This window comes from Streptomyces sp. NPDC059003 (assembly GCF_042740445.1).
GTDB lineage: Bacteria > Actinomycetota > Actinomycetes > Streptomycetales > Streptomycetaceae > Streptomyces.
In genome coordinates this window covers 1-57,671 of the sequence record NZ_JBHYJH010000021.1, presented here as the reverse complement: position 1 = coordinate 57,671, position 57,671 = coordinate 1, and the positions used below count along the sequence as shown (strand labels likewise).

Below are 57,671 nucleotides of genomic sequence, written 5' to 3'. Positions count from 1 at the left end.
GGCGCGGCAGGCCGAGCGCCTCGTTCCAGGCCGGGAGCTGCACGGCCCGCGCGCGGGCGTCCTTCGACAGCGTCACGGCGAGCATCTCCAGGACGATGCGCTGGACGTTGTTCTCCGGCTGCGCCTCGGTCAGGCCGAGCGAGTTGACCTGCACGCCGTAGCGGAACCGCCGCTGCTTGGGGTTGGTCACCCCGTACCGCTCCCGCGTCACCCGGTCCCAGATGCGGCCGAACGCCCGCATCTTGCACATCTCCTCGATGAACCGGACACCCGCGTTCACGAAGAAGGAGATCCGGGCGACGACATCGCCGAACCGCTCCTCGGGCACCTGCCCGGAGTCGCGCACGGCGTCGAGGACGGCGATGGCCGTGCTCATGGCGTACGCGATCTCCTGCACCGGCGTGGCACCGGCCTCCTGGAGGTGGTAGCTGCAGATGTTGATCGGGTTCCACTTGGGGATGTGCGCCACCGTGTACGTGATCATGTCGGTGGTCAGGCGCAGGCTCGGCCCCGGCGGGAACACGTGCGTGCCGCGGGACAGGTACTCCTTGACGATGTCGTTCTGCGTCGTCCCCTGGAGCTGGGTGATGTCGACGCCCTGCTCCTCCGCGACGACCTGGTACAGCGCGAGCAGCCACATGGCGGTCGCGTTGATCGTCATGGAGGTGTTCATCTGCTCCAGCGGGATGTCCTGGAACAGCCGCCGCATGTCCCCGAGGTGGGACACCGGGACCCCCACCCGGCCCACCTCCCCGCGCGCGAGGATGTGGTCCGGGTCGTAGCCGGTCTGCGTCGGCAGGTCGAACGCGACCGAGAGGCCCGTCTGGCCCTTGGCGAGGTTGCGCCGGTACAGCTCGTTCGACGCCTCGGCCGTGGAGTGACCGGCGTAGGTCCGCATGAGCCACGGCCGGTCCTTCTGACGTTCAGTCATCTAGCAGCGCCTTCAGACGTTCCGGAAGCGGTTGATGGCGTCGATGTGCTGGGCGCGCTTCTCCGGGTCGCGCACGCCGAGTCCTTCGGTGGGCGCGAGGGCGAGGACGCCGACCTTGCCCTGGTGGAGGTTGCGGTGCACGTCGTAGGCGGCCTGGCCGGTCTCCTCCAGGGAGTACACCTTGGACAGGGTGGGGTGGATCTTCCCCTTGGCGACGAGCCGGTTGGCCTCCCAGGCCTCGCGGTAGTTGGCGAAGTGCGAGCCGACGATCCGCTTCAGGGACATCCACAGGTAGCGGTTGTCGTACTCGTGCTGGTAGCCGGAGGTGGACGCGCAGGTCACGATGGTCCCGCCCTTGCGCGTGACGTACACCGACGCGCCGAACGTCTCCCGGCCCGGGTGCTCGAAGACGATGTCGACGTCCTCGCCGCCGGTCAGCTCCCGGATCCGCTTGCCGAACCGCTTCCACTCCTTGGGGTCCTGGTGGTGCTCGTCCTTCCAGAACCGGTAGCCCTCGGCGGTGCGGTCGATGATCGCCTCGGCGCCCATCGCGCGGCAGATCTCCGCCTTCTGCGGGCTGCTCACCACACAGATGGGGTTGGCGCCCCCGGCGAGCGCGAACTGCGTGGCGTACGACCCGAGTCCACCGCTCGCGCCCCAGATCAGGACGTTGTCGCCCTGCTTCATGCCGGCGCCGTTGCGGGAGACGAGCTGGCGGTACGCGGTGGAGTTCACGAGCCCCGGAGCGGCCGCCTCCTCCCAGCTCAGATGACCCGGCTTGGGCATCAGCTGGTTGGACTTGACCAGCGCGATCTCCGCGAGGCCGCCGAAGTTGGTCTCGAAGCCCCAGATGCGCTGCTCGGGGTCGAGCATCGTGTCGTTGTGCCCGTCGCTGGACTCCAGCTCCACGGACAGGCAGTGCGCGACGACCTCGTCGCCCGGCTTCCAGGCGTTCACGCCGGGCCCGGTGCGCAGGACGACGCCCGCGAGGTCGGAGCCGATGACGTGGTACGGCAGGTCGTGACGCTTCGTCAACTCGCTGAGCTTGCCGTACCGCTCGAGGAAGCCGAAGGTCGAGAGCGGCTCGAAGATCGACGTCCACACCGAGTTGTAGTTCACGGACGACGCCATGACGGCCACCAGGGCCTCGCCCGGGCCGAGTTCGGGCACCGGCACCTCGTCCAGGTGCAGGGACTTGCGCGGGTCCTTGTCGCGCGTGGCGAGCCCGGTGAACAGCTCCGTCTCGTCCTTGTGCACGGTGATCGCGCGGTACGCGTCGGGCAGCGGCAGCGCGGCGAAGTCGGCGGCCGACGTGTCCGGCGATTGGATCGCGTCCAGGATTTCCTGCATGGGTTGCCTCCGGCGAAGGGCGCCCCGCGGGGAGCGCTCTGAGGGGTACGTCGGGGTGGTCCTTGAAAGCGGGATAGTGCCGTCGGTTCGGCGGAGGTGGTGCGGTGTGCTGGCGGCGCCGTGGTGGGGCGCGGGGTGCCTGTGACGCAGGCGTCCGGGCGCGCGGGCCGTGGCCTTTGGGGACAGCCGGCGTACGGAGGTTCTCCGTGCGCCGGCCGCCCGGACAACATCAACGTATGACACCGCGTGCCAGTCGGCAAGACACTCAGTGCCAACAATTTCTCTCAGTTGTCATCGCGCGGGTTCATCTGAGCGATGATCGATCATTGCAGGTCAGGAGGGGTGCGGGCCGGGTGCCCTCGCGGGGCGCCCCAGTCCCACCCCTTCACCGAAACCAGGGGCTGCCGCCCCTGGCACCCCGCTTCATCGGCGCTTCGCGCCTCGCCCTCAAACGCCGGGCGGGCTGGATATCCCCCGCTCCCGGGAGGGGGCGGGTGGGCGGGGAAAAGCGAGCGCGCAGCGCGAGGCCGGCTCAGCGGTCCGGGGCGGCGGCCACCGGGGTATTTCAGCCCGTCCGGCGTTTGAGGACGAGCGCGGAGCGCGGAGAGAAGGGGGTCCGGGGGCGGAGCCCCTGGAAGAGGGCGGGTGGGTGGGGAAATCAGCCTGCCCGGCGTTTGAGGGCGAGGCGCGGGTCAGGAACGGTCGCGGAGGGCCTTTTCGATCGTGCGCATGACCTCGTCCAGGGGGGCATCCGTGCGGGCGAGGGCGACAAGGACCTCGCCACCGTCGGAGACGGTGGCCGGCGGCCCGCCGGGCGACGCCGCGTCGCGCCCGGCGCCGATGCCGGTGCCGAACGTCCGCCGCACGATCCCGAACGCGTGGTCCAGCTGCCCCTCCACGTCCCCCTGCCCCCCGGCCCGCAGCCACCGCCGCAGCACGTGGTTGTGGGCCGTCACGACGGCGGACGCCGCGACCTCCGCGAGCAGCGGGTCGTCGTTGCCGTGATGGTGGGCGTGCTCGTCGAAGTGGCCGAGGAGATAGCGCGTGAAGAGGCGCTCGTAGCGCGCCACCGAGGCGATCTCGCGCTCGCGCAGCGTCGGGACCTCACGCGTGAGGCGGTACCGCTCCACGGAGACCGAGGGCGACGCCGCGTACATCTTCATGACTTCCTTGATGCCGCGGCACACCGTGTCGAGCGGGTGCTCGTGCGCCGGCGCCGCGTTGAGCACGGCCTCCGCACGGATCAGGGTGTCGTCGTGGTCGGGGAAGATCGCCTCTTCCTTGGAGCGGAAGTGGCGGAAGAACGTGCGCCGGGCGACCCCGGCCGCGGCGGCGATCTCGTCGACCGTCGTCGCCTCGTAGCCCTTGGTCGCGAAGAGCTCCATGGCCGCCGCCGCCAGCTCGCGGCGCATCTTGAGCCGCTGAGCGGCGGCACGGCTGCCCGCGGCGCTCTCCGGAGCGTCGGGCGTAGCGGTCGTACGGGAGGACTTGGCGGCCTTGGACATGCCCTGAACGTACTGCATGTGCGCAGCTGAGTGCGCCCGCGGGACGGGGCTGCCCGACGGATCGAGCAGCCCGCCCCAGTCCGTGCGCCCGGAGTGCACGGCTTCATACGCTCCGGCCGCGGGGTCCGCGTTCCGGTCAGCGCCGGGCATATTCGCGGAAGCCGCGGCCCGTCTTGCGGCCGAGGCAGCCCGCGGCCACCAGGTGTTCGAGCAGCGGCGCGGGCGCCAGGCCCGGCTCGCGGAACTCGCGGTGCAGGACCTTCTCGATGGCGAGCGACACGTCCAGGCCGACGACGTCCAGGAGCTCGAAGGGGCCCATGGGGTAGCCGCCGCCGAGCTTCATCGCCGCGTCAATGTCGTCAAGGGACGCGTAGTGTTCCTGGACCATCTTGATCGCGTTGTTGAGGTACGGGAACAGCAGCGCGTTCACGATGAACCCGGCCCGGTCGCCACAGTCCACCGGGTGCTTCTTGATCGTGGCGCACAGCTCGCGTGCCGTCGCGTGCACCTCGTCCGTGGTCAGCACCGTCCGCACCACCTCGACGAGCTTCATCGCGGGCGCCGGGTTGAAGAAGTGCAGACCGATCACGTCACCGGGGCGCGAGGTGGCGCGGGCGCAGGCGACGACCGGGAGCGATGACGTGGTGGTGGCGAGGACCGCGCCCGGCTTGCAGACCTTGTCGAGCGTCGCGAACAGCTGCTGCTTGACCTCCAGGTCCTCGGCGACCGCCTCCAGGGCGAGGTCGACGTCCGCGAAGGCCTCGTAGGAGCCGCACGGCGTGATCCGGTCGAGGGTCTTCGCGGCCGATTCGGCGGTCATGCGGCCCTTGTCGACGGAGCGCGAAAGCGACTTGGCGACACGGGTCTTGGCCGCGGCCGCCTTCTCCTCGGTGCGGGCGGCGAGCACCACGTCGTACCCGGCCTTCGCGAAGACCTCCGCGATGCCGGACGCCATCGTCCCGGAACCGGCCACGCCGACGGAGCGCACCTCGCGGCCCCGCACCTGCTGTGCCCCCTCGGCCGGGGTCAGCGCGTCGCGCACCACCTCCGCGCTGTCGGGCTCGGCGTACGTGTAGAAGCCGCGGCCCGCCTTGCGCCCGGTCAGGCCCGCCTCGCTGAGCTGCTTGAGGATCGGCGCGGGCGCGTGCAGGCGGTCCTGCGACTCGGCGTACATGGCGTCGAGGACCGTGCGGGCCGTGTCGACGCCGATCAGGTCGAGCAGCGCGAGCGGGCCCATCGGCAGTCCGCAGCCGAGGCGCATCGCGGCGTCGATGTCCTCGCGGCTCGCGTACTTGGCCTCGTACATCGCCGCGGCCTGGTTGAGGTAGCCGAAGAGCAGCCCGTCGGCGACGAACCCGGGGCGGTCGCCGACCGAGACGGGCTCCTTGCCGAGCGCGGCGGCGAGGTCGGTGACGGCGGCGACGGCCGCCGGCGCGGTGAGCACGGACGAGACGACCTCGACGAGCTTCATCGCGGGCGCCGGGTTGAAGAAGTGCAGGCCCAACACCCGCTCGGGGCGCGCCGACTCGGCGGCGAGCCGGGTGACGGACAGCGCGTTGGTGCCGGTGGCGAGGATGGTGTCCGGGCGCACGATCCCGTCGAGCTCGCGGAAGATCTGCTGCTTGATCTCGTACGACTCGGGGACGACCTCGATCACCAGGTCGGCGTCCGCCGCGGCGCGCAGGTCGGTGACGGTGCGGAAGCGGGCGAGGGCCTGCGTGCGCTGCCGCGCGGTGAGGCGGTCGCGGCGCACGGCCCGCGCAGTCGAGGCCTCCAGGGCGGCGACGGCGTGGGCGGCGGCCTGCTCGCTGATGTCGATGCCGATGACCTCGCGGCCCGCGACGGCGAGGACTTCGGCGATGCCGGTGCCCATCGTGCCGAGACCGACCACGGCGACCCTGGGCAGCGGAGTCGAGGGGGTGCCGGTGGAGGAGGGCGAGGCGGGAGCGTCCATGCGGGGACTCCAGGAAGTGAGTGACGACTGAAGGGGCGCACGCGCGGGGCGCGCGCAGGGGGCGCACCGACACGCGGACACGCGCGCGTGGCGGCCACGCGGGCGGGCGTGAAGTGGCGTACGGCGCACGGTGGTTGCGCGAAGGGAGGGAGAGCCGACGGGCCCTGTCCCGGGGCCGCGTCGTCCTGCGGTACGTGCGTACCAAACCGACAACACTCGCGACGGCTGCGTCACCAGGCCGTCAGGAGCTGTGAGGAACTGCGTACGGGGAGTGTGCCCCGCTCAGATGAGATTAACCGGTGAGTAACGAGCGCGCCAGCCCCCGGTGTCTGTGACCTCCGTCGCGACTAGGCTCCTCGCCATGGATGCGGAGTTGCGGACGGTGACGGGTCGCTTACGACGCGAGGCGGCGGCGTCGGGAGCGCTGGACGCGTACGAGAGGCTGCTGGCCGTCAGTGATCCGGACGAGCTCGCGGGGGTGCTCCAGGCCGCCGGGCAGCCTTTGTGGGCCCGCGAGTTGGCGGCGGTGCGGCTCGGCGCCGCGGGGGACCGGCGGGCCTTCGAGTCGCTCGTGCTGCTGCTCAACCACCGGGATCCGCCGCGCTGCGCCGCGGCCGCGTACGCGCTCGCCCGGCTCGGCGATCCGCGCACGGCCCGCGCCGCGGCCGCGCTCGCCACGAACGAGCTGCGCGTCGCCTACGCCCTGCACCCCGTGCGGCTGCTCACGGAACTGCGCGCCCCCGAGTCCGCCCCCGCGCTCATCGTCACGCTCCAGCGGCGCCTGACGCCCAACGACCCGTACGGCAAGGTCGCGCTCGCCTGCGTGGAGGGGCTCGGCGCGCTGGGGGACGCGCGGGCGATTCCGGTGCTGACGGCGGCGTGCTCCCACCCGCGCCTCGCGGCGGCGGCGTCGGCGGCCCTCGCGCGGGTCTCGGCGTGAGGGCCGTCAGCCGGGCGTGATGCGGCGCAGGAAGCGGACGTACGGGCTCCAGCGGGCGGGGCGCGCCACCGTGCCGGTGAGGGCCGACTCGGCGCGGTCCAGGCTGTCTTCGAGGCAGGCGTCGTGGAAGGAGCGGAACGCGAGCGGCCAGGTGAGCCGGGCCGCGCCGCGGGCGCGCATGGCCAGGGTGTGCCGCAGGACGGCGCTTCCGTCGTCGCCGTCCACCGGGTGGACCGAGTACTCGTGGAAGCCGTCGAAGCCGCGCGGTCCCGTGAAGGTGAAGCGCACCCACTGCTGGGGGGCGTGCGCCGCGACCGTGTAGCGCACCGGTCCGTGGCCGCCGCGCGAGCCGGGGGCGAGGCCGCGGTCCAGCTCCATGGGCGGCCAGTCGGCGCGCGGCCACAGTGGGTCGTCGGCGGTGGCGAGGGCGTCGATCAGGGCGCCGACCTCGCTCGGCTTGGCGGGCAGGAGGCGTTCGTGGACGTTGAGGACGGCCATGGTGGCTCCCGAGTTTTGGAGGGGCCTCTCTATTTAATTGGAGGGTACTCTCCAATACATGGCGAGGCCACCCCGGTATGACGTAAGCCGCTTTCTCGACGCCGCCGTCGGCCTGGCTGCCGACGCGGGTCCCGCCGCGGTCACGATGGCGGCCGTCGCGAAGGCCGTCGGCGCGCCCAGCGGTTCGGTGTACCACCGCTTCCCGTCGCGCGCGGCGCTGCTCGCGGAGGTGTGGCTGCGGACCGTCGAAGGCTTCCAGGAAGGGTGGTTCGCGGCCCTCGCCGACGAGGGTGGGCCGCGCGCGGCCGCCCGCGCCGCGGCGGTCCACGTCGTCGCCTGGAGCCGGGCGCACCCGAAGGAGGCCGCCCTGCTCCTGTACGGCGCCGCCGACTTCGGCGAGGGCGACTGGCCCGGACCGAGCGCCGCCCGCGCGCGGGCCGGGCACGACCGGGTGCGCGAGGCCGTCACCGGCCTGTGCGCGGCGCTCGGCGCGGACGGCGCGCGGTCCGCCGATCGCGTCGCGCTCGCGGTGATCGACATGCCGCTGACGATCGTGCGCCGCCACGTCCGGCGCGGACAGGAGCTGCCGCCGCACGCGGAGGAACTGGCGGGGGAGAGCGCGCTGTTGCTGCTGGGCGAGGGCGAGGGCGAGGGCGAGGGCGGCGGCTGACCGCCACCCGCGCCTGTCCCCGGGTCCGCGCCCGTCACCGGCTCGCGCGGCCCCTCAGGCAGGCCCTAGGCGCCGACCACCGGCCCCGTGGGCCCCGTCGCCCCCTCCTCCGGCACGACCGCCAGCGCCTCTATCTCCATCAGGAAGGCCGGGTCGATGAGTCCCGCGACCTGCATGGCCGAGGACGCCGGGAGCCGCGCCGGGTCCAGATAGGCGTCCCGCGCGATGCGCACCGCGGGCATGTGGGCCATGTCCGTCACGAAGTACGTCAGCTTGATCACGTCGTCGAAGGTGGCGCCCGCGGCCGCGAGGCAGCGCCGCAGGTTCTCGAAGACCCGCATGGCCTGGGCCGCAGCGTCGCCCTCGCCGACCAGCTTGCCCTCCTCGTCGAGGGCGAGCTGTCCGGAGACGGCGACGAGGCGGCCGGTGCCCGTCACGACGTGCGTGTACGCCGTCGCCGGGGCGACTCCGTCGGGGGCGTGGATGTGCGTCAGTCGGTTCATGATCCCCATGGTGGACCACGGGTCCGACAACGCCCCCGCCGGAGCCTGTCGTTCAGCCGCGGATGCCGAGCAGCCCGTGCAGCTCGCCGCCGCGCGGCGCCGCGCTCCTGGCGCCCGCGCTGTCCGGCTTGGGGTCGGGGAGCGCCTTGCACACCGCGTCGACCTCACCGCCGCTGTGCGGCACCTTGCCGTTGGTCAGATACGTCGCCAGATACCGGTCGAGACAGGCGTTCCCGCTCAGCGAGATGCCGTGGTTGCCGCCGCCCAGCTCCACGACCAGGCTCGACCCGCGCAGCTTGCGGTGTAGCGTGGCCGCGCCCTCGTACGGCGTGGCCGCGTCGTCGGTCGCCTGGAGGAGCAGCACCGGCGGCACCGAGCCGTTGGTCACCTCCGTGGGGTTCAGCGGCTTGGTCGGCCAGAAGGCGCACGGCGCGTTGTACCAGGCGTTGTTCCAGGTCAGGAAGGGCGCCTTCGCGTACACCTTCCAGTTGTCGTGGCGCCACCGGCCCCAGTCGCGCGGCCAGCCCGCGTCCCTGCACTGCACGGAGGCGTAGATCGAGTAGCCGTTCTCGCCCGCGGCGTCCACGGCGCCGAAGTTCTCGTACGCCTCGACGAGCGGGTCGGAGTCCTTGTCGTTCACGTACGCCGCGAAGGCCTCGGCGAGGAACGGCCAGTAGCCGTTGAAGTAGCCGCCGGGCAGATACGTGTCCTCGAGCTCGGCCGAGCCGACCTTCTTGCCGGCCGGCCGCTTGGCGACGGCGGCGTGCATCGCGTACCACTTGGCCTCGACCTTCGCCGGGTCCTTGCCGAGCTTGTACGCCTTGTGGTGCTTGGCCACCCAGGCGAGGAACGCCTTGTGGCGGGCGTCGAAGGCGAAGTCCTGCGTGAGGTTGGCCTCGTACCAGACCTTCGTCGGGTCGACCACGGAGTCGAGCGCCATGCGGCGGACCCGGTCCGGGTACAGCTTCGCGTAGACGGCGCCCAGGTAGGTGCCGTACGAGTAGCCGAAGTAGTTGATCTTCTTGGCGCCGAGGGCCGTCCGGATGGCGTCCATGTCCTTGACGGCGCTCACGGTGTCGATGAACGGCAGCAGGTGCCCGTACTTCTTCGCGCACGCGGCGGCGAACGCCCGCGCGCGGGTGAGGTTGGCCCTCTCCAGGGATGCGGTTTTCGGTACGGACGCGGGGCGCACCGGGGCGGCGTGCCCGGGGCGGCAGGTGAGGGCGGGCTCGCTCTTGCCGACGCCGCGCGGGTCGAAGCCCACGACGTCGTACTGCGCGGCCACCTTCTTCGGCAGGGCCTTGGCGACGAAGCCGGCCATGGTCAGGCCGCTGGCGCCGGGACCGCCGGGGTTGACCAGGAGCGGGCCCTGGTACTTCGTCGAGGTGTGGGGGATGCGGGACAGGGCGAGCGTGATCTGCTCCCCGTGTCTGCGGTCGTGGTCGAGCGGCACCTTCAGGGACGCGCACTGGAGCTTCGGGTAGTCCGGCGTCGCGCACTTCTTCCACGTCAGGGGCGTCGCGGTGTGCGGCACGGCCCGCGCACCGGCGCCCGCGGCGGACGGCACCGCCGTGACGAGACCGGCGACCAGGGCTGCGACGCCGCACAGACAGACGGCGCTTCTTCTCATCGAGCCTCCCGGGACGGAGGGTTCGGGGCCGTGCGGCCCACGACCCCCGCGGCATCGTCCCGGAAACCCGGTGCGGAAGGAGGCATTCTGGCCAGGAATGACCTGAAAGGGGCACACCGGACCCCTCGGGCGCGCGAGCCCCGGCTCACAGGAGCGTGAGCTGTGTGGCGCCGGGCGCCGGCTCGTTCTCCTGGGGTACGGGGATACGGCGCGCCGCGCCCGCGCGCGTGGGGCCGATGCCGTACTCCTGGGCCAGTTCGTGCACCTGACGGGTGATCCGCCGCTGGTACCACTTGGGGGCGTAGGAGCCTTCCGCGTACAGCCGCTCGTAGCGCCGCACCAGGTGCGGATGGTGCCGCCCCAGCCACTGCGTGAACCACTCGCGGGCGCCGGGCCGCAGATGCAGCACGAGCGGCGTCACGGAGGTCGCCCCCGCCGCGGCGATGGCCCGCACGGTGGCGCGCAGCTGGTCGGGGCCGTCGCTGAGGAACGGGATCACCGGCGCCATCAGGACGCCGCACTCGATGCCGTGCTCGCTCAGGGCGCGGACGGCGTCGAGGCGGCGCGACGGCGCGGGCGTGCCGGGCTCGACGGTGCGCCACAGCGCCTCGTCGAGGAAGCCGACGGACATCGAGACGCCCACGTCGGTGACGGCGGCGGCCTGCCGCAGCAGGTCCAGGTCGCGCAGGAGCAGCGTCCCCTTGGTGAGGACCGAGAACGGGTTCGCGTGGTCGCGCAGCGCCTCGATGATGCCCGGCATCAGGCGGTAGCGGCCCTCCGCGCGCTGGTAGCAGTCGACGTTGGTGCCCATCGCGATGTGGTCGCCGCGCCAGCGGGGCGAGGCGAGCCGGCGGCGCAGCAGCTCGGGCGCGTTGACCTTCACGACGATCTGGCTGTCGAAGCCGAGGCCGGTGTCCAGGTCCAGATAGCTGTGCGTCTTGCGGGCGAAGCAGTACACGCACGCGTGCGTGCAGCCCCGGTAGGGGTTGACCGTCCACTCGAAGGGCATGCGGGACGCCCCGGGCACCCGGTTCACGATCGTGCGGGCCCGGACCTCGTGGAAGGTGATCCCGCGGAACTCGGGGGTGTCGAAGGTCCGTGTGGTCACCGTGTCCGCGTCGAACAGCGCGGCGTCCGCGGTGCCCCGTCGCGGCCCGTCGGGCAGGTTCTCCCAGCGCATGGCGCCTCCTCGGTAACTCTGACCAGCACTGACCCGCACCGGGCGGCACGGGGCGGCACGGGCCACACAATAGAACACATGTTCCCTTGATCGTGCGACGGCAACCCCGGACCCGATTTGGGGCGCCGGTGCGCAGGGTGGTTGGCTGACCGTCGGACCCCCGAGACGACAACTGCTGGAGGAAGTGCAATGGCGCAGGTCGAGGCGACCACGGAGCGGATCATCGCGGCGACGCCGGAGGACGTCTTCGATGCCCTGGCCGACTACAGCGGCACGCGCGCGAAGATCCTGTCGGAGCACTTCAGCGAGTACGAGGTGCGCGAGGGCGGCGACGGCGAGGGCACCCTCGTCCACTGGAAGCTCCAGGCCACCAGCAAGCGCATCCGCGACTGCCTGCTCGAGGTGAGCGAACCCACCGACGGCGAGCTGGTCGAGAAGGACCGCAACTCCTCCATGGTCACCACCTGGCGCGTCACCCCGGGCGGCGAGGGCAAGTCGCGCGTGGTCGTCTCGACGGTGTGGAACGGCGCGGGCGGCATCGGCGGCTTCTTCGAGAAGACCTTCGCCCCCAAGGGCCTCGGCCGGATCTACGACACGGTCCTCGAGAAGCTCGCCGCCGAGGTCGAGAAGTAGCGGGCCCGTCCCGCCAACTCCCGTGCGGACCCCCGGGGTTGCTGCCGAGCTCACCGTTTCGAGTGGTTTTCGGCGCCGCCCCGGTCGTACGCCGTAGGGCTCCTACCGGCGGTTACGTGCGCCGGTGCACTCCCCGGGGACAACTCGTCGTACTTGCTCGCAGTTGTCGCGTAATGCGAGAAATGGGCGGCGCAGGGGCGACGAGGGGAGCAGCAGGTGGGCGGGACGACGCTGGCGATGAGCGCCGAGCACGGCGAACAGGCGGTCCCGCGGCCCCTGTCGGCCGACGTGACACGGGAGCCACCGCCGCCGGACCGCACCGAGCGGACCGCGCACGGGCTGAGCCCCGCGCGGGTCCGCATGGTCTTCGTCGGACTGATGCTGGCCCTGCTGCTCGCCGCCCTGGAGCAGATGATCGTGGCCACCGCGCTGCCGCGCATCGTCGGCGAACTGCACGGCCTGGACCGGATGTCCTGGGCCATCACCGCGTATCTGCTCACCGCCACCGTCGGTCTGCCCATCTACGGCAAGCTCGGCGACCTCTTCGGGCGCAAGGGCGTCTTCCAGTTCGCGATCGTCGTCTTCGTGATCGGCTCCGCGCTCGCGGGCGCCTCGCGCACCATGGACCAGCTCATCGCCTTCCGCGCCCTCCAGGGGGTCGGCGCGGGCGGCCTGATGATCGGCGTCCAGGCGATCATCGCCGACATCGTGCCGCCCCGCGCGCGGGGCCGCTACATGGGCATGATCGGCGCCGCCTTCGGCCTCGCGTCCGTCGCGGGCCCGCTGCTCGGCGGCTTCTTCACCGACCACGTCTCCTGGCGCTGGTGCTTCTACTTCAACGTGCCCTTCGGCCTGGTCACCCTCCTCGTCGTCGCGCTCGTCCTGAAGCTCCCCAAGCCCGCCTCCAGGGGGCGGCTCGACGTGCTCGGGGCGCTGCTCCTGACCGCCGCGTCCACCTGCCTCGTACTGCTGACCAGTTGGGGCGGCACCGAGTACGCGTGGGGCTCGCGCGTCATCCTGGGGCTCGCCGCCGGGGCGGTGGTCACGACCGTGCTGTTCCTCGTCGCCGAGCGCTTCGCCGCGGAACCGGTCATGCCGCTGCACCTGTTCCGCGACACCGTCTTCAACGTCACCGGTCTGGTGGGCCTCGTCATCGGCATCGCCCTCTTCGGAGCGGCCAGTTATCTGCCGACGTTCCTTCAGATGGTGGACGGAGCCAGCGCCACCGAGTCCGGGCTCCTGATGCTGCCGATGATGGGCGGCGTCGTCGGCGCGTCGATCCTCGCCGGACAGCTCATCAGCCACACCGGGCGCTACCGGATCTACCCCATCCTCGGCGGCGCCCTGTCCGTCGTCGGCATGTATCTGCTCTCGCACCTCGAGGCCGACACGCCACGGCTGCACTACAGCCTCTGGATGGCCGTCCTCGGCGCCGGAGTCGGCCTGGTGATGCCGGTGCTCGTCCTCGCCGTCCAGAACGCCGTGCCGCCCGCCGACCTCGGCAGCGCCACCAGCGCCAACAACTACTTCCGGCAGATCGGCGGCAGCGTCGGCGCCGCCGTCTTCGGCACCCTCTTCGCCGACCGCCTCACCGACGCGCTCGCCGAGCGGCTGCCCGAGGGCGTCGGCCTGCCGGACCCCGAGTCGATCACCCCCGAGATCGTGCACGCGATGCCCGCCTCCCTGCGCGAGGGCTACATCCAGGCGTACGCCGACGCGATGCCGCGGATCTTCCTCTACCTGGTGCCGGTGCTCGTCCTCGGCCTGCTGTTCGCCTGCTTCCTCAAGGAGACCCCCCTGTTGTCCAGTGCCGCGTCCTCGAACGCCTCCCTCGCCGAGCCCACAGCCATCCCCGAGGCCCGGTCCCCGTACGTCGCCGGGGTGCCCGTCTGCGGCACCGTGCAGCACCCTGACGGCACCGTCGTGCCCCGCGCCGCCCTCACCCTCATCGACGTCGCGGGCCAGCAGATCGGGCGCGGCGCCAGCGGCGACGACGGGCGGTACGCGCTCGCCACACCGGGCGCCGGATCGTTCGTCCTGATCGCCGCCGCGGGCGGGCACCAGCCGCAGGCCGTCACCGTCACCGTCGGCGAGCGCCCCGTGGAGCTCGACGTGGTGCTCGGCGGCGCGGGACGGCTCGCCGGGACCGTGCGCACCGCCGACGGCACCCCCGTCAGGGACGCCGCGGTGACCCTCACCGACGTACGCGGCGACGTCGTCGCCACCACCCGCAGCGGACGCGAGGGCGGCTATGTGATCACGGAGCTGGTGGCCGGCGAGTACACGCTCGCCGCGAGCGCGCCCGCGTTCCGCCCGGCCGCCCTGCCCGTCAGCGTGCAGGCCTCCCGCGAGACCCGCCAGGACGTCGAGCTCGCCGGGGGAGCGGTGCTGCGCGGCACGGTGCGGGCCAGCGGCGGGCGGCCCGTTGAGGACGCGCGCGTGACGCTCCTCGACGCCGCGGGCAACGTCGTCGACACCCTGACCACGGGCACCGACGGCACGTTCCGGTTCGTCGACCTGTCGTCCGGCGAGTACACGGTGATCGCCGCGGGGTACCCACCGGTCGCCACGGTGCTCCAGGTCGCGGGGGGCGGCAGGACCGAGCGGGATCTGCAGCTGGGCCACGAGGACTGAGGCGGGACCGGGCCGGGACTGAGCCGGGACTGGGCCGGGACTGGGCCAGGTCCGGGCCGGGATCGGGCCGGGACCGGGCCCCGGCAGTCGCGCGCGTCAGCCGCCCTCGTGCGCCCCGGAGGCGCCCCGTCCGGGGCCAATTCCCGCAAGGTGCCGCACGGTAACCCGTCACGGTCGTACGGTGGTTGGGGCGATGCAGATCTTGCCGTGCCGTGGGAAGGAGCGTTGGCCATGGAACGTGGGACCCCGGACGGCGGGCCGGTGACACAGGACGCCGTGCCCGGGCGCGTCCCCCTGGCCGTGGTCGTCATCGACGGCGCGGGGCTCGTGTCCCACTGGAGCGTCGGCGCGCGCCGCCTGTTCGGCCACCCCAAGGAGGAGGCGATCGGCCGTCCCGCGGGCGACCTGCTGCCCGTCTCCGGCGCGCTCCCGCAGAACGGCAGCCCCTACGGCGCGTACGACAGCCTCGGGCCCGACCTCGGCAGCTCCCTGGGCGGCCGCATCTCCTACCCCGCGGCGGGCCGCGCCCGCCTGACCGTGCCGGTGCGCGGCGGGGAGCGCCTGGACGTCCTGTGGTGGGCCTACCCGCTCGTCGGCCCCGGCCCCGAGCGGCTGCTCGTGCTCGCCGCCGACGCCGCGCGCCTGGCCGCCGCCGACGACCCGGACGGCGGCCGCGTGGAGCGCATAGCGCCCGGGTTCGCGCTGCACACGGACTTCCCCGGAGCGGACGAGCTGGCCGGGCGCCTGCCGGACATCCTGCCCAGCATGAGCGTGGGCGAAAGCGCCCGCATCGTGTCGCAGGTCCTGGAACTGGGCTATCCGGTCCTCGAATTCAGCCAGCACGACCGCGTGCCCGTCACCCCCGACTGGGGCGTACCGCGCCGCGCCGAGCGGCGGGCGCGCAGACAGCGCGCCGCCGAGGCGGTCGCCGCCGGGCGCACGCCCGAGCCGGACACCGCGGACGACGCCGAGGACCTCGAGTACGCGGCGGTGCGCGAACACCTGGAGTTCCTCAACGAGGTGAGCGCCCGCATCGGCTCCTCGCTCGACCTCGCGCAGACGATTCAGGAGGTCAGCAGGGCGGTCGTGCCGCGCTTCACGGACGTCGCGGGCACCTACCTGCGCGAGCAGGTCGTCGCCGGCGAGGGCTTCCCCGAAGGCGTGCCGGACGAGACGACGCTGTGGCACCGCGTCGCCGTGGAGCACACCGACGAGCCGGGCCGCTGGGACGACGTGGTGCCCGTCGGCGAGTCCATGCCGTTTCCCGCGCACACGCCGTTCTTCCAGTGCATGACCTCCGGAGAGCCCGTCCTCGTACCCCGCATCACCGAGGAGATGGGCAACGCGATCGCCTCGCAGTTCGAGAAGCGCGACATCCGGCCGCTGATCAACCACCGGTCGATGCTGGTCGTGCCCCTGAAGGCGCGCAACGTGGTGCTCGGGTTCATGATCCTCCTGCGCCACCGGGAGCGGCCCGTCTTCGACGACATGGACCGCGTCACCGGCGCCGAACTGGCCGCCCGCGCGGGACTCGTCCTCGACAACGCGCGCATGTACACGTACCAGGAGTCGGTCGCCGACACCCTCCAGGACAGCATGCTGCCGCACATACAGCCGCGCATGTCCGGCTGCGACATCGCCACGCGCTATCTGCCGGGCACCCTGCTCGGCCGCGTCGGCGGCGACTGGTTCGACTCCGTGAAGCTGCCCGGTGCCAGGACGGCCCTCGTCGTCGGCGACGTGATGGGCCACGGCCTGAACTCCGCGGCGATGATGGGCCAGCTGCGCACCGCCGTGCAGACCATGGCCGCGCTCGACCTGCCGCCCGCCCAGCTCCTGCGGAACCTCGACGACCTGGCGCAGCGGCTCGGCGAGCACTATCTGGCGACGTGCCTGTACGCCGTGTACGACCCCATCGCGGGCCATCTGCACCTGGCGAACGCGGGCCACATCCCGCCCGTCCTGGTGCGCGCCGCGGACGGCCGCAGCGAGCTCATCGACCTGCCGACCGGGGCGCCCATCGGCGTCGGCGGCGTCCCGTTCGAGTCGGTACGGGTGCGGGTCGCGCCCGGTGACCGGCTCCTGATGTGCACCGACGGGCTCGTCGAGGTGCGCGGCGAGGACATCGGCGTGGGCCTCGCCACGCTCGTCGAGTCGGCGGCCCACCCCGCGGCGTCCATGGACGACGCCTGCGACACGATCATCCGCGCGCTCAACGTCCGCGGCGGACGCAAGGACGACGTGGCCCTGCTGATGGCCCGCCTCAACGGCGTCGCGTCCGCCGACGTCGGGCACTGGCGGCTCGCCCCGGACCCGAGCGAGGTCAGCAGGGCGCGCGACCTGGTGCGCGGCCAACTGCGCGACTGGGGGCTCGACTCCCTGGAGCACACCGCGGCGCTGCTCGCCAGCGAGCTGGTCACCAATGCCGTACGGCACGCGCGGGGCGGCCGCATCGGCGTGCGCCTGGTCCGCGCGGGGCGGGTGCTGTGCGAGGTCGAGGACGACGACGCGACGCTGCCCATGCTCCTGAGCGCGGGCCCGGCCGACGAGTTCGGGCGGGGCCTGCGGATCGTCGCCGCACTCGCCAAGGAGTGGGGCACCAGCCGCACGAGCGCGGGCAAGACGGTGTGGTTCGAGCTGGAGCCGCCGCGCCGGTAGGCCCCGGCGTCGCACCCTCCGCCCGCCGCGTGGCGCCCGGGCCGGATGCGCACGGGCGCACGCCCGGGGAACGCGGATCGAAAGCGCCGTGAAGGTACGCGCGTGTGGCTTGTCGGGCGCCCCTGTGAGCGGTAGACCGATCTTGTCGTCGGCTTCGGCGGCGGTGGTCGCACCCTGAGGAGCTGGCATGAGCGTCACGAGTCGGTACCGGCAGGCGTGGGAGGGCTTCTGGAGCGAGGCGCCGCACGACGAGGGCGCCGTGTTCTGGGACTCCGCACCCGCCCTCGCCGCCGCCCTCCACCTGGCCCTGTTCGAGCCGCACGTGGCGGCGCCCGGCCTGCCGGTGGTGGACCTGGGCTGCGGCAACGGCACCCAGACCCGCTTCCTCGCCGACCGCTACCCGCACGTCCTCGGCGTCGACCTCTCGGAGTCCGCCATCGACCACGCGCGGCGCGCCGACCCCGCGGGGCAGGCCGAGTTCCGCCAGCTCGACGCGGTGGACAAGGCCGCGACCGAGCAACTGCACGCCGAACTCGGCGACGTGAACGTGTACATGCGCGGCGTCCTGCACCAGTGCGAGCCCGACGACCGGCAGCCGCTGCTCGACTCCATCGCGACGCTCACCGGCGAGCGCGGCAGAGCCTTCGTCGTCGAACTCGCCGAGGCCGCGGGGCCCGCGCTCAGAGCCCTGGTCCAGGGCGCGGGAGGGCCGCCGCCCAAGCTCGCGCCGGTCTTCGCCCACGGCATCGCGCCGGGTGAGGTCTCCGACGCGGCCGTGCCGGAGTACGTGCGCGCGGCGGGCCTCACCGTGCTCGCGAGTGGGGAACTCCCGCTGGCCACGACCGAGGCCACGGCCGACGGCACCCGGATCGAACTGCCGTCGAAGTGGCTGGTGGTGGGCCGCTAGGGTCGGGAGGACGGGCCGGTCCGTGCCGTCGGACGGCGGGGGAGGTAGCCAGCATGCGGGACCTGTTGCGAACGGCGCACGCCGTGGTCGTCGGGGTGGAGCGGTACGCGGGCGGGTCGGCGTGGGACCTGGACGGTCCTGCGGGGGACGCGCTCGCGTACGCGCACCGGCTGCTCGACGCGGGGCTGCCCCCGGACCGGCTCACGCTCCTCGTCTCCCCGCTGCCCGCCAACAGCGCCGCCGTCGAGCGCGCGGGGCTCGACCACCGGCCCGCCGACCGGGAATCCGTGCACCAGGTGCTGTTCCGTGAAGTGCCGCGCCGCAGCGGAGAGTTGTTCTTCCTGACCTGGTCCGGGCACGGCCTCGTCGATCCCGGCGGGCGGCGCCGGCTGCTGTACGCGGACGCCGTGCCGGAGGACATCCGCAGCCTGGATCTGGACGCGGCGCTCGCCGCCTGGCGCTCCGACCTGGTCCCGTCCTTCCCCCGCCAGGTGTGGCTGATCGACGCCTGCCAGGTCTTCGCCGACCCGGCGCGGGCCGGCGCCGCGCTGCGGCCCGACCCGGTGCCGGTGGGAACACTGCGGGAGCGGCCCGGACAGCACGCCCTGTTCGCGTGCGCGCCGGGGCAGACGGCGCGGGAGGGGCGGAGCGGCGGGCACGCCCCCTTCACCGCGCACGTCCTTGCGGCCATGGACGACTTCCTCGACGGAACCGCCGGTGTGCCCGACGGGGCCCCGGACCCCCGGCCGCTCATCGACGCCCTGCGGGAGCGCGTCACCGCCGCGGGGGACGGGACCGGTCAGACCCCCACGTACTTCTGGCACTCCGGCCCGGAGGGGCAGCGCGAGCACTGGTCCCGCCCGGCTCCCCCCGCCGTCCCCGGTGCGCCCGATGCCGCGGTCGCCCCCGCGCGCCCGTCCCGCGCGCAGCGCAAGCGGCTGCTCGACACCCTGGAGCGGGTACCGGCGATGGCCGATTCCGACACGCGCTCCAGCGTGATCCGGCAACTGCCGCCGGAGATCGCGGGCAGCGTCCCCCGCTCCGCGATCACCCGCTTCGCGCTCCTCGACCTCATCGACACCTGTCTGTCGTTCCCCGGAGGGCTCGGCGAACTGCTCGAAGCGCTGGACATGGTGGACGGCGGGACCTCGGCAGGCGCCGCGTTCGCGGCGGCGGTACGGGACGTGACGCCCCCTCGATGACGGGGCCGAGGGGCGGCGAATGCCTCTGGTGTGAAGCCGATGTGGGGCCCTGACGGTTCGAAAGGATGTCTGGGAGGTGGGGTTTCCGGTCTTCCCCGGCGGGGAGATGATGGGACAACGGCGGGTCGGCGTCGGCCGCTTCGACCCGGACGCTGGGAGGGCAACGGCACAATGGAGCACGCCGACAGCGCCATCGAGTCCGAACTTCTCGACCTCGGGGGAGTGCCGCTTGAGCAGCTACGCGCGACGAACAGCCGGGAACGGGTGGCCGACAAGCTGCGGCTGCTGCGCAAGCTCGATCAGCTCGACGTCAATTTCGGTGGTGACGAACCGCAGAGTTGACCCCGGAGGATCGGCATCGGCCGCGTCGCGCGCGGCGACCGTCAGTGGCCCGGTCGGGTCGGTCCATGCTTGCTGACGCCTCGTCGGGCGATGTCGGCCCGGCCCATCGGCACCGGCTCTCCGCAGCGGAGTTCGACACCCTGGCCGGCGGGGGTGGGGACGCCGACCTGCTCGCGAGGCTCTGGCAGGCGGAGCGCAGCCAACGGCTGCTCCTGCTCGACCTGTTCCTGGACCTGATCGGGGGGCGCCCGGAGGCGCTCGGCCCGCTGCCCGCCGCCGAGGAGGCATGGCGGCTCCTGCTCCGCGCGGAGAGCCGCGACCGGGCCGTGGCCGAGGACCTCCTGCTCCGGCCCGAGACCGGCCTGTGGCTGGCCGCCGTCCTGCGCCGCCTCCGTGGCGGGACCCCCGGCGCCGCCTCCCCGGCCGCCCCCGATGACACCGCGCCGGCGCTCGACGTACCCCTGTGGATCGACATCGGCCAGTTCCACGCGCTCGCCGCCGCAGCGGCCGTCCGCGCCGGGCTCGACTTCACCGCGGCCGTCCCCGCGCGGTACGGCACGGTCGGACTGCCCTCCGTCGGCAGGGCCGTGCTGCCGGGGGAGTGCGGGCGGGCACGGGAGCACGCCTGGGAGTGCGCCGAAGTCTCGTACGGAAAAGGCGAGTTATCCGTCCGCCTGGGCGGGCGGGTCGTGCGGGCCGCGTGGCCGGGCGGCGGACCCGCCATCGGCTGGGAACCGGCGCGTACGGCCACGCTGCCGCTGCCCGGTGCGGACGTCACGGTCCTCCTCGACGACCTCGGCTCCGAGCGCATCGTCCCGCCGCCGACCGGCCTGCCCCCCGAGCGGCTGCCCGACGGAGAGGCGCGGCGGTGGGCCGGCCTGCTGCGCGAGGCGGGTCCCCTGCTCGCCGCGGCGGACGCCCAGTCGGCCGGGGACATCGCGGCACTGCTGCGCAGCGTCGAGCCGCTGCCCATCCCCGAGCACGAGCGGCTGCGCAGCGCCACGTCAGGGGACGGGGTCGGCCGCCTCGCCTCCGGGCTGCCCGAGGACGCCCTCCAACTGGCCGCCGTGCTCGCCCACGAGATCCAGCACAGCAAGCTGGCCGTCCTGATGCACCTGTACCGGCTGTACGAGCCGGACGACGGCAGCCTCTTCTACGCCCCGTGGCGCGACGACCCGCGGTCGGTGCGCGGACTCCTCCACGGCGTGTACGCCTTCACCGGAGTCGCACGCTTCTGGCGGGGCTGGGCCGGGCGCCCAGGAGCCGACGAGGAGAGCGCCGCCGCCGCGCACTTCGAGTACGCGCTGTGGCGCCGCCAACTCCTGCGTGCTACACGGGAGGTGCAGCACCATCCGGGTCTCACCCCGCTGGGCAGCAGGGTGGTCCGGCGGCTCCGCGAGACGATCACGGGATGGGGACCGCCGGACCTCGCGCCACCCGTCCGTGCCATGGCCGAGGACGCGGCCGACCACCACGCGATGACCTGGCGGATGCACCACCTCGCCCCGGACCCCACGGTGGTGCACACCCTCGCGCGGGCCTGGCCGCGGCCGCTCACCCCGCTGGACGTCGGCGCACCCCAGGTCAGCCCCGACCCCGCGGTGCCCCATCTGGACACGGTCGCCGCCCTGTGCCGACTGCGGCTCACCGATCCGGGCGCGCTGAACAAGGTCGCGGGCTCGCCCCCGGACGTGACCGCCCTGGTCACCGGCGCGTCCGGTGCGGAGCTGCTGCACGTGCTCGGTGACAGCGAAGCGGCCCTCCGGCTGAGTACGACGGCCGTCCTGGAGACCGACGCGGACCCGTCCTCATGGGCCTGCCTCGCCCTGGCGCTGCGCGGTCATGTCCTCCAGGAGGCGCCGGAGTTGGCGCGTGCCGTGTACGGACACGTGAAAGACCGGGTCGGGAGCGCTCCCGACCCGGTCTCCTTCACCGCGTGGCTCGATGGTGTGGTGCGGATGCCCTGAGGCCCGAGGGGCGCAGGGCATCCGCACCGGCCCGCTACACCGGCATGGGGTCGATGTCGCAGTTCGCCCGCCGCCACGCCACCGCGTCCGCGTGCGCGGGGTGCTGCTCGCCGAGGACGCGTGCCAGGCCGTCGACCGCCGTGCGGTGGTGGGCCTCGGACTCCTCGGTGCGGCCCAGGGCCTTGAGGTCCTGAGCCAGGTTGCTGGTCAGCACGAGCACCGTCGCGTGGTGCTCGCCGAGCACCCGGGCCGCGACCGCCAGCGTCGCCTGGTCCAGGTCGAGCGCCGCGGCGGCGTCGCCCTGCGCGAACATGTCGCCCGCGAGGTTGATCCGGCACACCAGCGTGTCGGGGTGTTCCTCGCCGAGGGTCGCCACGCAGCGGTCGAGCGCCGCCTCGTTCAGCTGGCGGGCCGCGTCGACCTTGTTCATGAGGCGGTACGTGATGGCGAGGTCCACATTCGCCTCAGTGGTGTACGGATGCTCGGCGCCGAACACCTGCACGTACAGGTCCCGGGTCTGCTCGCCCAGCTGCATCGCGTCCTTCAGTTCGCCCAACTGCCTGAGGTCCACGGACAGGTTGAGCGAGGCGACCAGGGAGTCGGGGTGCTGATGGCCGTACCGGCTGATGAACTCCTTGCGGGCCTGCCGGGTGAGGTCGGCGGCCTCCGCGTGCCGCCCGGCCTTGCGCAGGGACACACCGAGGCGTGCCAGGTTGCGCAGGGTGTTGGGGTGGTTGGCGCCGACCTGCTGCCGGTAGCGCTCCGTGATGCCCTCGAAGAGCTGCACCGCCGTCAGGTACTCGCCGAGCTCACGCCGGTCGAGCGCGACACTGCTCTCACTGAGCAGGCTGCTCAGCGCCTCCTCGCCGTACATCTGCGACTTGCGCTGCCAGGTCTGCTCGTCGAGTTCGAGGGCCGCCTTGAAGTCGCCGTTCACGCGCAGGCTCACGGCGAGGTTGTGGGCGTGGACGAGCGTCTCCGGTTCGTCGTCGCCGTACTCGCGCAGGGCGCGCTGGTACACCTCGCGGTTGGCCTGGAGCGACTTCTTGAACTCGCCGCGTGCCCGGTGGTCGGCGGCGACCTGGGCCTGGATCATCAGGAGTTCCTCGCCCGCGTCGGACCCGGACCCCTCCACGACCGCGAGCATGCGCTGGCTGAGCGCCGCGCCCTCCTCGAACCGGCCCATCGTCCACAGGACGTACCGCAGGTGCCGCGTGAGCTGGAGCGTCTGGCCGTCGCCCTCGCCGTGCAGCTCGCACCACAGCCGGTAGGCCTTCTCGGTGAAGTCCCTGGCCCCTTCGTGGTCGCCCCACCAGAACAGGTACTCGGCCACGGTCTGGACCATCTGCCGCACGTTGCGCGACGGCGAGCGCATCGCCTCCGACACCAGCACGTGCGGGTACAGCTCCGCGAACCGGGGCCAGTGGGCCGGGTCCTGAGGGTTGCGCGGAGTGTTCGCCGCGAGCAGCAGATGTGCGCCGTGCTGCATGCGGTCGCGTTGCTCCTGCGTCATGCGGGCGATGAGCACCGCCTGCACCAGGCGGTGCATGGAGATCGAGTTGGTGCGGTGGTCGATCTTGGCGAGGGAGTAGCGGTTGATCTCGCGGATCGCGCGGCCGAGCCGCAGCGGGTCGGTGAGCGCGCGGTCCAGGTCGGGGGCGATCGGCTCCACGGGGGCGCCGGAGAACAGCGGCCTGGAGATCGGCTCGGGAGCGAACGAAGAGCAGACCTGGAGGAGTTGGAGAGCCGCGGCGTTCTTGCGCTCCAGGTGGTCGAGGGAGACGTTCCAGGCCGTGGCCACGGTCTCCTCGTAGTGGGTGGGCGGCGAGACCGTCATCAGCTCGGCCCGCTTCTCCTCGAACAGGCGCAGATATTCGGAGGCCGGCATGCCGGTCTCCGCGCGCCATGCGGACGCCTGCTCCACCGCGAGCGGCAAGTCACCGAGGACGGCGGCGAGTTGATCGGCGTCGCGTTCGGGCAGATCCGGATTGCGGCGCTGCAGGAGGTGGATGCTCTCGTCGCGCTTGAAGACATCGACCTCAAGGGGGTGCGCCAGCGTGTTCCACTGCGGATTGCGGGAGGTCACAAGGATGGAGCCGATCGGCCCGCTGCCCGGCGTCGTGGGGAAGTAGCCCTGGACGGACTCGGGGCTCTCGGCGTTGTCGAAGACGAGCAGCCAGTTGCCGTAGGGCTGCCCGGTGCGCAGGGCTTCGAGTACCGCGGGCACGGCCGTGTTGGCCTCGGCGGTCACCGGCAGACTGAGCCTCTGGGCGAGCTCCACCAGGGCTTGAGCGATCTGCGTGGGCCGCTCCGCCGGGATCCACCACACGACGTCGTAGCGCGAGGCATTGCGGTAGACATACTCCAGGGCCAGCTGCGACTTGCCCACGCCGCCCATGCCGTGCAGGGCGTGCGGAAGAACCGCTGTGGGCCCCTGGCCCAGGTCGCGTTCGAGCTTCTGCAGCAAGTCCTCACGGCCGGTGAAGACCAGGTTCCGCGGCGGCATGTTGCCGAGCACCGCCGGGCGGACCGTCGTCGTGCCATGGTGTGGCCTCTCCGGTGTCGCGCCCCCTTCATCAGGCGCCGGGGTGGCGGTCCCTGGGGCAACCGTGGTCACTGTCGTGCCTCCTTGGCGTGAGCCTGTGCTGGGGCCGTTCCGGCTCTCTTTAGTATCGGGGGAATGCATTATGCCGGAACCTTTTCCTAAATCATCGGTGGCTGCGCCGGGCGTCTTTGTTCCCGGCAGCTCCGTTGCCTCCATGTGTGTGGCTATGAGGCTGCGGAGCTGGTTCGCCCGGCGCAGATGAGGTCCCGCGAGCACGCTGAGTACGGCGTGTTCCGCGGTCCTGAAACGCATGTTGTCCCAGGTGACTTCGGGGTCATTCGTAAGTTCGTGACCATCGAAATGGGCAAGGAGTTCTCGGGCCGCCGTGCTCCTTGGTGCAAGAGTTTCGGCGGCTTTGCGTGATGCCTGTAATGTGGTGCGTTTGGTGCTTGCTGCCAATAATTCCTCGCGGACACCGGGAAGGAAAAGGTAGCTTTTCCCGTCGCTCGACACGGGTTCCACGAGTCCGCTCATCAACACTTCGGCCAGGTGTACCGGGCCTGATTCCGGCAGTATGTCGCGCTGGATCCTGGTGATGACCGGGAGGTCCAGCTGGACCGCGGCGAGCCGTACGGCGAGCGCGAAGGCGTCCGGGGACGCCCACACACGAAAGCGCGCCACCTTCTCCGCAGGGGTCTCCTCGCGGGGCAGCCGGGACGACTCGGGCAGGGGATCGGGTTTCTCCCCCGGGGTCACCAGGGTGGCGGCGACCTCCGTCCAGCGTGGTTCGCCGCCCGCCACGAACCGCGCCCAGGGTGCCAGCCAGTCCCCGGAGATCTCAAGGACGGGCACGGGAAAGGTACCCGCACGCCGCACCGGATCCGCCCACGCCTCGCAGCCGTAGGGCTCCAGCGGCTCCCAGTGCACCTGGCCGTTGCCCGCCCACGGCCCCGGCGCCCGCAGGCGCACCCGCTCGGGCAGCAACCCGGTGCGGTGCCACAGGTGTTGGGGCAGCGCGTTCAGGATGGCCAGCGGCTGGTGGCGTCCCCAGACGGCGAGGGCGGCGCGCACGGTGCCCGTACGCCAGGCGGGCGCGACGCCGTCGGTGAGGACCAGGACGATGCGCCGCCCCGTCAGGTCGACGAGGCCGCGGACCGGCTGTGGCCTGCCGCGGCCGTCGGGGCCGCGCAGGACGACGCCGTCCGGGGCCGGGGACGAGGTGTCGAGACAGCGGAGCTCGATGTCGCGAAAGCCGCTGTAGCGGCGCAGGACGGCCGCGAGCCGCAGCGCGGTGTGGCGCCACACCCACATGTTCGGGGCGCTGTCCACCACGAGGACGGCGTCCCAGCGTCCCTCCGACGCGGGCCGCAGGACGGGAGGCAGCCAGGGGGCCTCGGCGAACCGCTCGCCCGTGCGCTCCTCGTCGACCTCGTCGGCGGACGGCGTACGGGAGCGCTGGCGCAGCGGGCGCAGGGCGCGGCCGAGGGCGGAGGCGTCCAGGCCGCGGCCGCGGGGGCGGGCGCGGGCACGGCGGCGCGGGGGTGGCGGGGGTGCGGGGGGCGGTGGTGCGGGCTCGTGGCCCGTGGCGGGGGTGGAGAGCGGGCCCGCGGCGGGGGTGGGCGGTGTCCCGGCCTCCGGGGCGAGGGGTGTCACCGGGACGTCGAGGGGCGGCGGGGCGGCGGTCCGCTCGGGGTCGTGGCGGCGCTCGGCGTCCGGTGTCCCGGTCCTCGTGTCCGGCGCCCTGCCGTGGTCCGGTGCCGACTGCTCCGGGCCCCGCCGCGGGGCCGACGCCTCGTCGTCGGTCAGGAGTTCGGGGTGGTGCCGGGTGAGCCAGAGGGCGTCGGCCACCTCCCACCAGCGCAGCCCGATCACGTCCAGGCGCTCGTGATCCCCGGCGGGACGCGAGGTCTGCGCTGCCCTGCCCTCGGAGGCGGCGGGGTGCTCAGTCACTCCGCCCAGTCCCATCGCCGTTCAACGGGTGCCAGATGGCGCTGAGCACCGCCTGCCATTCCGCGTCGTCCGACTCCTCGTACGCATAGGCGCCGGACGTCACGAGATGGGCGGCATTGAGGAGCATGTCAGCGGCCAGACCATCGGATTGTTCGCTGTGCTGCCTGAAGTCGCGGATCAACTTTTCCTGCATGTCACCGAGTCGGTCGGAGAAGTGGGCGGAGAGCAGTTCCGCCAGCCCTTCCGCATCGGGGTCGGCCATGTCCAAACGCAGACATCGCCGCAGGAAGGCTTCCGGAAACTCGCGTTCCCCATTGGACGTCATGATGACGACGGGAAAAGCGTGCGCCTGGACGATGCCTTCCCTGACCGGGGCGAATCCGCCCGGATCAGCGGTATGGACCGTCACTTCCGGGCTCTGATTCCTTACTCGAACGAGTGGCGGCACGGAGTACCAGCCGTCCTCGAAAAGAGTGAGGAGGTCATTGGGCAGATCCGCGTCGCCCTTGTCGATCTCGTCGATGAGCAGGACGCGCGGAAGCCGGTGGGGAAGCAGCGCCGTGCCGAGCGGGCCGAGCTGGACGAAATCACCGATGTCCGTGGGCGGCTGCGGGCCCGATGCGGCGGCCCCGGCGGGTGCCGCCTGCTGCTGCGCCACGTACCACGCCTGCCCGGACTGGGCCCGGCCGATCACGTCGTACTCGAAGAGGCCCGAGGCCAGTGTGGTGCGGCTGGTGATGGGCCACTGGAGCACGCGGCCCAGCGAGAGCTCCCGGGCGATGCGGAACGCCAGCGCTGACTTGCCGACGCCGGGGCGGCCCGTCACGAGGAGGGGCCTGCGGAGCAGGATCGAGGCGTTGACCAGGCGGACCTCGTCCGCCGGCGGGCGGCGCGGCACGTCGACGGGGCCCAACCTGCGGTCGGCCTCGTCGTCGTCCGGCGGCGGCGGCAGGACGGGGCCGCCGCTGAAGCTCCGCCAGCGCGGCCCGTCGGGCCAGCCCCGTTCCTCGTAGGGCACAGCGGGGGGCGTCCGTCCCGTCCCCCGGTACGGCAGCCCGTTCGTCTCCTGCGCGTTCAATCGGTCCCCCCTACGAAAGCGGCGGGAGCGCACGCGTCACCGTCGAGGAGCTGCTGCGGATCGTCCCAGACCATCCCCAAGTTCTTGAGTACGGCCTTGTGTTGCGGGCCGGTGCCGTGGAGGGCGGATCCCGCCGCGGCGTCACCCTTCCACTGTCGGGCACGCTCGGGCAGATTGGCCAGGCCTTCCTCGGCCAACAGCTCCTTGACCATGCTTCTGAAGACGTCCGGCGCGCCGTGCTCGCGCTCGAAGATCACCACGGGTACTCCGTGGTCGAGGCCCAGGCGTAATTCGCGCAGCCCCATGGCGTTCCTGGTCCGCGGGGAGTCACTGAGGACCATGCAGACCACCCCCTCCTCCTTGCCGATCTGGGCATCCAGCAGTTCGAGGTGTTCTGCCGCGGCCCGCCCCCGGGGATCGCACCAATGGACGCGCCCACCCCCCGGGTCGCCCTTCCAGCGGGCCCAGCGCCTGCGCCACGCGTGGTGCAGATCGCGCCGCTGCATGCGTTCCAGACTATGCACGAATATCCACGGATACTTACTCAACAACGGGTTGGAATGGCTTAGTTGTGGATCACGGTTCCACCACTCCACTGGTTCGTTCAGCAGGTCGGCCGGGAGGAAGAACTCCAGAACCACGTTCTCGTCCCGAGACTGCCATAGCTCGGCCGTCGTGGACAGCAGCGAGGCTATCGCGCCGGGGAGCCGGCTGCGGGGCACGGCCTCCTCCGGATCGCAGTCCTCCTGGTGGAGCCGTACGGACTCCGCGTACCGGACCCGCGACGAGATCCGGTAGCGGGTCTCCCTGCGCCCCTGACGTGCCGTTTCCCGGTCGGAGGGGCGCAGGTCCGGGGCTATCTTGATGAACATCCGGATGACCGGAACCTGGGGGTCGCCCGGCTCGCCCGGGTCGGCCGGTTCGGAATGCGGGTTTCCGTGCCCTGTGTGTTCGCCGGTCGTCATCCCGAATTCACCTGCGACCGGGGCGTGTTGGGCGGCCAGGCGCTCGCGCAGGGCGTCGAGGCCCGTGCTGCCGTCCTTGCGCTCCCAGACGACGGCGAAGTGGTCGTTCCACGCCCGTATCTCACCGACGATCGCCGCCGCTTCCGCGCGCAGCATCAGGTGTTCGAGCAGGACCATGCTGGGTTCGAGGCCGCCGACCGGCGCGTTGTGCCCGGCGAGGTGGACGAAGGCGTGCCAGGCGGTGTGGCAGTACGCGGGAATGCGGACGCGGTCGCCGCTCACCTCGGCGACCAGGGCGGGCAGTTCGGGAAGGCTGAATTCGAGACCGGCGCGCAGCGCGGCCCAGTCCCGGCCCTCGTAGACGTCCGTCGCGTACCACTCGTCGAGGAGCGGACGCAGCTGGTGGGACACGGCGGGGGCCAGGAACTCCGTGACGCTCGTCAGGCGCTCCAGGCCGTCCTCGATGCGGCTGCAGTGGCGCACGGCCTCCACGATCTCCTGGCGCGGTGTGGGTAGCCCCCCGAGCTCCAACCCGTCGAATTCCTCCGCGAGTTCGCGGGCCCACTGCTGGCGGCCGCGCGCGTCGCCCAGGGCCATGGAGGTGCCGAGCGCCTCGACCATCGCCCCCAGGACGCGCTGCTTCGCCTGCTGCTTCCCGTGCCGGCCCGGCGGCTGTCCGGCCTGCCGCCGCGCCGTGCCTCTGGATGACCGCTGTGGCACGTGCGTTCCCCTTCGCACCGCGAGATGCTCCGCTCGCCTCGGAATGCTCCGTTCACCGAGGGATCACCTCCGCCAGGACCTCGTACAGTTGCCGGTTCGCCCAGTACGCGCTGTGGGCCGCCGAGACGGGCTGCCCGTTGTCGACCGCCACGTCGCGCACCCGCGGGCCGAAGACCTCGGAGCCGACGAAGGACAGCAGATCGCGCGGGTCGTAGATGTTGACCCACTCCGGGAACCCGGCCGGCAGGCCGGTCCCGAACGGTCGGGAGGGGAGCGCGTCGAGCTCGTACAGGAGCGGGGCCTGGGAGCCGACGGTGATGAGCCGGGCGACGTCCGGGGACCCGGACGCCGCGGCGTCGGCCGCAGGATCGCCCGCCCGGTCGGCGCGCACGCCGCGGGCGAGCAGGTCGAAGGCGACGATGCCGCCCAGGCTGTGCCCGAGCAGCGCCACCGGAGGCGCGAGGTCCCGGGCGAGGTCGGCGACGTACGCGCGCACGGCGTCGCCGCGCACCAGATAGCTCAGGATGTCGCCGGAGAAGCCCAGCGAGCGCTCGCTGATCGCGTCGCGCCGCCCGACGACGAACCGGGACCCGCCGGCCCGCTCCAGGAGCCGGGCGGAGGCGCCGAGGGCCCGCGCCAGGCCGTCCGCGACGCCGCGCGCCTCGCCGCCGAGCGCGTCCACGACCGCGGTCACCATCGCGTCCCGTCCTGGCACCGGTACAGTGCCCGGGCCGCCGGGCAGTCCCGCGAGCGCCCGCGCCACCAGGGAGCGCCCCGCGAGCCGCGCGAGGCCCCCCGCGTCCTGGTCGTCCCGCGCGGCGTCGCAGGCCCGCCGGAACTCCGCCGACGCCTGCAGCCCGGTCACGGAGTCGGCGAGCACGCCCTGGAGTCCGGCCGCCGCCCAGGTCCGCCGCACGTCGGGGGACTCGGCGAGGGACGTGGCACGTGTCCACAGTTTGGCGCCGGCCGGGATCGCCCCGGGAACGAAGGCCGCCCCCGAGTCCCGCTCGACCAGGGCGAACAGGGACAGTTCGGCGTCCGGGTCCACATAGAGCAGCGCCCAGCGGGCCCGCTCCTCCTCGTCGGCCGAGGGGCCCTCGACGGGGGTGCGGGGCCGGTAGCCGGGGATGGACGCGCCGTTCGCCCGCAGGTACGAGCCGAGCGCGGAGCCCCAGTCGCAGCCGGCCACCGTCACGTCCGGGCGCACCGCGGCAAGCCCCTCGCGCACGGTGGCCAGCGCGGCCGCGTGCCCGGGCGCGCGCACCCCGGTGCCGTGGATGAACAGGACGCTGGGCACCTCGACTCCTCCGTGACTCCCGGGACCGGTGTGCCGGACGGGGCTGAACTCGCTTGTGCCGGACGGTATTTGATGATGGTTCATGGTACGGCTTGTCGGTGCCGAAGCCGTACATCGGTGCCGTGCCGTGACGCCCGGGTCAATTCCTGCTCGCTCAGGCATCGGCCCGAACCAGCCGAGCAGCAGCAACGGCACCAGTTGCCGCCTGGCGGGGATCTGACCGATGCCGCGCAGCGAATCGACCAGGACCGGGGCGTTGCCCGCCCGGCCGCTGTTCGAGTAGTCCGCGATGGCCTGCCGACAGCCGACACGGGTGCTCGGCATCACCGGGACCTGGGCGGCGAAGCCGGATTCTCCGTGTGGTGCGGGGGGAGTGAGGGCGTCGACCGGTTCCACAGGGATGTCCGGCTGAGGCAGTGGTGCACTGGTTCACCGTTGCCATGCCCAAGTGGGCGGTGCAAGGGGTGGTTTCGCGCGTGCTCGGCCGCTCGGAGGGGCTTGCCTACTCCCTGTGCTCCGGTGCCGCGTCGGTCGGGGGCGCGGTGGTCGTGAAGCCCGTGGCGTGGATGGCGAGGCGGGTGAGGAGGGCCTCGGTGAGGGGGAAGCCGCCGTCGTTGCGCAGCCAGCGGCTGAGGGCGGTCACGTAGCCGTCGAAGACCAGGTCGGCGACGCTCTCGGGGTCGAGGTCGCGGCGGATCTCGCCGTTCTGCCGGCCCCGGGCGACGGCGGCGACGAACGCGCGGGGCGTGGTGGTGCCGAGGGCGAAGGCGCTGTGCAGGACGCCGCTGTCGTGCAGTTCCTTCGCCAGTGCGTAGTCCCGCTCGTTGAGCTCCGCCAGCGCCCGCAGTTCGCCCGCAAGGGCCTCGACGGCGGTCCCGCTGCCGGATGCTTCCGCCGCGTCCTGCCGGTCGAGGAGTTCATGGCGCTGCCGGACCCAGGCGACCACGAAGTCCTCCTTGCGGCGGAAGTGGTTGAACGCCGTCTGGCGTCCCACGTCGGCGCGTTCGGCGATGTGGTCGTAGGTGGTGGCCGCGTAGCCCTGGGTGGCGAACAGCTCCAGGGCCGCGGTCAGCAGCCGGTCCCGCGTCGCGGTGCGGCGGCGCTCGCGCCGGTCGGTCGGTGGCTGGTCCGGTTCTTGCGGTGCGGTCGGTGTCACACCGCAAGCGTACTTGAGTCCGTGAGTATATTCGAGTACAGATTGGTACTGGAATATCGTCACGTTGCATGAGGAGGTCGTGCCATGCCCGTTCCCTACACCCTCGGCCTGCACGAGATCGCCACGGACACCTACGCCTACCTGCAGCCCAACGGCTCCTGGGGGCTCAGCAACGCCGGGCTCGTCGTCTCCGGCGACCAGGGGTTGCTGGTCGACACGCTGTTCACCGTCCCGCTGACCCGCGACATGCTCGACGCGACGGCCCGGGACCTGCCCCACGTCACCATCGGCACCGTGGTCAACAGCCACGGCGACGGCGACCACTGGTGGGGGAACCAACTGCTCGCGGACGCCACGATCATCGCCTCGGAGGCCGCCGCCTCCGACATGGCCCGCGACGAACTGCACGAGCTGTTCGCGGCACCGGGCGCGGTTCCGCTGCCGCGCGTCGCCGAGCGGATGCGCGAGACCTTCGACTTCACCGGCATCACCCCCACGCTGCCGAGCCGGACCTTCCGCGGCGAACTGGAGGTGGCGGTGGGCGGGCGCACGGTCCGCCTGATCGAGGTCGGCCCCGCCCACACCGCCGGGGACGTGCTGGTCCATGTGCCGGACGCCGCCGTGCTGTTCGCCGGGGACATGCTGTTCATCGGCGGCCACCCGGTGATCCACAGCGGTCCGGTGGGGAACTGGATCGTCGCCTGCGACCTGATCCTCGGTCTCGACGTCGAGACGATCGTGCCCGGGCACGGGCCGGTCGTCGGCAAGCCCGAGGTGCGCGCCTTCCGCGACTACCTGGAGCGGGTCCGCGACCACGCCGTCCGCACGCACCGGGCGGGCATGCCCGTACTGCAGGCCGCACAGGAGATGGACCTGGACGGCCTCGCCGACTGGGACGACCCGGAGCGCCTGGTGCTCAACATCGGCGCCGTCCACCGCGAACTGAACGGCGACGGCACGCCTGCGGAGCTGGAGCTGATGGGCCGTCTGGACGAGTACGCCGCGCCGCGATCCACGCCGACCACCCCTCGTATCGCATCCCGCACCGCCCCTCGCATCGAGCCCCGCACCGCACCCCGTGTCGAACCCCGCCCCCCGGCCGAGATCGCCGCCCTGGCCGCACGCCTGGACGGAACCCCGGCGCGGCTGCTCGCCGACGACGGCACGGGACCGCTGGACGGCCGCCCGGTGCTGAACGTCCTTGCGACCATCGGCAACCACCCCGACCTGCTGGTCGCCCTGGCCCCCCTGCTCGCCGGCCTCGCCCAGGGGCTGATCCCGGACCGCGAACGGGAACTGGCGATCCTTCGCACCGCGCACCTCACCGGCTCGACCTACGAGTGGGAGCACCACGCCCGCATCGGCGCCGCCGCCGGGCTCACCGGGCCTGAGATCGCCCGTGTCCCGCTCGGCCCCGATGGCTCCGGCTCCGGCTCCGGCTGGGGCGAGGCCGACCGGTCGCTGCTGCGGGCCGTCGACGAGCTGTACGAGGGCCACGCGCTGACCGCGGCCACCTGGCGGCGGCTGGCCGCGCGCTACTCCACGGCGCAGATGCTGGAACTGCTCGCCCTGGTCGGCACGTACACGATGATCGCCGGAATCCTCAAGTCCTGCCGGGTCCCGCTCGACGACTGGCTCGTCGCACCCGCGGTGGCCGGGGCCGCCGAGGGGTGAGGGCGGGCATGCGGGAAACGCCCTGGGGGCGGGCCTCGGAGCGTCAGGTACTGGCCCATGCCATCGGGGAGTTGGCCGAGGGCGGTGGCAGGGTGATCGTCCTGTCGGGCGAGGCCGGTATCGGCAGGACGACGTTGCTGCGGCACGCCGGTGAGCTGGGGCGTGCCGCCGGGGTCCGCGTCCTGACGGCCAACGCCAGTGCGCTGGAGCGTGAGTTCGCGTACGGCGTCGCGCGGCAGCTGCTTGCGGAGGTCGACGGAGCCGCGCTGACGACGAGGGCCGGGGCTCCGATCGAGGCGATCCAGGCCCTCTTCGCCAGGATCGGGGAGATCGCCGCTGCCGGGCCCGTCCTGCTGGTCGTCGACGACCTCCAGTGGGCCGACGCCGCCTCGCTGCGCTTCCTCAACTACGTGGCGACCCGGATCGGCACACTGCCGGTCACCGTGCTGGCCGGGCGCCGCCTGGACGACCCGCACCACGACCCGTACCACGACACCCTCAGCGAGCCGCTCGTCGCCGAACTGACCGCACGCGCGCGCCAGATATGGGTGGCACCCCTGCAAGCGGCGGACGTCGCGGAACTGGCCCGGCAGGTCTTCGGCGGCGCGGTGGACGACGGGTTCGCGCGGGCCTGCCACGCGGCGAGCGGCGGCAACCCGTTCCTGGTCACCGAGGCGCTGGCCGCCCTCCGGGAACAGGGCGTACGCCCGACCGAGGACGGCATCCCGCACGTGGCGACGGTGACGTCGCGTGCCCTCATCGGCCGCACCGCGTCCCGCCTGCGGACCGTGGACGGCGCCCTGGAGCTGGCGCAGGCACTGACGGTGACCGGCGACCACGGCCGTCTCGAACTGGCCGTCGACGTGGCGGGACTCGGTCTTGAGCGAGCCTCGTCGGCCCTGGACGCGCTGCTCCGCGGCCGCGTGGTCACGTACGAACAGGGCGGGATCGCGTTCGTGCACCCCCTCGTCGCTGCGGCGGTCGCCGCCACGCTCAATCCGCTGCGTGCCCGTGCCTGGCACGCGAGGGCGGCGGAGCTCTGCCACCGGCACTCCCTCAGCCCCGAGCGGATCGTCGCGCACCTGCTCGAGGCCGGGCCGCCCCGCGAGGGCTGGCAGGTCGACGTCCTGGCCGACGCGGCGGAGAGCGGCCACCGGACGGGCGCGTTCGCATCGGCCGCCACCCTGCTGCGGCACGCCCTGAGCGCTCCCCGCCTGCCCGACGACCTGCGGTTGCGGCTGCGTGCCGGGCTCGGCGCCGCCCTGATCTCCGACGACGCCCCGGCCGCGCGGGCGCTGCTGACCGAACTGCTGCCCCTGACCGGCGGGGACCTGTACGCCCAGGTGGCCTCCGACCTGCTCCTCGCCACGCTGAACACCGAGGGGCCCAGCGCCGGGACGAAGGTCGTGGGCACCGTCGTCGACAAGGTGGCCGCGCACGATCCGGCCGCCGCCCTCCCGCTGATCGCCCGCTCGCTGGGCACGGGCTGGCTGTCCGACAGCCCCGTACGCGCGCTCCTCGACCCGGTGGAGGCCGTGGCCGACAGCCACCCGCGCGGCCCGGCGATCGTCGCCGCGGCCCGTGCCCAGCTCGCCGCGGAGACCATGTCGGACGCCGAGGCCGCCGCCGCCCGGGCGACGCACGCCCTTGAGCTGTTCTGGGGCTCCGGTGAACCCGAGGCGGCCGACATGTCCGTCCCTCTAGGGGCGGTCCAGGGGCTGCTGGTGGCCGAACGTTTCGAGGAGGCCCTGGCCTGGACGGCGAGGGCGGAGGAGCTCGCGGCCCGCCGCGGCTGGCCGAAGGTGCTGCGGGGCACGGCGTGGGTGCGGTACGCGTGCGCGCTGCTGACCGGTCACACCGACGCCGCGCTGGCCGCCGCCCGGGACTTCGAGGCGTCCGGGACCGCCCTCGGGAGCGGAAGGCCGCTGCCCTACTCGGACGGGTACGTCGCGGGCGCACTGCTCGCGGCGGGCCGGCTCGACGAGGCGGAAGCGGCGCTGGGGTCCCTGGCCCTCGGCGAACTCCGCGCGGCGGACCAGTTCGTCGCGGCCGCCACCCGGGCCGCCCTGCGCCTGGCTCAGCACCGGTGGGAGGAGGCGCTCGCGGACGCGCTCATGTGCGGACGGCTGCTGCCCGCGACCGTGGCCAACCCCCTGATCGCACCGTGGCGGCCCATCGGTGCGCTGGCCGCGCACGGTCTCGGCGACCCGGAGCAGGCGCGGCGCCTCGCCGACGAGGAGCTGCGGCTCGCTCGCCGGTGGGGCACCCCGCACACCCTGGGCCTCGCGCTGAGCACGGCCGGAATCGTTTACGCGGACACGGCGCTGGTGCGCGAGGCGGTCGACGTCACCCGGGGCACCCCTGCCCGGGCGGCACTGATGTGGGCGCTGCCGGCGCTCGACGAACCGGACGCGCTGACCGAGGCACTGCGGATCGCCGAGCAGAACGGGTGGGGTTCGGCCGCCCCCGCGGTCCGCGCGGCACTGCGCGCCCACGGCCGACGGCCGGGCACGAGGCCGCTCACCGCGTTGACCCGCGGTGAGCGGGCGGTGGCCGACCTGGCGGCGAGCGGGCTGACGAACGCGGCGATCTGTGCCCGGCTGTATCTGGCGCCGCGCACGGTCGAGCAGCATCTGACGCGTACGTACCGCAAGTTGGGCATCGCGGGGCGCGCGGGTCTCGGGCCCGCGCTGCGGGCCGACGTGCGGACGCCCTGAAGAGCAGAGGCCCTCACGCCGCGTTCTCAGCGGCCTGCGGCTCAAGCCCGGCGGCGGCGCGCAACTCGTCGCTGAAGGGAGCCGGACGCAGGGTCCCGGGATCGAGGTTGACGATCACCCGGTGGCCCTCGGCGTGCACCACCGACCGGTCCGCGGACAGGACGCGGAACCCGTGCACGCAGCTGGTCGTGCCCACGCGCTCGATCCAGAAGTGGACGACCGGCGCGCACATCCCCGTGATCGGCTGGTGGAAGACGACCTTGACCTCGCGGATGGCCATGAAGAAGTCGGGGAACGTCGACACCGCGGCGTCCGGGGACCAGCCGAGCCGGGCCCAGTAGGCGTTGATCGCCCGCTCGGCGAGGGCCGCGTAGCGGGAGTTGTGCAGCATCCCCATGGGGTCCAGGTCGTCGAGGTGGACCGAGAGCTGCTCGAACTGTCCGGGGTCGTTCATGTGGTTCTCCGTGGAAGTGCGGTGGATCGTCAGCGCCAAGCTAGGCCGGGCCGGAGCGGCCCGGTACCGCACAGTTCGTCCCGACGGTAAGTACGCGGTCGGCGGCGCAAGGCCAGCGGTGTCCGCGTAGTGGTCTCCACCACTTGTCGCCGCCTCGTGGGAAGTTCCCCCGCCGACGCGTAACGTGGCACAGCATGAAGATCCTCATCAGCGCCGACATGGAGGGCGCCACGGGCGTGACCTGGCCCGCCGATGTGCTGCCTGGCACGCCGCAGTGGGAGCGGTGCCGGTCGATGTTCACCTCCGACGTGAACGCCGCCGTGCTCGGCTTCTTCGACGGCGGAGCCGACGAGGTGATCGTCAACGAGGCGCACTGGACCATGCGGAACCTGCTCCTGGAGCGGCTCGACGACCGGGTCGAGATGCTGACGGGGCGGCACAAGGCCCTGTCGATGGTCGAGGGCGTCCAGCACGGCGACGTGGACGGCATCGCGTTCATCGGCTACCACGCGGGCGCCGGCATGGAGGGCGTCCTCGCGCACACCTATCTGGCGAACCAGATCACCGGGGTCTGGGTCAACGGCGTCCGCGCCAGCGAGGGCCTGCTGAACGCGCACGTCGTCGCGGAGTTCGGCGTCCCCGTCGTCCTCGTCACCGGCGACGACCTGGCCTGCGAGGACGCGCTCGGCTACGCCCCCGCGGCCCCGAAGGTCGCCGTCAAGGACCACGTGTCGCGGTACGCGGCGGTGTGCCGCACCCCGGCCCGCACCGCCGCCGACATCCGGGCCGCCGCGAAGGAGGCGGCGCCGCTCGCCGTGCGCCACGAACCGGTGACGGGCGGCCCCTTCACCGTGGAGGTCGAGTTCGACGCCGAGCACCTGTCGATGGCGGCGACGGTGGTTCCCGGTGTGCGGCGCGTGGCGGAGCGGAAGGTCGCGTACACGAGCGACACGATGTACGAAGGCATTCGCACGTTCAAGGCGGTCACCACGATCGCCTCCGCCGCGGTTGAGGAGCAGTATGGCTGAGCAGGTCGACCCGCAAGCACTGGACGAGGTCGTCCGGTTCACCTCCGAGCTCATTCGCATCGACACCACCAACCGCGGCGACGGCGAGTGCCGCGAGCGTCCCGCCGCCGAGTACGCGGCCGCGCTGCTCGCCGAGACCGGCCTCGAACCCACGCTCCTGGAGCGCACCCCGGGCCGTACGAACGTGGTCGCCCGCATCGAGGGCACCGACCCGGCGGCCGAAGCGCTCCTGGTCCACGGCCACTTGGACGTCGTACCGGCCGAGGCCGCCGACTGGAGCGTGCACCCCTTCTCCGGCGAGATCCGCGACGGCGTCGTGTGGGGGCGCGGCGCCATCGACATGAAGAACATGGACGCGATGATCCTCGCGGTCGTCCGCGGCTGGGCGCGCGCGGGGGTGCGCCCGCGCCGGGACGTCGTGCTCGCGTTCACCGCCGACGAGGAGGCCAGCGCCCTCGACGGCTCCGGCTTCCTCGCCGACGAGCACCCGGAGCTCTTCGAGGGCTGCACGGAAGGCATCAGCGAGTCCGGCGCGTTCACGTTCCACGACGGCCGGGGCAACCAGCTGTATCCGATCGCGGCGGGGGAGCGGGGCACCGGCTGGCTCAGGCTCACCGCGCGCGGCACGGCGGGCCACGGCTCCAAGGTGAACCGGGAGAACGCGGTGAGCAGGCTCGCCGCCGCCATCCACCGCATCGGGGAGTACCGCTGGCCGGTGCGGCTCACGCCGACGGTGCGGGCGGCCCTGGTGGAGCTGGCCGGGATCTACGGCCTCGAGGCGGACCCGGACGCGCCCGACTTCGACGTCGACGCGTTCCTGGAGAAGCTCGGCCCCACCGCCGCCCTGGTCGAGTCCACCGTCCGCAACAGCGCGAACCCGACGATGCTGCGCTCCGGATACAAGGTCAATGTGATCCCGGGCGAGGCCACGGCCTACGTCGACGGCAGATATCTGCCGGGCGGCGAGGAAGAGTTCCGCACCACCCTTGACCGGCTCACCGGACCGGACGTCGACTGGGAGTTCCACCACCGGGAGGTGGCGTTGCAGGCTCCGGTGGACACGTCCACGTTCGCGAAGATGCGCGCGGCCGTCCGGGAGTTCGCCCCGGAGGGCCGTGTCGTCCCGTACTGCATGTCGGGCGGCACGGACGCCAAGCAGTTCTCGCGGCTCGGCATCCGCGGGTACGGCTTCTCGCCGCTGCGGGCGCCCGAGGGCTACGACTACCAGGCGCTCTTCCACGGCGTTGACGAGCGGGTGCCGGTCGAGGCGCTGCACTTCGGGACACGGGTGCTCGACCGCTTTCTGCGGACGGCCTGACGGACTATGGGGGAGATGGACGACATGGCGCAGACCAAGCCGTACGGCTCGTGGCTGTCCCCGATCGACGCCGCGCTCGCCGCGGCGAACGACGGCCACCCCGCGTTCGTCGGCTTCGTGGGGGACGAGGCGTGGTGGACGGAGCCACGCCCCCTGGAAGGCGGCCGCCGCGCCCTGGTGCGGCGCCGCGCGGACGGCCGCGAGGACTCGGTGCTGCCCGCCCCGTGGAACGTGCGCAGCCGGGTCATCGAGTACGGCGGCCGGCCCTGGGCCGGGGCCGCGCGCCCGCACGCGGAGGGCGGGCCGCTGCTCGTGTTCGTGAACTTCGCCGACCAGCGCCTGTACGCGTACGAGCCGGACGCCCCCGAGGCCGAGCCGAGACCGCTCACCCCGGTGTCGGGCGTCGGCGGCGGCCTGCGCTGGGCCGACCCGCGGCTGCACCTGGACCGGGGTGAAGTGTGGTGCGTCCTGGAGGAGTTCACCGGCGCTGAGCCCACGGACGTGCGGCGGGTCGTGGTGGCCGTGCCCCTCGACGGCTCGGCCGCCGGCGACCGCGGGCGGGTGCGGGAGCTCTCCGACGGGCGCCACCGGTTCGTCACCGGGCCGCGGCTCTCGCCGGACGGCACCCGTGCCGCGTGGCTCGCCTGGGACCATCCGCGGATGCCCTGGGACGGCACGGAGCTGATGCTCGCCGACGTCCGCGCGGACGGCACGTTCGGTGCCGCGCACCGGTTCGCGGGCGGGCCCGAGGAGTCGATCGCCCAGGTCGAGTGGGCGCCGGACGGGCGCCTGCTGTTCGCGAGCGACCGCACCGACTGGTGGAACCTGTACCGGGCCGACCCGGGCGGGGCGGGCGGCGCGGGCGCCGTCGTCGCGCTCTGTCCGCGCGAGGAGGAGTTCGGCGGGCCGCTGTGGCAGGTCGGCCTCAGCTGGTTCGCGCCGCTGGACAGCGGCCTGATCGCCGTGGTGCACGGCAGCGGCGCCACCGCGCTCGGCATCCTCGACCCGGAGACCGGCGAGGTCGTCGACGCCGCAGGGCCGTGGACGGAGTGGGCGGCGTCCGTCGCCGTCAGCGGCACGCGCGTGGCCGGCATCGCCGCGAGCCCCCGCAGCGCGTACGAAGTCGTGGAGCTGGACACCCGCACCGGCCGCGCCCGCGTGATCGGCGCCGCCCACGACGACCCGGTGGACCCCACGTACTACCCCGAACCGCAGATCCGCGCCTTCCTCGCCCCGGACGGGCACGAGATCCACGCCCACGTCTATCCGCCGCACCACCCCGACCGCATCGCGCCCGCCGACGAGCTGCCGCCGTACGTCGTGTGGGCGCACGGCGGACCCACCTCCCGCGCCCCGCTCGTCCTCGACCTGGCGATCGCCTACTTCACCTCCCGCGGCATCGGCGTGGCCGAGGTCAACTACGGCGGCTCGACGGGGTACGGCCGTGCCTACCGCAACCGGCTGCGCGAGCAGTGGGGCGTCGTCGACGTCGAGGACTGCGTGACCGTGGCGCTCGCGCTCGCCGACGAGGGCACCGCCGACCGGGCGCGGCTCGCGATCCGCGGCGGCAGCGCGGGCGGCTGGACGACCGCGGCCTCCCTGACGACGACCGACGTGTACGCGTGCGGCACGATCATCTATCCCGTCCTCGACCTCACGTCGTGGAACGAGGGCGAGACCCACGACTTCGAGTCGCGCTACCTGGAGACGCTGATCGGTCCTGCCGCCGAGGTGCCGGGCCGGTACGAGGAGCGGTCGCCCACGCGGCACGCCGACCGGATCACGGCGCCGTTCCTGCTGCTCCAGGGCCTCGACGACGTGATCTGTCCGCCCGCGCAGTGCGAGCGGTTCCTGGAGCGGATGGAGGGCGTGGAGGGGGCTCAGCGGCGCGGGGTGCCGCACGCCTACATCGCCTTCGAGGGCGAGGGCCACGGCTTCCGCCGCGCCGACACCATGATCCGGGCCCTCGAAGCGGAACTCTCCCTGTACGCGCAGGTGTTCGGGTTCGCCCCGGCGGGCGGCGTCCCGACGCTGGAGCTCACCAAGTGAGCGGGGCGGTCGAGCCCTTGGTGCGGCCCGCGCGGCTCGCGCCCGGTGCCAAGGTCGCCGTCGTCGCGCCGAGCGGGCCCGTCCCCGCGGACCGCCTCGAAGCGGGCCTCGACATCCTGCGCGGCTGGGACCTGGACCCCGTCGTCGCGCCCCATGTCCTGGACGTCCACCCGCAGTTCGGCTACCTCGCGGGTGCGGACGCGGACCGGGCCAGGGACCTGGAGCGGGCCTGGTGCGATCCGTCGGTGGCGGCGGTCCTCTGCGCGCGCGGCGGGTACGGGGCCGCGCGGATGGCCGACCTCCTCGACTGGGACGCGATGCGCGCGGCGGGGCCCAAGGTGTTCCTGGGGTACAGCGACATCACGACGCTGCACGAGGCGTTCGCGCGGCGCCTCGGGCTCGCGACGCTGCACGGGCCGATGGTGGCGGCGGCCGACTTCCTGAAGAACGCACGGGCGCAGGAGCATCTGCGCGCCACGCTGTTCGCGCCGGAGACGGTGCGGGTCATCGCCTCCGACGGCCGGACGCTGACGGGCGGGCGCGCCCGGGGGGTCACGCTGGGCGGCTGTCTGTCGCTGCTCGCGGCGGACCTCGGCGCCCCGCACGCCCGCACCTGCGCGCGAGGCGGCCTGCTGCTCCTGGAGGACACGGGTGAGGAGGCGTACCGCATCGACCGGTATCTGACGCAACTGGCACGGGCGGGCTGGCTGGACGGCGTGGCCGCGGTGGCGCTCGGGTCCTGGGAGGACTGCGACGCCTACGAAGGCCTGCGGCCGCTGTTCCTCGACCGGCTCGGCGGGCTCGGGGTGCCGATCGTGGAGGAGTTCGGCTTCGGGCACTGCGACGGGGCGCTGACGGTGCCGTTCGGGATCACCGGCGAACTGGACGCGGACGCGGGCACGCTGACGCTCGACGTACCGGCGCTGGCGTAGCCCGCCGCAGCCCCATCCCGCGCCGCCGCCTGCGGCTGCCCACGCCGCCGCCTGCGGCTCGCCCCGTCGCGGCCCAGGTGGCTCGCCCACCCCGTCGTAGCTCACGAGCCTGGTCCCGTCGTGGCCCGTGCGGCTCACGCCTGTCGTGGGTCGCGTGCCTCACCCTGTCGCGGTTTATGCGGGCCGCTCCATCGCCGCCGCGCAGCTCCCCTGCTGTGGCCCATGCGTCTCGCCCTGTGGCGGCCCCACGCGGCGCCCCCGCCGCGGTCCGCGTGTCTCGCCCCGTCGCCGCCCCATGGGGCGCCCCCTCGCCGCAGCCCACGCGGCGCCCCCGCCTCACCCCACCCGCCTCACCCCGCCGCAGCCCGCGCGGCCGCGCCCTCCCGCCACTCCCGTCCGATCTGCCGCAGGAACGCCGGATACACGCCCAGGTAGCGGAACGGCTTGATGGCGAGGAGGTAGAGGGAGCCGAGGCGGCCGTTCGGCTTCACCAGGACGGTCATCCGGCCGCGGTGGCCGCCGGTGCCGTCCGGGACCCAGCCGATGTGCATGGCCATGTGCACGGTCCTGTTGGCGCTCTCGGCCAGCCACTCGTCGTGCGTCCGGTAGACGGAGGTGAACGGGACCGCGCGCAGGTCGGGCCCGCGGGTCCCGTCGCGCAGGTCCGCGGGCAGCCGGTCCCGCAGCGTCGGCACGCGAGCGCCGACGCTCGCCTCCGGCCGGTCCCAGCCGAGCAGCGCCCCGAGCTTCCAGCGCGCCTTGAAGAGCAGGCGGGGGACGGTGCCGGAGATGGGCGCGCCCTCCTCGGGGGCGTCGCCCGCGAACTGCCGCACCAGGTGGGTGAGGTCGTCGGGGCCGCCAGGCGTCGGCAGGTCCCAGACGTCCTCGGCGCGGAAGTCGCCCGCGATCTCGTGGCTCCGCCAGGGAAGGGAGGTGTACGCGGTTCGGGGAAGTCGCATGCGGTGGCCCCTCTCGTTACGATCTCCGGGATCTATACGATGCCGTATAGATCAAGCTAGCAGGATCTGTACGGTGGCGTATAGACCGGGTGAGAGACGTGAGGGGAGACACGCCATGGGCGCGATCCGCACGCCGCGGGGCAAGTGGATCGAGGAGGGGCTGCGGGCACTGGCCGCCGGGGGACCGGAGGCCGTCCGGATCGAGCCGCTCGCGCAGGCGCTCGGCGTCAGCAAGGGCGGCTTCTACGGGTACTTCCGCAACCGCGACGCCCTGCTCACCGAGATGCTCGACACCTGGGAGCACGAGGCCGCCGAGGCGGTGATCGAGCAGGTCGAGGGCGGCGGGGGTGACGCCAGGGACAGGCTGCGGAGACTGTTCGACATCGCCGAGTCCAGCGAGGGACCGGTGTCGGGCGTCGTGGCCGAGCTGGCGATCCGGGACTGGGCGCGGCGCGACGAGGCGGTTGCGCGACGCCTGCGGCGGGTCGACAACCGGCGCATGGAGTATCTGCGTTCGCTGTTCGGCGCGTTCTGCGCCGACGAGGACGACGTCGAGGCCCGCTGCCTCATCACCTTCTCGCTGCGGATCGGCGAACACTTCATCGCGGCCGACCACGGCGGCCGCAGCCGCGCGGAGGTGACGGCGCTGACCACGGAGTGGCTGCTGCGGTAGCCGTACGGGGCGGCACCCGCCGTACGCCGCGCCGCTGTCGCCCCGCGGTGACGGCCCGAACTGAAGTGCCGTCATAAAACTAGCGGCACGGGCGTTGACCCTGCCCGCCACGCGTCCCAGCATGAGCGCGATCCGGTGCATACCGGATGGTTTTGGCCGCCCTCAGCGTGGAGGTCCCCGTGTCCCGTCGTACCGCGCCGCCGCCCCGCCGCGTCGCACCGAGGTCCCGGGCCTCGCTCGCCCTCGCCTGTGCCACCGCGCTCGCCGCGTCCCTGCTGGTCGCGGCGCCCGCGGCCGGGGGCACCGCGCGGGGCGAAGGCGGGGCGGGCACGGAGCGGTTCACCGTCACCCCGCTGACGTTCACGGTCGAGGCGGGCGGCCGCACCTGTGCCGTCGACGCCGACCTGTACCGGCCCGCGGGCGTCGACCGCGCGCACCCCGCGCCCGCCGTGCTCACGACCAACGGCTTCGGCGGCAGCAAGACGGAGGCGTCGACCGCCGCCATCGGCAAGGGGTTCGCCGAGCGCGGCTACGTGGGGCTCGTCTACTCCGGGCTCGGGTTCGGCAGGTCCGGGTGTCTGATCTCGCTCGACGACCCGGGGATCGACGGCAGGGCGGCCTCGGCCCTGATCGACTTCCTCGCCGGTGAACGGGCCGCCGACGACGGGACCGTGGTCGACTTCGTCACCAAGGACGACGTGACCAAGGACGACGTGACCAGGAACGGCGTAACGAAGGGCGGCGTGGCCAGGAGCGGCGGGGCCGATCCGCGCGTGGGCATGATCGGCGGCTCCTACGGCGGCGCGATCCAGCTGGCCACCGCGTCCCGGGACCACCGCGTCGACGCGCTCGTCCCGCTGATCACCTGGAACGACCTGGCGTACTCGCTCGCCCCGAACAACGCCGTCGACCGCACGGCCCGGGGCCGCGAGGTGCCGGGCGCCGCCAAGTGGCAGTGGATGAACGGCTTCTACCTCACCGGCGAGGGCCAGCCGGTGCTCGTCCCGAACCTCGACCCGTCCCGCGTCAACTCCCTCGACTGCCTGCACTTCGTCACCCGGGCCTGCGAGACCATCCGCACCCTGAACTCCGGCGGCTACCCGGCGGAGAAGACGCGCCGGCTCCTCGCCTTCACGCGCAGCGTGTCCCCCGTGTCGTACCTGCCGAAGGTCAAGGCGCCCACGCTGCTCGTCCAGGGCCAGGCCGACACGCTCTTCAACCTCAACGAGGCCGAGGCGACGTACCGGGCGCTCAAGCGGCACGGCACCACCGCGAAGATGATCTGGCAGTCCTGGGGCCACAGCGGCGGCACGAACGCCCCGGCGGCCGGCGAGCTCGACCTCCTCAAGGGGAACTGGGAGTCGAGCTACGTGGGCCGCCGCGTCCTCGCCTGGTTCGACCGCTATCTGCGGCACGACAAGAGGGCCGGCACCGGACCCGGCTTCGCCTACTACCGCGACTGGATCGGCGACCCGGACCGCACGTACGCCACCGCGCGGGACGTGCCGCCGCTCAGCCGGACGCTGTATCTGTCCGGCGGCGGCAAGCTCGTCGACGACCGCGCCGACGTCACGCGCGGACGCCGCACCTACCGCAACTGGACGGTGCCCACCAGCCATTCGGAGAGCGCGGTCGCCGCACAGACCGGACAGCCCGACCCGGCCCCCTACGACCTCAAGGGCACCCACCTCGCCTGGACCACCGCACCGCTCGACCGCGCCGTCGACGTCGTGGGCGCGCCCGAGGCGACGCTCGAGGTCGCGTCGCCCCTGACCGAGCGGACGCAGCGCTCCGCCGACGCCGCCGACAAGCTGGTGCTCTTCGCGAAGCTGTACGACGTCGCGCCCGACGGGACCAAGGTCCTGGTGCACCGCCTGGTGGCGCCGGTGCGGGTGCCGGACGTGACCCGGCCCTTCAGGGTGACGCTGCCCGGGATCGTGCACCGGTACGGGAAGGGGCACCGCATCCGGTTCGTGATCGCGGCGAGCGACGGGGCGTACGGCGGGAACCGGGGCGTGAAGCCGGTGACGGTGACGCACGCGCCCGGGGACACGGGAACGCTCCGGCTCCCGGTGGCTCCCTAGAGCCGACGGGCCACCCCCTGGTCACCCGTATGGCCCACCCCGGCACCGCCCCCACCGCGCGCTCGTGCGCGGGGCCGCCCATCCTGGAGCCATGAGCCCCAATACCTCCCAAGGCGGCTCCAAGAGCCCCTCGAAGGGCGGCCTGGGCGAGCTGATGACGCCCGGCAGGGTGACCGTCGCCGTCATCGCCCTGCTCGCGCTGATCTTCATCTTCGAGAACACCAGGAACACCAAGATCCGGCTCCTGATCCCCGAAGTGTCCATGCCGCTGTGGATGGCCCTGCTCGGGACCGGCCTGATCGGCGCGCTGTGCGGCTGGTACTTCGCCCGGCGGCGCGGCTGAGCGCACGGACCGGGGCCGGGTAGCGTGGACGGATGTCCGACACCAGACCCGCCTGTCTGTCCGTGGGCCCCCGCGTGGGCATACGTCCCTTCACGCTCGCCGACGGCGCCGAGTTCACGGCGCGGGCCCGTCAGAGCCGGGAGCTGCACCGGCCCTGGCTCTTCCCGCCGACGACGGCCGAGGCCTACGCCGCGTACGCGGGGGCGCTCATCGAGGACCGGGCCAGGGCCGGATTCCTCGTGTGCGAGCGCGACTCGGGCGGCATCGCCGGGTTCATCAACATCAACAACATCGTCGAGGGCGGCTTCCGCTGCGGGGCGCTCGGCTACGGGGCGTTCGCGCACGCCGCCGGGCGCGGGCTCATGGGGGAGGCGCTCGGGCTCGTCGTGGCGCACGCGTTCGGCGCACTGCGCCTGCACCGCCTGGAGATCAACGTCCAGCCGGGCAACGCCGCGTCGATCGCGCTCGCCCGGCACGCGGGCTTCCGGCTTGAGGGGTTCTCGCCGGACTTCCTGTTCGTCGACGGCGCGTGGCGCGACCACCAACGATGGGCCCGCACCGCCGAGATGGGGACCCCGGCGCGCCCCGCGGCCCGGGGGACGACCGTGGCGCCTTCCGGCTGACCCTTGAAGGGGCCCGCGTACGTCGCGGAGGATGGCCGCATGCGCACTATCGTGGTCATCGACGCCCCCTCCAACCTGGGCCTGCGCCCGCCCGCGCCGGGCACCGTACCCGGCTGCTACAAACTCGCGGGAGCGCTGCGGGAGCGGGGCATCCTGCGCCGTCTGAACGCCGTCGAGGGCGGCGTCGTCGTGCCCCCGCGCTACGACCGCGGCGACTGGCAGGAGGGCGACGGCGTCTTCAACGCGGCCGCCATCGCCGCCTACACGCCGAAGCTCGCCGACCGCATCGAGCACCATGTGCGCGCCGGTGACCTGCCCGTCGTCCTCGGCGGCGACTGCTCCATCCAGCTCGGCGCCTCGCTCGCCCTGCGCCGCATAGGCCGGTACGGGCTCGCCGCGATCGACGCGTCCGCGGACTTCCGCCACCCCGGCAACTCCGACCGCATCGGCGCCGCGGGCGGCGAGGAGCTGGCGCTCGGGACCGGCCGCGGCCAGGACGACCTCACCGACATCGAAGGCCTGCGGCCCTATCTGCGGGACGAGGACGTGCGGCTCTTCGGGATGCGGGACGGCGACGAGGACCGCGAGGAGCTCGCCGGTCTGAAGATCCCCACCGTCACCGTGGGCGAGCTGCGGCAGTGGGGCGCCGACGACGTGGCCCGCTCCTCCCTCGCGAGCCTGGAGCACGCGGCCCTCGACGGCTTCTGGGTGCACCTCGACGCCGACGTGCTCGACCCGGACGTGATGCCCGCCGTCGACAGCCCCGACCCCGACGGCCTGCACCCCGACGAACTCCTCGCGCTGCTGCGCCCGTTGGTGCGCTCACCGCGCTGCGTCGGCCTGAACGTCACGATCTACGACCCCGACCTCGACCCGGAGGGCACGGCGGGCGACGTGCTCGCCGACGTCGTGGCGGCCGCCTTCGGCCGGTCCTGACGCGCCAGGACCTGGCCGGGGCGGCGCCGAGGGTGTTCCATGGTCATCGGGACACGCCGACCGGACGCTCGCGACACGTCGAGCACCGGCGGGAACAGGGAGGGCACCCTTGGCGACCACCGTGCGACGTGACGTACTGACGCTGCCCGCGGCCGCGTTGGGCCCCGACAACCCGCTGCCGCCGCTGCACCCGCCCGCCCGGGCGCACACGGTCGACGACCGGGCCAGGCAGGGGATGCCGCGCGACATGGCGCGGCAGCTCGCCTACGAGCCACTGCGCTCGCTCCTTCCCGTGCGCCTGCGCGACGGGTACGGCCGCGAGCGGGCACCGGCGTCGTTCGACACCATCGTCATCGAGAACGAGCGGCTGCGCGCCACCGTGCTCCCCGGCCTCGGCGGCCGCGTCCACTCGCTGTTCCACAAGCCGGGCGGGCGCGAACTGCTCTACCGCAACCCCGTGTTCCAGCCTGCGGCCTTCGCCCTGAACGGCGCCTGGTACTCCGGCGGCATCGAGTGGAACATCGGCGCCACCGGCCACACCGCGCTGTCCTGCGCGCCTCTGCACGCGGCCGTGGTGACCGCGCCCGACGGCGGCCCGATGGTCCGCCTGTGGGAGTGGGAGCGGCTGCGGGACGTGCCCTTCCAGGTCGACCTGTGGCTGCCGGACGGCTCCGACTTCCTGCACGTCGGCGTGCGCGTCCGCAATCCGCACGAGCGGCCCGTCCCCCTCTACTGGTGGTCCAACACCGCGGTGCCGGAGGACCGCAGGGTGCTCGCTCCCGCCGACGAGGCCTGGCACCGCGACTACGCGCGCAGGCTCACCCGCGTCCCGGTCCCCGACTCCGGCGGCGCGGACCGCACGTACCCGCGCAACAGCGCGCACGCCGCGGACTACTTCTACGACGTGCCGGACGGCACCCGGCGCTGGATCGCCGCGCTCGACGCCGACGGGCACGGGCTCGCGCAGACGTCCACGGACCTGCTGCGCGGCCGCAAGCTCTTCACCTGGGGATCCGGCACCGGCGGGCGGCGCTGGCAGGAGTGGCTGACCGAGCCGGGAACCGGCGGATACGCGGAGATCCAGGCCGGCCTCGCCCGCACCCAGCTGGAGCACGTGCGCCTCGACGCGGAGAGCGAGGTGGCGTGGCTGGAGTCCTACGGCCCGCTGTCCGCGCCCGCCGGCGTGGTGCACGGGGCCGACTGGGCGGCGGCGCGGGCGGGCACGGAGGCGGCGCTCGCCGCGGCGCTGCCCGCCGCCGAGGTCCGCGCCCTGTACGACAGGTGGCGGCCGTACGCCGACGCCGAGCCCGGCGAGACGCTCGCCACCGGCTCCGGCTGGGGCGCCCTCGAAGTCCTGCGCGCCCAGTACAAGCTGCCGGGCACGCCCTTCGACGAGGCCACGCTCGGGCCCGAGCAGGAGCCGTGGCGCGAACTGCTGCGGTCCGGGGCCGTGCCGGAGCCGCGCCGCGTGGGGCCGCCCGGGCCGACGCTCGTCGCCCCGCACTGGCGGGACATGCTGGAGACCGCGCCCGCACGGCCGCACGCCGAGTACCACCTCGGCGTCGCCCAGTGGCACGCGGGCGACCGCGCACAGGCGGTGCGCAGCTGGGAGCGCGGCCTCGAACTCGCCCCGTCCCGGTGGCCGTTCCTGCGCTGCCTCGCGGTCGCCGACCAGGAGGCCGGGCACGTCGAGCGCGCCGCGGACCGCTACGCGGAGGCCTTCGACGACCTGTGCGCGGAGCGGCGCGACGACGGCGCGGTGTGGACGTCGGTGACGGCGGCGCTCGGCCGCGAGGCGCTCGGCGCGCTGCTCGCCGTGGGGCGCCCCGCCGAGGCGCGGGCGGTCTGGGACCGGGTGCACGCCCCCACGCGCGGCACGGGCCGCTTCCGCCTCCTTGAGGCCCGGCTGCTCCTCGCGGAGGGCGACACGGCCGGCGCGCGCGCCGTCTTCGACGAGGGCTTCGAGGTGGCGGACCTGCGGGAGGCGGACGAGGTCCTGGAGGAGGTGTGGGCGCTGGTGACGGGCGGCACGGAGCCGCTGCCGCGGGCCTACGACTTCCGGATGCGGCCGTAGCCCCCGGGTCGGGCGGGGAGCCTCGGCTAGGGCCTGTCCGATGGGTCGGCGTGGTGCAAGGAGCGGCGTCAGGGGGGTACCTCCCTGTTCGAGCGAAGCCGAGAACTTGGGGGAGCGTGCGATCGCAAGGCGCCGGAAGGTCCTCGTAGCGGAGCTACTAGGGCCTTTCGGCAACGCGGCGAGCGTGCGTGCCAGACGCCGCGACGCCGCGCCGACCCATCGGACAGGCCCTAGTGCGACGCGTTCCGGTCGACGTACTCGAAGACCGTGCCGTCCGGGTGCATCGCGATCAGGTTGCGGCCCGCCGGAGTGGGGACCGGGCCCGCGATGATGTGGGCGCCGGCCGCCGTCAGCGTCGTGTGGGCCGCGTCGACGTCCTTGACGGCGATGGTCGCGGTGACCTTGCGGAGCACGTCCAGTTCGTGCTCGGGGCCGCTCATCAGGAGGAAGCACCCGACCGAGGCGACGGAGACGCCGCCCCGCTCGAAGCGCATCGCTGTGCTGCCCGTCAGCCGCTCGTAGAAGACGACGGACGCCTCCAGGTCCTTGACGCAGACACGCAGCACGGTTCCCAGGATTTCCATACGAACGAGCCTAGTTGGCCCCGCCCGGGAACGAGATCCTTTCGGCCGACCTCGGGCGGCCTCACGCCCCGCCGGTGGCCTTGCGGATCGCGTCGCGCGTGCGGTCCACGATCGAGGCGAGGGGCCCCACGGCGACGTTCTTGAGCGCGCTGTCCGTGCCGGGGTGCGGACGCGTCGGCGCCACCGCCTCCGCGGCGCGCACCGCCGTGGCCATGACCTCCAGCTTGCTCCGGTCGGCGATCCGGTGGAAGTGGGCGAACTCGTGGCGCTCCTCGGCGTCGGCGTGCGCGAGCACGTCCTGCCGCAGCGCCGCGAACTGGTCGAGGAACTCGGGGGAGTCCGGATCCAGCTCCTGAAGGCGCGTCAGGGCCTTCTTGGCCTGCTCCTCCTCCTTGACGCGGTCGGCGACGAGCAGTTCGCCGCCGTCGATGTTCTTGCGGGCGAAGGGGTGGACGACCTCTTCCTCGGCGGTCTCGTGCACCGCGAGGAGCCGGACGAGGCTCTGGAAGCTCTCCTTGCGCTCCTCGCCCTTGGTGGCCGTCACCTGGTCGAGCAGATCGCGAATCGCCCGGTGCTGCTCCTTCAGCAGCTCCACGACGTCGTTGCGCTCGGTCATCCCTGTCCTTCCTCTCGGGCCCCGCGGGCCCATCGGGTGCGGAGCCGGCCGGGTACCCGGGGCGGCGGCTGTTACGCGCCGTGCACCGGGGGTACCCGGCCGCCATGACTGCTTCGGACCATCCTTCGGAACACCTGTCGCACCGGACCGCGCAGCAGACCGCGCAGCGGGCCGTGCCTGAGCAGGGCAAGGGTGCCCCGGTCCCCGACTCGGCCCTGGGTACCGCCCTGTCGCAGGTCGTCCACGACGCGGTGCGCGTGTCCCTCCGGGAGGCGCTGCACGCCGAACTCCGGGAGAGCCTCGCCGAGGCGGCGCGGAGCCGGCGCCGCAAGGCCTCGCTGTACGCGGCGACCGCCGCCGTCGGCCTGTACGCGGGCGCCGCCGCGGCGCTCACCCTCGGCCTCGTCATCGCCCTCGGCCTGTCCGCCTGGGCGGCCGCACTGATCGTCACCGTGCTGCTCACGGTCACCGCCGTGGTCCTGCGCAACGCGGCCAGGACCGGCTCGCGCCGGACCGGTGCGCGGCGTGACCCCGCGCTGCCCCCGCAGCCCGCGACCCCGCCCCCCGGTACCGCCGACTTCCCGTCCGTCCCGCCCGACGGGAAGTCGGCGCGGGCACGGTGAGCGAGGGCCTACCGGCCCCAGCCCGTCGCCCGTAGCACCGCCGCGGCCACCTCGCCCACCGTGCGGTCGTCCGTGGGGACGCGGTGCGTGTCCTCGGGGACCCGGGCGTCCAGGTGCCGTGCCATGTACGCGCTGCGGCGTAGCTGTTGAGCGAGCTCCGAGCCCAGTTCCCGGCCCTTCAGGCGCTGTTCGACCGTGGCGTCCGTCGCCGTGAGCAGAACGCGGATCAGGCGCGGGGCGCCGTGGGCCGCGGAGCCGAGGGCCTCCGTGAAGATCCACTCCTCGCTGCCCAGGACGCTCGCTGTGTTCGGGTAGATCAGGCGGCGGCAGCCCAGGTCCGCGTAGTTCGCCCACAGCGCGGCCAGGTTGCGGGTCGTGAGGCGGGAGCGGTCCGGGTCGTCCGGCGGCGTGGGGTGGACCGTGTCGAGGAGATCACCCTCGATCAGGGCGTGCCCGAGGTCGGCGGCCCGCAGCCGCGCCGCGACCTCCCAGCCCACCGAGGACTTGCCGACGCCCGAACGGCCGCCGATGAGCAGTACTTCGGGTACGTCGGGTACATCGGGTACTTCTACATCGGGTACTTCCGGAGTCGAGTGCATGACCGCGAGCCTGGCAAAGAGGGTCTTTCGCACGCCACGCGATATTCCCCGCCCTCACGCCACCCTGTACTCCTCCGCCTCATGCGTCCGCAGCGCGAGCCCGTGCCCCGTCCCGCTGTCGGGGCGCACCGTGCCGCCGGTCGGGTCGAGGGCGCCGTCGAAGAACATCGACTCGATGCGTACGTGGTCGTGGAACCACTCGATGTGCCGCAGGTTCGGCACGCACGCCGCGGCTGCCGCGTGCGCGTGCGGGGCGCCGTGTGCCGACACCTCCAGGCCGTGGGCCTGGGCGAGCGCGGCGGCGCGCAGCCACTCGGTGAGGCCGCCGCAGCGCGTCGCGTCGACCTGGAGGCAGTCGACGGCAGGCACCATGCGGGCGAAGTACGGCAGGTCGTAGCCGTACTCGCCCGCGGCGACGTCGCACACGAGCGCGTCCCGCACCAGGGCGAGGCCCCGCAGGTCGTCCGACGACACCGGCTCCTCGAACCAGCCCACGCCGTGCTCGGCGAGCACCCGGCCCACGCGGACCGCCTGCTTGCGCGTGTAGCCGCCGTTCGCGTCGACGTACAGCTCGGCCTTCTTGCCGATGACCTGGCGCGCCGTGCGGACCCGCGCCACGTCGCGGGAGACCGCGCGGCCCCAGCTCTCCCCGATCTTGATCTTCACGCGAGGGATGCGCTGGCCGTGCACCCAGCCGTTCAGCTGGGCCGCGAGGTGCGTGTCGTGGTACGTGGTGAAGCCGCCGCTCCCGTAGACCGGGACCTCGTCGCGGGCGGCGCCGAGGAGACGTACCAGCGGTACCTCCAGGAGCCGCGCCTTCAGGTCCCACAGGGCGATGTCGACCGCCGAGATCGCGCACGAGGCGAGGCCGGGGCGGCCCGCGTTGCGCACGGCCTTGACCATCGCGTCGTGCGCCGCGGGGATGTCCAGGGCGTCCCGGCCCGTGAGCACCGGCGTGAGCTGTTCGCGCACCACGTCGACCGCGGCGGCGGGCGCGTAGGTCCAGCCCGTGCCGGTGGCGTCGGCCGCCGTGATCTCCACGACGACGACGGTCGTGGTGTCCCAGGCGGCCGTGCCGTCCGCCTCGGGCGCGTCGGCGGGGACCGTGTACGCCGACACGGCGGGCGTCTCCAGACACACCGCGTCCTTCATGGCCAGGCCTCCCTCATGGCTCGCCCGCGGCCCCCGCCGCGCCGCCGCGTCACGCCTCGCCCCGCAGCCGCGGCAGCACCTTCGTGCGGTAGAAGTCGAAGAAGCCCCGCTGGTCGGGGCCGATCTGGCCGACGTACACGCGGTCGAACCCGGCGTCGGCGAACGCCCGCAGGGCCGCCGCGTGCTCGTCCGGGTCGTCGCCGCAGGGGAACGCGTCCGCGGCCGTCGCGTCGCCGACGAGCGGCGCCAGCTGCTCGAAGTGGTGCGGCGACGGCAGGATCTGGGCCGTCTCGCCGGGCAGCAGCTGGCTGCCCCACAGCGCGTTGGCCCGGCGCGCCGCCGCGTCGCGGTCCTGCCCGTACGCCACCTTCAGGCCGCCGCTGACCAGCTTCCCGCCCCCGCCGCCCTTGCGGTAGCGCGTCACGAGGGACGCGTCGGGCGTCATCGTGATGTAGCCGTCGCCGACGCGGGCCGCGAGCGCCGTCGACTGCGGCCCGAAGCCGGAGATGTCGACGGGCACCGGGGCGTCCGGCACGGTGTAGAGGCGGGCGTTCTCCACGGTGTAGTGCGTGCCCCGGTGGCTGGTCTCCTCGCCCGTGAGGAGGTGCCGCATCACCTGGACCGCCTCCTCCAGCATCTCCAGGCGCACGTGCGCGGGCGGCCAGGGCCCGCCCAGGATGTGCTCGTTGAGTGCCTCGCCGCTGCCGACGCCGAGCCGGAAGCGGCCGCCGGTCATCACCGCGGTGGTCGCGGCGGCCTGCGCGACGACCGCCGGGTGCGTCCGCACGGTCGGGCAGGTGACCGCCGTCCCCAGCGGCAGCGACACCGCTTCGGCGAGCGCGCCGAGCACGGACCAGACGAACGGGGACTGGCCCTGCGCCCCGTTCCACGGGTGGTAGTGGTCGGAGATCCACAGGGCGTCGAACCCGGCCTGTTCGGCCATGCGGGCCTGGTCGAGGAGGTCGGCGGGGGTGAACTCCTCGGTCGCGAGGAAGTATCCGTACTCGGGCATGGGCACGCCTTTCGCTCCGGGGCGTCGCTCGGCGCAGGGGGTGCGCCGCCGGGACCCGCTGCCGGGCCCCGGCGGCGCTGAGGGCGGTACACGCCGGGTAACCCGCACACCGGGCACCAAACGGGCCGCGCGTTTCACCCGGCCGGTCACGGGCACGCGGGAGGTCCGCGCCGGACCACGGCGGACCGCAGGCACTCAGAGGCACCCACCGGCACCCGGAGGCACACTGTGAGCCGAACCCCCAACCGACCCCACGTCGTGATCGTCGGTGCCGGCTTCGCCGGCTTCCAGACCGCCCGCACCCTGTCGCGCCGCGTCCGGCACCGGGCCGACGTCACCCTGCTCAACCCGACCGACTACTTCCTCTACCTGCCGCTGCTCCCGCAGGTCGCCGCGGGCGTCCTCGAACCCCGCCGCGTCACCGTCTCGCTCGCGGGCGCGCTGCGGCACGTACGCCTCGTGCTCGGCGAGGCCGACGGCATCGACCTGGAGCGGCGCGCCGTGCGCTACGCCGGGCCCGAGGGCGAGCGCGGCGAACTGCGCTACGACCGCCTCGTGCTGTGCGTCGGCAGCGTCAACAAGCTCCTGCCGGTGCCCGGCGTCGCCGAGCACGCGCACGGCTTCCGCGGCATCCCCGAGGCGCTCTACCTGCGCGACCACGTGACGCGGCAGATCGAGCTCGCCGCCGCCGCGCCCGACGCGTGGACCTGCCGGGCGCGCTGCACGTTCGTCGTCGTCGGCGCCGGGTACACCGGCGTCGAGGTCGCCGCGCACGGCCAGCTGTTCACCAAGTCCCTGGTCCGCCACCAGCCGCTGAGGTCCGGCATCGAACCCCGCTGGCTGCTCCTCGACATCGCCCCCCGCGTCCTGCCGGAGCTCGACCGGCGCCTCTCCGCGACCGCGGACCGCGTGCTGCGCTCCCGCGGGGTCGAGGTGCGCACCGGGACGTCCGTGAAGGAGGCCACGCCCGACGGCGCGCTGCTCGACGACGGCGACACGGTGCCCACGCGCACCCTGGTGTGGTGCGTGGGCGTGCGGCCCGACCCGCTGGTCGACGGGATCGGCAGGCCGCTGGAGCGCGGCCGCCTCGTCGTCGACCCGTTCCTCAACGTGCCGGGCCATCCGGAGGTGTTCGCGTGCGGGGACGCGGCCGCCGTGCCCGACCTCGCCGAGCCCGGCCGGTACACCGCGATGACCGCCCAGCACGCCTGGCGCCAGGGCAAGGTGGCCGGGCAGAACGTCGCCGCGTCGCTCGGCGTCGGCAAGCGCCGCTCCTACCGCCACCACGACCTCGGCTTCACCGTCGACCTGGGCGGCGCCAAGGCCGCCGCCAACCCCCTCGGCGTACCGCTGTCCGGGCCGCTCGCCGGTGCCGTCACCCGCGGCTACCACCTGGCCGCGATGCCCGGCAACCGCGTCCGGGTCGCCGCCGACTGGCTGCTCGACGCGGTCCTGCCCCGCCAGGGCGTCCAACTGGGCCTCGTCCGCTCGTGGTCGGTGCCGCTCGACACGTCGTCGCCGGAGCTGGCACGCGTACCGGGCGCACCGCGGGCGCCGTCCGGGGACGCCGGTCATGCGCTGTCCGAGGGCGCCGGTCATGCGCCGTCCGAGGGCGCCGGTCACGACACGGCTGCCCACCACGGCACCAGCGACGACGCCAGCGACGACGCCAGTGGGGCCGCGGACCGCCCGGCGACCGCCGCCCGTCCGTACCGCCCCGACCACCCCCACCAGGCGAAGCCGGAGGAGTGATCTGACCATGCCGGACACCACCCCACACAGCGACAGCAGCAGCGGCAGCGGTAGCGGCGGCGGCAACGGAGGCCGGAGTCAGCTGCCCGCGCTCGCCGCGCAGTTGCGGGTCGACTCCGTGCGCGCGGCGGCCGCCGCCGGATCCGGGCACCCGACCTCGTCCCTCTCCGCGGCCGACCTGATGGCCGTCCTTCTGGCCCGCCACCTCCAGTACGACTTCGCCCGGCCCGACCACCCGGGCAACGACCGGTTCATCCTCTCCAAAGGGCACGCCTCGCCGCTGCTGTACGCCGCGTACAAGGCCGCGGGCGCTGTCGACGACGAGGAGCTCCTGACCTTCCGCACGCAGGGCAGCCGCCTCGAAGGGCATCCCACGCCGCGCCGCCTGCCCTGGGTGGAGGCTGCCACCGGTTCGCTCGGGCAGGGCCTGGCCGTCGGCGTCGGCATGGCGCTGTCCGGCAAGCGGCTCGACCGGATCCCGTACCGCGTCTGGGTGCTGTGCGGCGACAGCGAACTCGCCGAGGGCGCGGTCTGGGAGGCCGCCGAGCACGCCGCGTACGAGCGCCTCGACAACCTCACCGCGCTCGTCGACGTGAACCGGCTCGGCCAGCGCGGCCCGACCCGGCACGAGTGGCACCTGGACGCCTACCGGCGCCGTTTCGCCGCGTTCGGCTGGCACGTCGTCGAGGTCGACGGGCACGACACCGACGCCGTCGACCGCGCCCTGCACGAGGCGCGCTCCACGCTCGGCCAGCCCACCGTGGTGCTCGCCCGCACCGTCAAGGGCAAGGGCGTCGCGGCCGCGGAGGACCGCGAGGGCCTGCACGGCAAGCCGCTCGCGGACCCCGAAGTGGCCGTCGCGGAGCTCGGCGGGGTCGGCCGGGCGCGCGTGCAGGTCCAGGTGCCCCCGGCCGCCCGCGTGCTGCGGGCGACCCGCAGCGGCCACCTCGACCTGCCGCGCTACGACCAGGGCACCGAGGTCGCGACGCGCGACGCCTACGGCCGGGCGCTCACGGCGCTCGGCACCTCGCGCGGCGACATCGTCGCCCTTGACGGCGAGGTGAGCGACTCCACGCGCGCCGAGTACTTCGCGAAGGAACACCCGGAGCGGTACTTCGAGGCCTACGTCGCCGAACAGCAGCTCGTCGCGGCGGCCGTGGGCCTCGCGCGCCGCGGCTGGGTGCCGTACGCGTCGACGTTCGCCGCGTTCCTCACCCGCGCCCACGACTTCGTGCGCATGGCGGCGATCGGCGGCGCGGGCGTCAACCTCGTCGGCTCGCACGCGGGCGTCGCCATCGGCCAGGACGGCCCGTCCCAGATGGGCCTGGAGGACCTGGCCCTGTTCCGTTCCGTGTACGGATCGACCGTCCTGTACCCGTGCGACGCCAACCAGACGGCGCGGCTCGTCGCCGCCATGGCCGACCTCGACGGCGTGCGCTATCTGCGGACGACGCGCGGTGGCACGCCCGTCCTCTACGGCCCCGACGAGGAGTTCCCCGTCGGCGGCGCCAAGGTGCTGCGGCGGTCCGACGCCGACCGGCTCACGCTCGTCGGCGCCGGGGTGACCGTCCACGAGGCCCTGGCCGCCGCCGAGTCCCTCGCCCGGGCCGGGATCCCGGTGCGCGTCGTCGACCTGTACTCCGTCAAGCCCGTCGACCGGCAGACGCTGCGCGACTGCGCCGACCGAACGGGCTGTCTGCTCACCGTCGAGGACCACCGCGTCGAGGGCGGTCTCGGCGACGCCGTCCTCGACGCCTTCAGCGACGGCGGCCCCGTGCCGCGCCTGGTGCGGCTCGCCGTGACCGCGATGCCCGGCTCGGCCTCGCCCGCCGAGCAGCTGCGGGCCGCGGGGATCGACGCGGAGTCGATCGCGGCGGCGGTGCGGCTCCTCGTGGAGCACGTGGTGCGGTGACGATGCGGTGACGGGCGGCGGGTCATCGTGGTGCGAGCGGACCTCGCACGGTCCGCCGCGGCGCTCCGGGACCGGAGGGGGACGGTCACGTCAGCGTGAACACTGCCGCCGGCGCCGCGGGTCGCGGCGCGAGCCGCCGACAGGGCACCGAGTGTGCGCCCGAACCCCCGCCCGACCAGCGTGCGGTGGAACTCCCGGCGTCGCGGTGGAGCGGCCGCCGAACGTGGTGGCTGCGGACCCCGCGCCGTCGGTGAAACCGGATTCGGGCGTGGGCGCCATGTGCGGTGCCCTGTATGGACGTTCCCCCACCCACCCGCCCTTTCCTGGGGCTCCGCCCCAGAC

General features: G+C 73.5%; 44 protein-coding genes (1 of these 44 running past the window's edge). 24 read left to right on the top strand and 20 right to left on the bottom strand.

What is annotated here, in order from left to right; genetic code table 11:
• The 4 genes from ACFWZ5_RS11460 to ACFWZ5_RS11445 all read right to left on the bottom strand — a co-directional run.
• Window positions 1-931, bottom strand: partial view of a protein meaA gene (locus ACFWZ5_RS11460; protein ID WP_384804951.1) — the start only. 1,121 nt of this gene lie to the left of the window's left edge; only the first 931 of its 2,052 coding nucleotides appear in the window; the start codon lies at window positions 929-931; its stop codon lies beyond the left edge, outside the window.
• A gap of 12 nt (window positions 932-943) precedes the next feature.
• Entirely contained in the window at window positions 944-2,281 is a 1,338-nt protein-coding gene (ccrA, locus tag ACFWZ5_RS11455; protein ID WP_384804953.1) for a crotonyl-CoA carboxylase/reductase, read from the bottom strand.
• A 692-nt stretch (window positions 2,282-2,973) separates the two neighbouring features.
• A complete protein-coding gene (locus ACFWZ5_RS11450) occupies window positions 2,974-3,804 on the bottom strand; it encodes a TetR family transcriptional regulator (protein WP_384800399.1) in 831 nt (276 codons plus the stop codon).
• A gap of 118 nt (window positions 3,805-3,922) precedes the next feature.
• The gene (locus tag ACFWZ5_RS11445) at window positions 3,923-5,740 is read right to left on the bottom strand and encodes a 3-hydroxyacyl-CoA dehydrogenase family protein (RefSeq protein ID WP_384800402.1); all 1,818 of its coding nucleotides are present in this window, start codon (window positions 5,738-5,740) and stop codon (window positions 3,923-3,925) included.
• Between the two features lie 361 nt (window positions 5,741-6,101).
• Between ACFWZ5_RS11445 and ACFWZ5_RS11440 the strand changes: the two genes are divergently transcribed.
• Window positions 6,102-6,680, top strand: coding sequence for an adenylosuccinate lyase (locus tag ACFWZ5_RS11440; RefSeq protein ID WP_384800405.1), 579 nt, complete (start codon window positions 6,102-6,104; stop codon window positions 6,678-6,680).
• A gap of 6 nt (window positions 6,681-6,686) precedes the next feature.
• Here the strand turns inward: ACFWZ5_RS11440 and ACFWZ5_RS11435 are convergent, their stop codons facing one another.
• Window positions 6,687-7,178: an SRPBCC family protein gene (locus ACFWZ5_RS11435; protein ID WP_384800408.1), complete on the bottom strand. Its 492-nt coding sequence runs from the start codon at window positions 7,176-7,178 to the stop codon at window positions 6,687-6,689.
• 58 nt (window positions 7,179-7,236) lie between these two features.
• Here ACFWZ5_RS11435 and ACFWZ5_RS11430 point away from each other — a divergent pair, with 58 nt between their 5' ends.
• Window positions 7,237-7,848 (top strand): TetR/AcrR family transcriptional regulator, encoded by a 612-nt coding sequence (locus ACFWZ5_RS11430; RefSeq protein WP_384800410.1) that lies wholly within the window; start codon window positions 7,237-7,239, stop codon window positions 7,846-7,848.
• Window positions 7,849-7,913: 65 nt separating this feature from the next.
• On the opposite strand, the gene ACFWZ5_RS11425 is transcribed toward ACFWZ5_RS11430, so the two are convergent.
• The 3 genes from ACFWZ5_RS11425 to ACFWZ5_RS11415 form a co-directional block, all read right to left on the bottom strand.
• Window positions 7,914-8,351: a RidA family protein gene (locus ACFWZ5_RS11425; RefSeq protein ID WP_384800413.1), complete on the bottom strand. Its 438-nt coding sequence runs from the start codon at window positions 8,349-8,351 to the stop codon at window positions 7,914-7,916.
• Between the two features lie 52 nt (window positions 8,352-8,403).
• Window positions 8,404-9,981, bottom strand: coding sequence for an alpha/beta hydrolase (locus ACFWZ5_RS11420; protein ID WP_384800416.1), 1,578 nt, complete (start codon window positions 9,979-9,981; stop codon window positions 8,404-8,406).
• A 145-nt stretch (window positions 9,982-10,126) separates the two neighbouring features.
• Window positions 10,127-11,161, bottom strand: a complete 1,035-nt coding sequence (locus ACFWZ5_RS11415) for an Rv2578c family radical SAM protein (protein ID WP_384800419.1) — start codon at window positions 11,159-11,161, stop codon at window positions 10,127-10,129.
• 189 nt (window positions 11,162-11,350) lie between these two features.
• Between ACFWZ5_RS11415 and ACFWZ5_RS11410 the strand changes: the two genes are divergently transcribed.
• From ACFWZ5_RS11410 to ACFWZ5_RS11380, 7 genes are all read left to right on the top strand, one after another.
• On the top strand, window positions 11,351-11,794 hold the full coding sequence (locus ACFWZ5_RS11410; protein ID WP_384800422.1) for an SRPBCC family protein: 444 nt from the start codon (window positions 11,351-11,353) through the stop codon (window positions 11,792-11,794).
• A 216-nt stretch (window positions 11,795-12,010) separates the two neighbouring features.
• A complete protein-coding gene (locus tag ACFWZ5_RS11405; protein WP_384800425.1) occupies window positions 12,011-14,428 on the top strand; it encodes an MFS transporter in 2,418 nt (805 codons plus the stop codon).
• Window positions 14,429-14,659: 231 nt separating this feature from the next.
• On the top strand, window positions 14,660-17,086 hold the full coding sequence (locus ACFWZ5_RS11400; RefSeq protein WP_384800428.1) for a SpoIIE family protein phosphatase: 2,427 nt from the start codon (window positions 14,660-14,662) through the stop codon (window positions 17,084-17,086).
• A 187-nt stretch (window positions 17,087-17,273) separates the two neighbouring features.
• Complete coding sequence (locus ACFWZ5_RS11395) at window positions 17,274-17,993, top strand: class I SAM-dependent methyltransferase (RefSeq protein WP_384800431.1); 720 nt, start codon at window positions 17,274-17,276, stop codon at window positions 17,991-17,993.
• A 53-nt stretch (window positions 17,994-18,046) separates the two neighbouring features.
• Window positions 18,047-19,195 (top strand): hypothetical protein, encoded by a 1,149-nt coding sequence (locus tag ACFWZ5_RS11390; RefSeq protein WP_384800434.1) that lies wholly within the window; start codon window positions 18,047-18,049, stop codon window positions 19,193-19,195.
• Between the two features lie 171 nt (window positions 19,196-19,366).
• Window positions 19,367-19,537 carry a hypothetical protein gene (locus tag ACFWZ5_RS11385; RefSeq protein WP_384800437.1) on the top strand — a complete coding sequence of 57 codons (171 nt, stop codon included), beginning with the start codon at window positions 19,367-19,369 and terminating at the stop codon, window positions 19,535-19,537.
• 65 nt (window positions 19,538-19,602) lie between these two features.
• Window positions 19,603-21,504 carry an HEXXH motif domain-containing protein gene (locus ACFWZ5_RS11380; RefSeq protein ID WP_384890660.1) on the top strand — a complete coding sequence of 634 codons (1,902 nt, stop codon included), beginning with the start codon at window positions 19,603-19,605 and terminating at the stop codon, window positions 21,502-21,504.
• A 34-nt stretch (window positions 21,505-21,538) separates the two neighbouring features.
• Here the strand turns inward: ACFWZ5_RS11380 and fxsT are convergent, their stop codons facing one another.
• The 5 genes from fxsT to ACFWZ5_RS11355 form a co-directional block, all read right to left on the bottom strand.
• Window positions 21,539-25,999, bottom strand: coding sequence for an FxSxx-COOH system tetratricopeptide repeat protein (gene fxsT, locus ACFWZ5_RS11375; protein ID WP_384796595.1), 4,461 nt, complete (start codon window positions 25,997-25,999; stop codon window positions 21,539-21,541).
• Window positions 25,992-26,912 (bottom strand): AAA family ATPase, encoded by a 921-nt coding sequence (locus tag ACFWZ5_RS11370; protein ID WP_384890657.1) that lies wholly within the window; start codon window positions 26,910-26,912, stop codon window positions 25,992-25,994. The genes fxsT and ACFWZ5_RS11370 overlap by 8 nt, the downstream gene beginning before the upstream one ends.
• 161 nt (window positions 26,913-27,073) lie before the next feature.
• Entirely contained in the window at window positions 27,074-28,762 is a 1,689-nt protein-coding gene (locus ACFWZ5_RS11365) for a hypothetical protein (RefSeq protein ID WP_384796601.1), read from the bottom strand.
• Window positions 28,763-28,814: 52 nt separating this feature from the next.
• The gene (locus ACFWZ5_RS11360; RefSeq protein ID WP_384796604.1) at window positions 28,815-30,059 is read right to left on the bottom strand and encodes a hypothetical protein; all 1,245 of its coding nucleotides are present in this window, start codon (window positions 30,057-30,059) and stop codon (window positions 28,815-28,817) included.
• Window positions 30,060-30,561: 502 nt separating this feature from the next.
• A complete protein-coding gene (locus ACFWZ5_RS11355; protein WP_384796607.1) occupies window positions 30,562-31,215 on the bottom strand; it encodes a TetR/AcrR family transcriptional regulator in 654 nt (217 codons plus the stop codon).
• A gap of 84 nt (window positions 31,216-31,299) precedes the next feature.
• Between ACFWZ5_RS11355 and ACFWZ5_RS11350 the strand changes: the two genes are divergently transcribed.
• Both ACFWZ5_RS11350 and ACFWZ5_RS11345 read left to right on the top strand, forming a co-directional pair.
• Window positions 31,300-32,889, top strand: coding sequence for an MBL fold metallo-hydrolase (locus ACFWZ5_RS11350; RefSeq protein ID WP_384796610.1), 1,590 nt, complete (start codon window positions 31,300-31,302; stop codon window positions 32,887-32,889).
• 8 nt (window positions 32,890-32,897) lie between these two features.
• Window positions 32,898-35,606 (top strand): AAA family ATPase, encoded by a 2,709-nt coding sequence (locus ACFWZ5_RS11345; RefSeq protein ID WP_384796613.1) that lies wholly within the window; start codon window positions 32,898-32,900, stop codon window positions 35,604-35,606.
• A 13-nt stretch (window positions 35,607-35,619) separates the two neighbouring features.
• Here ACFWZ5_RS11345 and ACFWZ5_RS11340 read toward each other — a convergent pair whose 3' ends face one another.
• On the bottom strand, window positions 35,620-36,060 hold the full coding sequence (locus ACFWZ5_RS11340; RefSeq protein ID WP_384796616.1) for an acyl-CoA thioesterase: 441 nt from the start codon (window positions 36,058-36,060) through the stop codon (window positions 35,620-35,622).
• Window positions 36,061-36,254: 194 nt separating this feature from the next.
• On the opposite strand from ACFWZ5_RS11340, the gene ACFWZ5_RS11335 reads away from it, so the two are divergent.
• From ACFWZ5_RS11335 to ACFWZ5_RS11320, 4 genes are read left to right on the top strand one after another with little or no spacing between them, the layout of a single operon-like run.
• On the top strand, window positions 36,255-37,088 hold the full coding sequence (locus ACFWZ5_RS11335) for a M55 family metallopeptidase (RefSeq protein ID WP_384796619.1): 834 nt from the start codon (window positions 36,255-36,257) through the stop codon (window positions 37,086-37,088).
• Window positions 37,081-38,406 (top strand): M20/M25/M40 family metallo-hydrolase, encoded by a 1,326-nt coding sequence (locus ACFWZ5_RS11330; RefSeq protein WP_384796622.1) that lies wholly within the window; start codon window positions 37,081-37,083, stop codon window positions 38,404-38,406. Before ACFWZ5_RS11335 ends, ACFWZ5_RS11330 begins: the two co-directional genes overlap by 8 nt.
• 15 nt (window positions 38,407-38,421) lie before the next feature.
• Entirely contained in the window at window positions 38,422-40,455 is a 2,034-nt protein-coding gene (locus tag ACFWZ5_RS11325) for a prolyl oligopeptidase family serine peptidase (protein ID WP_384796625.1), read from the top strand.
• Window positions 40,452-41,387, top strand: a complete 936-nt coding sequence (locus ACFWZ5_RS11320; protein ID WP_384796628.1) for an LD-carboxypeptidase — start codon at window positions 40,452-40,454, stop codon at window positions 41,385-41,387. The genes ACFWZ5_RS11325 and ACFWZ5_RS11320 overlap by 4 nt, the downstream gene beginning before the upstream one ends.
• A gap of 350 nt (window positions 41,388-41,737) precedes the next feature.
• Here the strand turns inward: ACFWZ5_RS11320 and ACFWZ5_RS11315 are convergent, their stop codons facing one another.
• The gene (locus ACFWZ5_RS11315; protein ID WP_384796631.1) at window positions 41,738-42,346 is read right to left on the bottom strand and encodes a DUF2867 domain-containing protein; all 609 of its coding nucleotides are present in this window, start codon (window positions 42,344-42,346) and stop codon (window positions 41,738-41,740) included.
• Between the two features lie 115 nt (window positions 42,347-42,461).
• Between ACFWZ5_RS11315 and ACFWZ5_RS11310 the strand changes: the two genes are divergently transcribed.
• From ACFWZ5_RS11310 to ACFWZ5_RS11285, 6 genes are all read left to right on the top strand, one after another.
• Window positions 42,462-43,019: a TetR/AcrR family transcriptional regulator gene (locus ACFWZ5_RS11310; RefSeq protein ID WP_384796634.1), complete on the top strand. Its 558-nt coding sequence runs from the start codon at window positions 42,462-42,464 to the stop codon at window positions 43,017-43,019.
• 146 nt (window positions 43,020-43,165) lie between these two features.
• Window positions 43,166-45,103, top strand: a complete 1,938-nt coding sequence (locus tag ACFWZ5_RS11305; protein ID WP_384796637.1) for a CocE/NonD family hydrolase — start codon at window positions 43,166-43,168, stop codon at window positions 45,101-45,103.
• 91 nt (window positions 45,104-45,194) lie between these two features.
• Window positions 45,195-45,446 (top strand): DUF1049 domain-containing protein, encoded by a 252-nt coding sequence (locus ACFWZ5_RS11300; RefSeq protein WP_384796640.1) that lies wholly within the window; start codon window positions 45,195-45,197, stop codon window positions 45,444-45,446.
• 32 nt (window positions 45,447-45,478) lie between these two features.
• The gene (locus ACFWZ5_RS11295) at window positions 45,479-46,069 is read left to right on the top strand and encodes a GNAT family N-acetyltransferase (protein ID WP_384796643.1); all 591 of its coding nucleotides are present in this window, start codon (window positions 45,479-45,481) and stop codon (window positions 46,067-46,069) included.
• A 39-nt stretch (window positions 46,070-46,108) separates the two neighbouring features.
• Window positions 46,109-47,005, top strand: a complete 897-nt coding sequence (locus ACFWZ5_RS11290) for an arginase family protein (protein ID WP_384796646.1) — start codon at window positions 46,109-46,111, stop codon at window positions 47,003-47,005.
• A gap of 109 nt (window positions 47,006-47,114) precedes the next feature.
• Window positions 47,115-49,079 carry a DUF5107 domain-containing protein gene (locus tag ACFWZ5_RS11285; RefSeq protein WP_384796649.1) on the top strand — a complete coding sequence of 655 codons (1,965 nt, stop codon included), beginning with the start codon at window positions 47,115-47,117 and terminating at the stop codon, window positions 49,077-49,079.
• Between the two features lie 230 nt (window positions 49,080-49,309).
• On the opposite strand, the gene ACFWZ5_RS11280 is transcribed toward ACFWZ5_RS11285, so the two are convergent.
• Both ACFWZ5_RS11280 and ACFWZ5_RS11275 read right to left on the bottom strand, forming a co-directional pair.
• Window positions 49,310-49,663, bottom strand: coding sequence for a VOC family protein (locus ACFWZ5_RS11280; RefSeq protein WP_384804868.1), 354 nt, complete (start codon window positions 49,661-49,663; stop codon window positions 49,310-49,312).
• 61 nt (window positions 49,664-49,724) lie between these two features.
• Window positions 49,725-50,279: a hemerythrin domain-containing protein gene (locus ACFWZ5_RS11275; protein ID WP_384804870.1), complete on the bottom strand. Its 555-nt coding sequence runs from the start codon at window positions 50,277-50,279 to the stop codon at window positions 49,725-49,727.
• Between the two features lie 104 nt (window positions 50,280-50,383).
• Here ACFWZ5_RS11275 and ACFWZ5_RS11270 point away from each other — a divergent pair, with 104 nt between their 5' ends.
• Window positions 50,384-50,902 (top strand): hypothetical protein, encoded by a 519-nt coding sequence (locus ACFWZ5_RS11270; protein WP_384804872.1) that lies wholly within the window; start codon window positions 50,384-50,386, stop codon window positions 50,900-50,902.
• Window positions 50,903-50,910: 8 nt separating this feature from the next.
• On the opposite strand, the gene ACFWZ5_RS11265 is transcribed toward ACFWZ5_RS11270, so the two are convergent.
• From ACFWZ5_RS11265 to ACFWZ5_RS11255, 3 genes are read right to left on the bottom strand one after another with little or no spacing between them, the layout of a single operon-like run.
• Window positions 50,911-51,501 (bottom strand): hypothetical protein, encoded by a 591-nt coding sequence (locus tag ACFWZ5_RS11265; protein WP_384804873.1) that lies wholly within the window; start codon window positions 51,499-51,501, stop codon window positions 50,911-50,913.
• Between the two features lie 54 nt (window positions 51,502-51,555).
• The gene (locus ACFWZ5_RS11260; RefSeq protein ID WP_384804875.1) at window positions 51,556-52,653 is read right to left on the bottom strand and encodes an enolase C-terminal domain-like protein; all 1,098 of its coding nucleotides are present in this window, start codon (window positions 52,651-52,653) and stop codon (window positions 51,556-51,558) included.
• A gap of 49 nt (window positions 52,654-52,702) precedes the next feature.
• Window positions 52,703-53,665, bottom strand: a complete 963-nt coding sequence (locus ACFWZ5_RS11255) for a TIGR03557 family F420-dependent LLM class oxidoreductase (protein WP_384804877.1) — start codon at window positions 53,663-53,665, stop codon at window positions 52,703-52,705.
• A 228-nt stretch (window positions 53,666-53,893) separates the two neighbouring features.
• Between ACFWZ5_RS11255 and ACFWZ5_RS11250 the strand changes: the two genes are divergently transcribed.
• Window positions 53,894-55,417 carry an NAD(P)/FAD-dependent oxidoreductase gene (locus ACFWZ5_RS11250; RefSeq protein ID WP_384804879.1) on the top strand — a complete coding sequence of 508 codons (1,524 nt, stop codon included), beginning with the start codon at window positions 53,894-53,896 and terminating at the stop codon, window positions 55,415-55,417.
• A 7-nt stretch (window positions 55,418-55,424) separates the two neighbouring features.
• The gene (locus tag ACFWZ5_RS11245) at window positions 55,425-57,329 is read left to right on the top strand and encodes a transketolase (RefSeq protein ID WP_384804881.1); all 1,905 of its coding nucleotides are present in this window, start codon (window positions 55,425-55,427) and stop codon (window positions 57,327-57,329) included.
• Window positions 57,330-57,671 lie beyond the last annotated feature (342 nt).

Bases quoted from the DNA above. Each gene is read 5' to 3' on its own strand.
- ccrA (WP_384804953.1), bottom strand. From the start codon at position 2,281: ATGCAGGAAATCCTGGACGCGATCCAATCGCCGGACACGTCGGCCGCC.
- ACFWZ5_RS11450 (WP_384800399.1), bottom strand. From the start codon at position 3,804: ATGCAGTACGTTCAGGGCATGTCCAAGGCCGCCAAGTCCTCCCGTACG.
- ACFWZ5_RS11445 (WP_384800402.1), bottom strand. From the start codon at position 5,740: ATGGACGCTCCCGCCTCGCCCTCCTCCACCGGCACCCCCTCGACTCCG.
- ACFWZ5_RS11440 (WP_384800405.1), top strand. From the start codon at position 6,102: ATGGATGCGGAGTTGCGGACGGTGACGGGTCGCTTACGACGCGAGGCG.
- ACFWZ5_RS11435 (WP_384800408.1), bottom strand. From the start codon at position 7,178: ATGGCCGTCCTCAACGTCCACGAACGCCTCCTGCCCGCCAAGCCGAGC.
- ACFWZ5_RS11430 (WP_384800410.1), top strand. From the start codon at position 7,237: ATGGCGAGGCCACCCCGGTATGACGTAAGCCGCTTTCTCGACGCCGCC.
- ACFWZ5_RS11425 (WP_384800413.1), bottom strand. From the start codon at position 8,351: ATGAACCGACTGACGCACATCCACGCCCCCGACGGAGTCGCCCCGGCG.
- ACFWZ5_RS11420 (WP_384800416.1), bottom strand. From the start codon at position 9,981: ATGAGAAGAAGCGCCGTCTGTCTGTGCGGCGTCGCAGCCCTGGTCGCC.
- ACFWZ5_RS11415 (WP_384800419.1), bottom strand. From the start codon at position 11,161: ATGCGCTGGGAGAACCTGCCCGACGGGCCGCGACGGGGCACCGCGGAC.
- ACFWZ5_RS11410 (WP_384800422.1), top strand. From the start codon at position 11,351: ATGGCGCAGGTCGAGGCGACCACGGAGCGGATCATCGCGGCGACGCCG.
- ACFWZ5_RS11400 (WP_384800428.1), top strand. From the start codon at position 14,660: ATGGAACGTGGGACCCCGGACGGCGGGCCGGTGACACAGGACGCCGTG.
- ACFWZ5_RS11395 (WP_384800431.1), top strand. From the start codon at position 17,274: ATGAGCGTCACGAGTCGGTACCGGCAGGCGTGGGAGGGCTTCTGGAGC.
- ACFWZ5_RS11390 (WP_384800434.1), top strand. From the start codon at position 18,047: ATGCGGGACCTGTTGCGAACGGCGCACGCCGTGGTCGTCGGGGTGGAG.
- ACFWZ5_RS11385 (WP_384800437.1), top strand. From the start codon at position 19,367: ATGGAGCACGCCGACAGCGCCATCGAGTCCGAACTTCTCGACCTCGGG.
- ACFWZ5_RS11380 (WP_384890660.1), top strand. From the start codon at position 19,603: ATGCTTGCTGACGCCTCGTCGGGCGATGTCGGCCCGGCCCATCGGCAC.
- ACFWZ5_RS11350 (WP_384796610.1), top strand. From the start codon at position 31,300: ATGCCCGTTCCCTACACCCTCGGCCTGCACGAGATCGCCACGGACACC.
- ACFWZ5_RS11345 (WP_384796613.1), top strand. From the start codon at position 32,898: ATGCGGGAAACGCCCTGGGGGCGGGCCTCGGAGCGTCAGGTACTGGCC.
- ACFWZ5_RS11340 (WP_384796616.1), bottom strand. From the start codon at position 36,060: ATGAACGACCCCGGACAGTTCGAGCAGCTCTCGGTCCACCTCGACGAC.
- ACFWZ5_RS11335 (WP_384796619.1), top strand. From the start codon at position 36,255: ATGAAGATCCTCATCAGCGCCGACATGGAGGGCGCCACGGGCGTGACC.
- ACFWZ5_RS11330 (WP_384796622.1), top strand. From the start codon at position 37,081: ATGGCTGAGCAGGTCGACCCGCAAGCACTGGACGAGGTCGTCCGGTTC.
- ACFWZ5_RS11325 (WP_384796625.1), top strand. From the start codon at position 38,422: ATGGACGACATGGCGCAGACCAAGCCGTACGGCTCGTGGCTGTCCCCG.
- ACFWZ5_RS11315 (WP_384796631.1), bottom strand. From the start codon at position 42,346: ATGCGACTTCCCCGAACCGCGTACACCTCCCTTCCCTGGCGGAGCCAC.
- ACFWZ5_RS11310 (WP_384796634.1), top strand. From the start codon at position 42,462: ATGGGCGCGATCCGCACGCCGCGGGGCAAGTGGATCGAGGAGGGGCTG.
- ACFWZ5_RS11305 (WP_384796637.1), top strand. From the start codon at position 43,166: ATGGTTTTGGCCGCCCTCAGCGTGGAGGTCCCCGTGTCCCGTCGTACC.
- ACFWZ5_RS11300 (WP_384796640.1), top strand. From the start codon at position 45,195: ATGAGCCCCAATACCTCCCAAGGCGGCTCCAAGAGCCCCTCGAAGGGC.
- ACFWZ5_RS11295 (WP_384796643.1), top strand. From the start codon at position 45,479: ATGTCCGACACCAGACCCGCCTGTCTGTCCGTGGGCCCCCGCGTGGGC.
- ACFWZ5_RS11290 (WP_384796646.1), top strand. From the start codon at position 46,109: ATGCGCACTATCGTGGTCATCGACGCCCCCTCCAACCTGGGCCTGCGC.
- ACFWZ5_RS11280 (WP_384804868.1), bottom strand. From the start codon at position 49,663: ATGGAAATCCTGGGAACCGTGCTGCGTGTCTGCGTCAAGGACCTGGAG.
- ACFWZ5_RS11275 (WP_384804870.1), bottom strand. From the start codon at position 50,279: ATGACCGAGCGCAACGACGTCGTGGAGCTGCTGAAGGAGCAGCACCGG.
- ACFWZ5_RS11270 (WP_384804872.1), top strand. From the start codon at position 50,384: ATGACTGCTTCGGACCATCCTTCGGAACACCTGTCGCACCGGACCGCG.
- ACFWZ5_RS11265 (WP_384804873.1), bottom strand. From the start codon at position 51,501: ATGCACTCGACTCCGGAAGTACCCGATGTAGAAGTACCCGATGTACCC.
- ACFWZ5_RS11260 (WP_384804875.1), bottom strand. From the start codon at position 52,653: ATGAAGGACGCGGTGTGTCTGGAGACGCCCGCCGTGTCGGCGTACACG.
- ACFWZ5_RS11255 (WP_384804877.1), bottom strand. From the start codon at position 53,665: ATGCCCGAGTACGGATACTTCCTCGCGACCGAGGAGTTCACCCCCGCC.
- ACFWZ5_RS11245 (WP_384804881.1), top strand. From the start codon at position 55,425: ATGCCGGACACCACCCCACACAGCGACAGCAGCAGCGGCAGCGGTAGC.